General features: G+C 67.5%; 53 protein-coding genes (2 of these 53 running past the window's edge). 32 read left to right on the forward strand and 21 right to left on the reverse strand.

Going from position 1 to position 57,137, the window contains the following annotated elements:
* Together ASD56_RS12280 and ASD56_RS12285 are read left to right on the forward strand one after the other, a co-directional pair.
* A protein-coding gene (locus ASD56_RS12280; protein ID WP_055966135.1) for an NYN domain-containing protein crosses the window boundary here: on the forward strand, positions 1–7 show its 3' portion. 557 nt of this gene lie to the left of the window's left edge; only the last 7 of its 564 coding nucleotides appear in the window; the start codon falls outside the window, past its left edge; its stop codon occupies positions 5–7.
* 37 nt (positions 8–44) lie between these two features.
* Entirely contained in the window at positions 45–782 is a 738-nt protein-coding gene (locus ASD56_RS12285) for a sulfurtransferase (RefSeq protein ID WP_055966138.1), read from the forward strand.
* 10 nt (positions 783–792) lie between these two features.
* Here ASD56_RS12285 and ASD56_RS12290 read toward each other — a convergent pair whose 3' ends face one another.
* Positions 793–2,295, reverse strand: a complete 1,503-nt coding sequence (locus tag ASD56_RS12290) for a SulP family inorganic anion transporter (RefSeq protein WP_055966139.1) — start codon at positions 2,293–2,295, stop codon at positions 793–795.
* A 111-nt stretch (positions 2,296–2,406) separates the two neighbouring features.
* Here ASD56_RS12290 and ASD56_RS12295 point away from each other — a divergent pair, with 111 nt between their 5' ends.
* Together ASD56_RS12295 and ASD56_RS12300 are read left to right on the forward strand one after the other, a co-directional pair.
* Positions 2,407–2,784 (forward strand): hypothetical protein, encoded by a 378-nt coding sequence (locus ASD56_RS12295; RefSeq protein ID WP_055966140.1) that lies wholly within the window; start codon positions 2,407–2,409, stop codon positions 2,782–2,784.
* A 56-nt stretch (positions 2,785–2,840) separates the two neighbouring features.
* Complete coding sequence (locus ASD56_RS12300; RefSeq protein ID WP_055966142.1) at positions 2,841–3,464, forward strand: GyrI-like domain-containing protein; 624 nt, start codon at positions 2,841–2,843, stop codon at positions 3,462–3,464.
* Positions 3,465–3,489: 25 nt separating this feature from the next.
* Here ASD56_RS12300 and ASD56_RS12305 read toward each other — a convergent pair whose 3' ends face one another.
* The 3 genes from ASD56_RS12305 to ASD56_RS12315 all read right to left on the reverse strand — a co-directional run bounded on the left by ASD56_RS12305 (position 3,490) and on the right by ASD56_RS12315 (position 5,639).
* Positions 3,490–4,146 (reverse strand): DUF4333 domain-containing protein, encoded by a 657-nt coding sequence (locus tag ASD56_RS12305; protein ID WP_082541455.1) that lies wholly within the window; start codon positions 4,144–4,146, stop codon positions 3,490–3,492.
* Positions 4,147–4,254: 108 nt separating this feature from the next.
* Entirely contained in the window at positions 4,255–5,334 is a 1,080-nt protein-coding gene (locus ASD56_RS12310; protein ID WP_200947520.1) for a DNA polymerase IV, read from the reverse strand.
* A gap of 101 nt (positions 5,335–5,435) precedes the next feature.
* A complete protein-coding gene (locus tag ASD56_RS12315) occupies positions 5,436–5,639 on the reverse strand; it encodes a cold-shock protein (protein ID WP_055967130.1) in 204 nt (67 codons plus the stop codon).
* A 571-nt stretch (positions 5,640–6,210) separates the two neighbouring features.
* Between ASD56_RS12315 and ASD56_RS12320 the strand changes: the two genes are divergently transcribed.
* Positions 6,211–6,783, forward strand: coding sequence for a PadR family transcriptional regulator (locus ASD56_RS12320; protein WP_200947521.1), 573 nt, complete (start codon positions 6,211–6,213; stop codon positions 6,781–6,783).
* A 52-nt stretch (positions 6,784–6,835) separates the two neighbouring features.
* Positions 6,836–8,509: an ABC1 kinase family protein gene (locus ASD56_RS12325; protein WP_055966145.1), complete on the forward strand. Its 1,674-nt coding sequence runs from the start codon at positions 6,836–6,838 to the stop codon at positions 8,507–8,509.
* A 6-nt stretch (positions 8,510–8,515) separates the two neighbouring features.
* Here ASD56_RS12325 and ASD56_RS16285 read toward each other — a convergent pair whose 3' ends face one another.
* Positions 8,516–9,088: a DUF2510 domain-containing protein gene (locus ASD56_RS16285; protein ID WP_055966147.1), complete on the reverse strand. Its 573-nt coding sequence runs from the start codon at positions 9,086–9,088 to the stop codon at positions 8,516–8,518.
* A 61-nt stretch (positions 9,089–9,149) separates the two neighbouring features.
* Here ASD56_RS16285 and ASD56_RS16225 point away from each other — a divergent pair, with 61 nt between their 5' ends.
* Entirely contained in the window at positions 9,150–10,070 is a 921-nt protein-coding gene (locus ASD56_RS16225) for a DMT family transporter (protein WP_055966148.1), read from the forward strand.
* Between the two features lie 65 nt (positions 10,071–10,135).
* Here ASD56_RS16225 and msrA read toward each other — a convergent pair whose 3' ends face one another.
* The 3 genes from msrA to ASD56_RS12350 form a co-directional block, all read right to left on the reverse strand.
* The gene (gene msrA / locus ASD56_RS12340) at positions 10,136–10,690 is read right to left on the reverse strand and encodes a peptide-methionine (S)-S-oxide reductase MsrA (RefSeq protein WP_055966150.1); all 555 of its coding nucleotides are present in this window, start codon (positions 10,688–10,690) and stop codon (positions 10,136–10,138) included.
* 126 nt (positions 10,691–10,816) lie between these two features.
* On the reverse strand, positions 10,817–11,779 hold the full coding sequence (locus ASD56_RS12345; protein ID WP_055966151.1) for an ADP-ribosylglycohydrolase family protein: 963 nt from the start codon (positions 11,777–11,779) through the stop codon (positions 10,817–10,819).
* Between the two features lie 104 nt (positions 11,780–11,883).
* On the reverse strand, positions 11,884–13,125 hold the full coding sequence (locus ASD56_RS12350; RefSeq protein WP_055966153.1) for an FxLYD domain-containing protein: 1,242 nt from the start codon (positions 13,123–13,125) through the stop codon (positions 11,884–11,886).
* Between the two features lie 265 nt (positions 13,126–13,390).
* Between ASD56_RS12350 and ASD56_RS12355 the strand changes: the two genes are divergently transcribed.
* Positions 13,391–14,098, forward strand: a complete 708-nt coding sequence (locus ASD56_RS12355; RefSeq protein WP_055966154.1) for an NUDIX hydrolase — start codon at positions 13,391–13,393, stop codon at positions 14,096–14,098.
* A 9-nt stretch (positions 14,099–14,107) separates the two neighbouring features.
* Positions 14,108–15,196 (forward strand): DNA glycosylase AlkZ-like family protein, encoded by a 1,089-nt coding sequence (locus tag ASD56_RS12360; RefSeq protein WP_055966156.1) that lies wholly within the window; start codon positions 14,108–14,110, stop codon positions 15,194–15,196.
* A 12-nt stretch (positions 15,197–15,208) separates the two neighbouring features.
* On the opposite strand, the gene ASD56_RS12365 is transcribed toward ASD56_RS12360, so the two are convergent.
* On the reverse strand, positions 15,209–16,237 hold the full coding sequence (locus ASD56_RS12365; RefSeq protein WP_055966157.1) for an LLM class flavin-dependent oxidoreductase: 1,029 nt from the start codon (positions 16,235–16,237) through the stop codon (positions 15,209–15,211).
* Positions 16,238–16,325: 88 nt separating this feature from the next.
* On the opposite strand from ASD56_RS12365, the gene ASD56_RS12370 reads away from it, so the two are divergent.
* Positions 16,326–16,811, forward strand: a complete 486-nt coding sequence (locus ASD56_RS12370) for a GNAT family N-acetyltransferase (protein ID WP_055966158.1) — start codon at positions 16,326–16,328, stop codon at positions 16,809–16,811.
* Between the two features lie 88 nt (positions 16,812–16,899).
* Positions 16,900–17,391: a bifunctional nuclease family protein gene (locus tag ASD56_RS12375; RefSeq protein WP_055966160.1), complete on the forward strand. Its 492-nt coding sequence runs from the start codon at positions 16,900–16,902 to the stop codon at positions 17,389–17,391.
* A 9-nt stretch (positions 17,392–17,400) separates the two neighbouring features.
* Here the strand turns inward: ASD56_RS12375 and ASD56_RS12380 are convergent, their stop codons facing one another.
* On the reverse strand, positions 17,401–18,192 hold the full coding sequence (locus ASD56_RS12380) for a DUF1206 domain-containing protein (protein WP_055967136.1): 792 nt from the start codon (positions 18,190–18,192) through the stop codon (positions 17,401–17,403).
* A gap of 140 nt (positions 18,193–18,332) precedes the next feature.
* Here ASD56_RS12380 and ASD56_RS12385 point away from each other — a divergent pair, with 140 nt between their 5' ends.
* The gene (locus tag ASD56_RS12385) at positions 18,333–18,914 is read left to right on the forward strand and encodes a DUF305 domain-containing protein (RefSeq protein WP_055966162.1); all 582 of its coding nucleotides are present in this window, start codon (positions 18,333–18,335) and stop codon (positions 18,912–18,914) included.
* A 95-nt stretch (positions 18,915–19,009) separates the two neighbouring features.
* Positions 19,010–19,594, forward strand: a complete 585-nt coding sequence (locus ASD56_RS12390) for a DUF4396 domain-containing protein (RefSeq protein ID WP_055966164.1) — start codon at positions 19,010–19,012, stop codon at positions 19,592–19,594.
* Positions 19,595–19,616: 22 nt separating this feature from the next.
* On the opposite strand, the gene ASD56_RS12395 is transcribed toward ASD56_RS12390, so the two are convergent.
* Positions 19,617–20,306 (reverse strand): aquaporin, encoded by a 690-nt coding sequence (locus ASD56_RS12395; RefSeq protein ID WP_055966166.1) that lies wholly within the window; start codon positions 20,304–20,306, stop codon positions 19,617–19,619.
* Complete coding sequence (locus ASD56_RS12400; RefSeq protein ID WP_055966168.1) at positions 20,303–20,662, reverse strand: ArsR/SmtB family transcription factor; 360 nt, start codon at positions 20,660–20,662, stop codon at positions 20,303–20,305. Before ASD56_RS12400 ends, ASD56_RS12395 begins: the two co-directional genes overlap by 4 nt.
* Positions 20,663–20,748: 86 nt before the next feature.
* Here ASD56_RS12400 and ASD56_RS12405 point away from each other — a divergent pair, with 86 nt between their 5' ends.
* The 4 genes from ASD56_RS12405 to ASD56_RS12420 are packed head-to-tail and all read left to right on the forward strand — an operon-like array spanning position 20,749 to position 24,110.
* Entirely contained in the window at positions 20,749–22,068 is a 1,320-nt protein-coding gene (locus tag ASD56_RS12405) for an NAD(P)-binding domain-containing protein (protein ID WP_055966170.1), read from the forward strand.
* Between the two features lie 34 nt (positions 22,069–22,102).
* Positions 22,103–23,011: a metalloregulator ArsR/SmtB family transcription factor gene (locus ASD56_RS12410; RefSeq protein WP_082541459.1), complete on the forward strand. Its 909-nt coding sequence runs from the start codon at positions 22,103–22,105 to the stop codon at positions 23,009–23,011.
* 41 nt (positions 23,012–23,052) lie between these two features.
* Positions 23,053–23,469, forward strand: a complete 417-nt coding sequence (locus ASD56_RS12415) for an arsenate reductase ArsC (RefSeq protein ID WP_055966172.1) — start codon at positions 23,053–23,055, stop codon at positions 23,467–23,469.
* Positions 23,466–24,110: an arsenate reductase ArsC gene (locus ASD56_RS12420; protein ID WP_055966174.1), complete on the forward strand. Its 645-nt coding sequence runs from the start codon at positions 23,466–23,468 to the stop codon at positions 24,108–24,110. Before ASD56_RS12415 ends, ASD56_RS12420 begins: the two co-directional genes overlap by 4 nt.
* 149 nt (positions 24,111–24,259) lie before the next feature.
* Here ASD56_RS12420 and ASD56_RS16590 read toward each other — a convergent pair whose 3' ends face one another.
* Positions 24,260–25,099, reverse strand: coding sequence for an alanine:cation symporter family protein (locus ASD56_RS16590; protein ID WP_327043700.1), 840 nt, complete (start codon positions 25,097–25,099; stop codon positions 24,260–24,262).
* Positions 24,993–25,763 (reverse strand): alanine:cation symporter family protein, encoded by a 771-nt coding sequence (locus tag ASD56_RS16595; protein WP_327043682.1) that lies wholly within the window; start codon positions 25,761–25,763, stop codon positions 24,993–24,995. Before ASD56_RS16595 ends, ASD56_RS16590 begins: the two co-directional genes overlap by 107 nt.
* Positions 25,764–26,184: 421 nt before the next feature.
* Here ASD56_RS16595 and ASD56_RS12430 point away from each other — a divergent pair, with 421 nt between their 5' ends.
* Positions 26,185–28,551 (forward strand): arylsulfatase, encoded by a 2,367-nt coding sequence (locus tag ASD56_RS12430; protein ID WP_055967142.1) that lies wholly within the window; start codon positions 26,185–26,187, stop codon positions 28,549–28,551.
* A 50-nt stretch (positions 28,552–28,601) separates the two neighbouring features.
* Positions 28,602–29,492: a formylglycine-generating enzyme family protein gene (locus ASD56_RS12435; RefSeq protein ID WP_082541461.1), complete on the forward strand. Its 891-nt coding sequence runs from the start codon at positions 28,602–28,604 to the stop codon at positions 29,490–29,492.
* A 499-nt stretch (positions 29,493–29,991) separates the two neighbouring features.
* Here ASD56_RS12435 and ASD56_RS12440 read toward each other — a convergent pair whose 3' ends face one another.
* Positions 29,992–30,729 carry a hypothetical protein gene (locus ASD56_RS12440; RefSeq protein WP_157536076.1) on the reverse strand — a complete coding sequence of 246 codons (738 nt, stop codon included), beginning with the start codon at positions 30,727–30,729 and terminating at the stop codon, positions 29,992–29,994.
* A gap of 213 nt (positions 30,730–30,942) precedes the next feature.
* On the opposite strand from ASD56_RS12440, the gene ASD56_RS16230 reads away from it, so the two are divergent.
* Entirely contained in the window at positions 30,943–32,307 is a 1,365-nt protein-coding gene (locus ASD56_RS16230; protein WP_157536079.1) for a hypothetical protein, read from the forward strand.
* Between the two features lie 129 nt (positions 32,308–32,436).
* On the opposite strand, the gene ASD56_RS12445 is transcribed toward ASD56_RS16230, so the two are convergent.
* Positions 32,437–32,781: a hypothetical protein gene (locus ASD56_RS12445; protein ID WP_055966180.1), complete on the reverse strand. Its 345-nt coding sequence runs from the start codon at positions 32,779–32,781 to the stop codon at positions 32,437–32,439.
* Between the two features lie 272 nt (positions 32,782–33,053).
* On the opposite strand from ASD56_RS12445, the gene ASD56_RS12450 reads away from it, so the two are divergent.
* Positions 33,054–40,256 (forward strand): DUF7507 domain-containing protein, encoded by a 7,203-nt coding sequence (locus tag ASD56_RS12450; protein WP_055966181.1) that lies wholly within the window; start codon positions 33,054–33,056, stop codon positions 40,254–40,256.
* 377 nt (positions 40,257–40,633) lie between these two features.
* Positions 40,634–42,721 carry a helix-turn-helix transcriptional regulator gene (locus ASD56_RS12455; RefSeq protein WP_157536082.1) on the forward strand — a complete coding sequence of 696 codons (2,088 nt, stop codon included), beginning with the start codon at positions 40,634–40,636 and terminating at the stop codon, positions 42,719–42,721.
* A gap of 9 nt (positions 42,722–42,730) precedes the next feature.
* On the opposite strand, the gene ASD56_RS12460 is transcribed toward ASD56_RS12455, so the two are convergent.
* Positions 42,731–43,036: a carboxymuconolactone decarboxylase family protein gene (locus ASD56_RS12460; RefSeq protein ID WP_055966185.1), complete on the reverse strand. Its 306-nt coding sequence runs from the start codon at positions 43,034–43,036 to the stop codon at positions 42,731–42,733.
* A 223-nt stretch (positions 43,037–43,259) separates the two neighbouring features.
* Here ASD56_RS12460 and ASD56_RS12465 point away from each other — a divergent pair, with 223 nt between their 5' ends.
* From ASD56_RS12465 to ASD56_RS12485, 6 genes are all read left to right on the forward strand, one after another.
* Positions 43,260–45,173 (forward strand): clostripain-related cysteine peptidase, encoded by a 1,914-nt coding sequence (locus ASD56_RS12465; protein WP_055966187.1) that lies wholly within the window; start codon positions 43,260–43,262, stop codon positions 45,171–45,173.
* A gap of 98 nt (positions 45,174–45,271) precedes the next feature.
* Positions 45,272–45,730, forward strand: a complete 459-nt coding sequence (locus ASD56_RS12470; RefSeq protein ID WP_055966189.1) for a DUF6325 family protein — start codon at positions 45,272–45,274, stop codon at positions 45,728–45,730.
* A 1-nt stretch (position 45,731) separates the two neighbouring features.
* Positions 45,732–45,935: a hypothetical protein gene (locus ASD56_RS16050; protein ID WP_082541462.1), complete on the forward strand. Its 204-nt coding sequence runs from the start codon at positions 45,732–45,734 to the stop codon at positions 45,933–45,935.
* A 240-nt stretch (positions 45,936–46,175) separates the two neighbouring features.
* On the forward strand, positions 46,176–47,648 hold the full coding sequence (locus ASD56_RS12475; RefSeq protein ID WP_235565697.1) for a DUF1254 domain-containing protein: 1,473 nt from the start codon (positions 46,176–46,178) through the stop codon (positions 47,646–47,648).
* A 52-nt stretch (positions 47,649–47,700) separates the two neighbouring features.
* Positions 47,701–49,377, forward strand: coding sequence for a SulP family inorganic anion transporter (locus ASD56_RS12480; protein ID WP_055966190.1), 1,677 nt, complete (start codon positions 47,701–47,703; stop codon positions 49,375–49,377).
* 257 nt (positions 49,378–49,634) lie between these two features.
* Positions 49,635–51,470 (forward strand): alkyl/aryl-sulfatase, encoded by a 1,836-nt coding sequence (locus ASD56_RS12485; RefSeq protein ID WP_200947523.1) that lies wholly within the window; start codon positions 49,635–49,637, stop codon positions 51,468–51,470.
* A 65-nt stretch (positions 51,471–51,535) separates the two neighbouring features.
* Here ASD56_RS12485 and ASD56_RS12490 read toward each other — a convergent pair whose 3' ends face one another.
* Together ASD56_RS12490 and ASD56_RS12495 are read right to left on the reverse strand one after the other, a co-directional pair.
* Positions 51,536–52,237 (reverse strand): hypothetical protein, encoded by a 702-nt coding sequence (locus ASD56_RS12490; RefSeq protein WP_055966193.1) that lies wholly within the window; start codon positions 52,235–52,237, stop codon positions 51,536–51,538.
* Between the two features lie 18 nt (positions 52,238–52,255).
* Positions 52,256–52,435 carry a helix-turn-helix domain-containing protein gene (locus tag ASD56_RS12495; protein WP_055966195.1) on the reverse strand — a complete coding sequence of 60 codons (180 nt, stop codon included), beginning with the start codon at positions 52,433–52,435 and terminating at the stop codon, positions 52,256–52,258.
* A 130-nt stretch (positions 52,436–52,565) separates the two neighbouring features.
* On the opposite strand from ASD56_RS12495, the gene ASD56_RS12500 reads away from it, so the two are divergent.
* The 3 genes from ASD56_RS12500 (at position 52,566) to ASD56_RS16510 (ending at position 55,046) form a co-directional block, all read left to right on the forward strand.
* On the forward strand, positions 52,566–53,147 hold the full coding sequence (locus ASD56_RS12500) for a hypothetical protein (RefSeq protein WP_055966197.1): 582 nt from the start codon (positions 52,566–52,568) through the stop codon (positions 53,145–53,147).
* Between the two features lie 578 nt (positions 53,148–53,725).
* Complete coding sequence (locus ASD56_RS16635) at positions 53,726–54,397, forward strand: site-specific integrase (protein ID WP_442922407.1); 672 nt, start codon at positions 53,726–53,728, stop codon at positions 54,395–54,397.
* Between the two features lie 58 nt (positions 54,398–54,455).
* Positions 54,456–55,046: a DUF6855 family protein gene (locus ASD56_RS16510; protein ID WP_327043683.1), complete on the forward strand. Its 591-nt coding sequence runs from the start codon at positions 54,456–54,458 to the stop codon at positions 55,044–55,046.
* Here the strand turns inward: ASD56_RS16510 and ASD56_RS12510 are convergent.
* Positions 55,020–55,253, reverse strand: coding sequence for a hypothetical protein (locus ASD56_RS12510; protein ID WP_055966200.1), 234 nt, complete (start codon positions 55,251–55,253; stop codon positions 55,020–55,022). The genes ASD56_RS16510 and ASD56_RS12510 overlap by 27 nt on opposite strands.
* 40 nt (positions 55,254–55,293) lie before the next feature.
* Positions 55,294–56,481: an MFS transporter gene (locus tag ASD56_RS12515; RefSeq protein ID WP_055966202.1), complete on the reverse strand. Its 1,188-nt coding sequence runs from the start codon at positions 56,479–56,481 to the stop codon at positions 55,294–55,296.
* A gap of 492 nt (positions 56,482–56,973) precedes the next feature.
* On the opposite strand from ASD56_RS12515, the gene ASD56_RS12520 reads away from it, so the two are divergent.
* A protein-coding gene (locus tag ASD56_RS12520; protein ID WP_055966204.1) for an ArsR/SmtB family transcription factor crosses the window boundary here: on the forward strand, positions 56,974–57,137 show its 5' end (the start). Its footprint extends 169 nt past the window's final position; the window shows 164 of its 333 coding nt (coding positions 1–164); it begins with the start codon at positions 56,974–56,976; its stop codon lies beyond the right edge, outside the window.

Consider the following 57,137-nt stretch of genomic DNA (forward strand, 5'->3'; position numbering starts at 1 on the left):
GCGTTGAGCTGGTCCTCAGTTGGCCTGAAAGTAGGCTGGATGCCGTGGCATCCGTCCTGAACATCTCGGCGTACCTGTTCACGCGGCTGTCCGACCGCGAGGCGCTGCGCCCCGTGCTGCGCGCACGCGCCGAGGCGCTCGGTCTCAAGGGCACGATCATCCTCGCGGAGGAGGGGATCAACCTCTTCCTCGCGGGCGTCGCCGAACCGGTTCGCACCTTCGTGGACGAGCTGCGCGCCGACGTCCGCTTCGCCGCGCTGACGCCCAAGGAGAGCTGGTCCGCAGAGCAGCCGTTCGGGCGGCTGCTGGTCAAGCTCAAGCGCGAGATCATCCGCATGGACCACCCCACGATCCGCCCCGAAGCCGAGCGCGCGCCCGCCGTCGAGCCCGCGACGCTCCAGCGCTGGCTCGATCAGGGCCACGACGACTCCGGCCGCGAGATCGTGCTGCTGGACACCCGCAACACGTTCGAGGTGGACTACGGCACCTTCACCGGTGCGGTCGACTGGCGCATCGAGCGCTTCACGCAGTTCCCGGATGCCGCGGCCACCCATCGCGACGACCTCGCCGGCAAGACCGTGGTCAGCTTCTGCACCGGCGGGATCCGCTGCGAGAAGGCGGCGATCTATCTGCGCGACGCCGGAGTGGACGCACTGCAGCTCGAGGGCGGCATCCTGGGCTACTTCGAGAAGGTCGGCGGCGACCACTGGAGCGGGGAGTGCTTCGTCTTCGACGAGCGCGAGGCCCTCACTCCGACGCTGGAGCCGCGCACATTCGCCTAGCCGTTCCGGTTCAGCCGGCGGCGCCCAGCCCGCCGCTGAGGCGCCCGTGGAAGGCCGCGGTCGCGTCGTTCATACCCTCGAGCTCGACGGTCGTGCCGCGGTGCGCGTACTTCGTGACGATGGCGTCCAAGGCGGCGACGGTCGAGGCATCCCACACGTGCGAGCCCGACATGTCGATCACCACGTGGGCGGGATCGGACGCGTAGTCGAACTGCGTCGTGAGGTCGTTGCTGGAGGCGAAGAAGAGCTCGCCGTCGACGCGATAGCGCGCGACCTCGCCGTCGACGGTCCGCGTCACCGTGGTGAAGTGGGCGACGCGGCGCGCGAACAGCACCATGGCCGTCACGACGCCGGTGATCACGCCGATCGCGAGGTTGTGGGTCCAGACCGTGAACCCGACGGTCACGAGCATGACGACGGTCTCACTGAGCGGCAGCCGCTTCAGTGTCGAGGGACGGATGCTGTGCCAGTCGAACGTCGCGATCGAGACGACGATCATGACCGCCACGAGCGCCGCCATCGGGATGATCGCGACGATGTCGCCGAGCGCGACGACGAGCACGAGCACGAACACGCCCGCCATGAACGTCGAGATCCGCGTGCGCGCACCCGAGGCCTTGACGCCGATCATCGTCTGGCCGATCATCGCGCAGCCTCCGGTGCCGCCGAAGAACGCCGAAGCGAGGTTCGCGACACCGAGCCCCCAGGCCTCGCGCGTCTTGCGGGAGTGCGTGTCGGTGATGTCGTCGACGAGCTTCGCCGTCATCAGCGACTCGAGGAGGCCGACGAGCGCGACGGCGAACGCGTAGGGCGCGATGATCTGCAGCGTCTCCCAGGTGAGCGGCACGTTCGGGATGAGCAGCTCCGGCAGGCTCTGAGGTAGGTCGCCCTGATCGCCGACGGTCGGAACCCCGATCCCGAAGACGGCCACCACCGCCGTGAGCAGCACGACCGCGACGAGCGGTGCGGGTACGGCGCGCGTGATCCTCGGCCACAGATACAGGATGCCGAGGCCGGCCGCGACCAGCACATAGACCGCCCACGGCGCGTCGATGAGCTGCGGCACCTGCGAGACGAAGATCAGGATCGCCAGCGCATTGACGAAGCCGACCATGACGCTGCGGGGGATGAAGCGCATGAGCCGGGCCACCCCGATGACCGCGAGGACGATCTGCATGAGCCCGGCCAGCACGACGGTGGCGATGAGGTAGTCCACGCCGTACTCGCGCGCGACGGGCGCGACGACCAGAGCGACGGCACCCGCGGCGGCGGTGATCATCGCCGGCCGCCCGCCGGTGAAGGCGATCACGACGGCCAGGACGAAGGACGAGAAGAGGCCCACGCGCGGATCGACGCCGGCGACGACGGAGAAGGCGATCGCCTCGGGAATGAGGGCGATGGCCACGACGAGTCCGGCGAGCACCTCCCGGGTCAGCAGTCGCGGGCTGCGCAGGGCCTGCAGCACAGTGGGCTCGCTGCGATAGCGGTCGGCGCGTTCGAGGGTAGGAGGCACGGGCCACTCTAACCCGCACCCTGCGAGCGCCGGTTGCCGCCGCTATACCGCCGACACCGCATGCGTGCAATCCCCGGGCGCAGCCGCCGGGCGGGGTCCTACCGTTCTGCCATGAGCAATCCTGCTGAGGAGCCCCACGGACCCGAGCAGCTGCCCGACCGGCAGCCGCTGGCCAATCCCGGAGATGTCACGGACCAGCCTGCGCTGAAGTACGGCGCACCCTCGCGGTGGCTCGTCCCGGCGGGCGTGCTGGGAGCCGTGGCGATCGTGCTCTTCGTCCTGGCCTTCCGGCTCCAGCTCCTGCTTCCGATCATCGGCATCGTGTACGTGGTGGTGATGTGGATCGCGATGTTCCTGGTCTCGCGACGCCCGGGCGATATGGTGCTGCGCAACCGCCGCCTCGCGTGGTTCATGGGCGCTCTGGCAGCCGGGGCGCTGATCACGTTCGTCGCGATCTACATCGTCGAGGCCACGCGACCTCCTGGGTGAGCGGAGGTCGTCTCGCGGCCGCCGGTACTCTGGGTCCGGCTCGAAAGGACACCCGGATGACGGCGACCGGCAAGACCGACCTCAAGCGCGACATCGCGCCGTACGCCGCGCGGAAGGGCCGCTTCGATCTCGTGCAGCTGCCGCCGCTGAGGTATCTGATGGTCGACGGGCACGGCGACCCCAACGAGGCCGAATATGGCGACGCCATCGCGACCATCTTCCCCGTCGCCTACCGCCTCAAGTTCTTCAGCAAGAAGGAGCTTGGCCGCGACTACGTCGTCATGCCGCTCGAGGCTCTGTGGTGGTCGGACGACATGGCGAGCTTCACGACCGCCCGCGACAAGTCGCGCTGGGACTGGACTGCGATGAACCTCGTGCCCGACTGGATCACCGACGACCACTTCGACGCCGTCCGCGCCGAGGTCGCCGCGGCCGGAGCGCCTGCCATCGACCGGCTGCGGCTCGAGACGTTCACCGAAGGCGCGTGCGTGCAGACGCTCCACCTCGGCTCGTTCGACGACGAAGGGCCGGTGCTCGCTCAGCTGCACGATGAGGTCATCCCCGGACGCGGCTTGCGCATGCGCGGCAGGCACCACGAGATCTACCTGAGTGACATCCGCCGCACCGAGCCGGCGAAGCTCCGCACCATCCTGCGTCAGCCGGTGGAGCCGCGGCCCTGATCCGGAGGGGTTCGGCGACTCTCGGCTAGGGCGCCTGCGTCCACGACACGGTGCCGCCCTCCTGGACGGTGACATCGACATGCAGCGAACTGCTCGGAGTCGTCACCGTGCAGCTGAAGATCGACCCCACCGCGCTGGGCGGCTCGTCGGGGCACACCACCACTGCGAGCTCGCCGGTCTGCGCCTGGATCCACAGCGTGATGTCGTCCTCCAGCGCGGCGGCGTTCACCGTGCTCGCCGCGGTCAGCATGCGGAAGGCGAAGAAGACGATCAGGAGCACCGACAGCACGAGGGCGAAGACGGCGGACCCCTTTCGCGTGGGGCGGCGGATCGAGACCACCACGCCGATCACGGACAGCACGAACGCCGCCGCCACGAGCGTCATGGCCGCCAGCGCGACCGCGAGGGCGAGGAACGGGTCGCGAGCCGGAACGAGCCAGATCAGCGCGGCGACGGAGAGGAGCGCCAGGAGCGCGAGCACGAGGGCCGCCGTCGCCGGGCCGTTCTTGGAAGGTGGGAGCGGATCGCTCAGGGTCGATGCCGTCGCCGGCGCGGGGCCGGTGCGCACGATCGGATCGAGCGGACGCGTATGGTCGGTCCACTCCCGGCCGTTCCACCACCGGGTCTGCCCCGTGGCGTCGTCGAAGAGCCATCCCGGAGGCGGCACGGAACCGGCAGTCAATCGTTCGCTCATCGAATCCCCAGCGTGAGTGATCATCGCGGTACCCATCCGCGATGAGAGAAACCTAGCGGATCGGGCGGACCGCGGTCTAGTGGCCCGCCCGTGCGGTCACCAGCCGGAACGCGTCGGCGTGTGTCCTTGACGGGCTTCGTCGGGCATCGCCATCTCGGCGCGCACGCCGAGGAGGCGCAGCGGCCGATCGGGCTCGATCCGCTGCACGAGCCGGAGGATCTCGGAGACGACGGTGTCGCGGTCGAAGGTCGACGGGATCTTGTGGACGAACGTCTTGGTGAGGAACGGCGCGTAGCGCACCTTCAGTCCCACCCCGACGACGGGCCGGCCCTCGGCGACGACGTCGGCCAGCACCTGCGCGGCGAGGTCGCGGGCTGCCTGCTCGATCTCGCCGCGGTCCACGATGTCCTGCTGGAACGTGGTCTCGCGACCATGTCCGCGTGCCACCCACGGAGTGTCGTCGACGACGGACGAGCCGTCGCCGCGCCCGAGCTGGCGGTACCACGGGCCCATCTTGGGACCGAACTCGGCGGCGAGGACGCTTTCGTCGGCGCGTGCCAGCTGTTCGACGGTCAGGATGCCGTGGCCGGCGAGCCTGCGCGAGATCTTGGAGCCGACACCCCAGAGCGCGGCGGTGGGCCGGTCGCCCATGACCTCGAGCCAGTTCTCGGCGGTGAGGCGGAACGTGCCCTGCGGCTTGCCGAAGTCGGTGGCGTTCTTGGCGCGCACGAGCGTGTCGCCGATGCCGACGCTGCAGTGCAGCGCGGTGCGGGCGAGGACGGACGCCTGGATGGCGCGGGCGTAGGCCTCGGGATCGTCGGTGACGACGCCGACGAAAGCCTCGTCCCAGCCGAGCACCTGCACGGTCGCGCCGGGCTGTGAGCGCAGCGTCGCCATGACCTCGTCGGAGGCGGCGGTGTACGCGGGCGCATCGACGGGCAGGATGATCGCTTCCGGCGCTTTGCGGGCGGCGATGCGCAGAGGCATCCCCGAACCCACTCCGAACGCGCGCGCCTCGTAGGAGGCGGTCGAGACGACTGCTCGCTCGGTCGGGTCGCCTCGTCCGCCGACGATAACCGGCTTTCCGGCGAGCTCGGGCCGACGAAGCACCTCGACGGCAGCGATGAACTGGTCGAGATCGACGTGCAGCACCCAGGACTGAGCGGACTCGGTCATGGGTTCAGTCTGGCGGGAACGGTCGATCTCGTCGACCGGACGCCGCCGGGAGAAAAGGGTGCCGGCCGGGGTGGATCAGACCTCCCCGGCCGGCATCAGAATCAGAGCGGCCGGATGTTGGCGGCCTGCATGCCCTTGGGGCCGCGCTCCGCCTCGAACTCGACCTTCTGGTCTTCGCGGAGCTCCTTGTAGCCCTCGCCGGTGATCGCGCTGAAGTGCGCGAACAGGTCGGCGCCGCCGTCATCGGGAGCGATGAAGCCGAAGCCCTTTTCGGAGTTGAACCATTTCACGGTGCCAGTGGCCATCGTGTCTTTCCTTCTACTTTTCGGGCCGCGAGAAGCGGCCGGGGTGCCGCGCCGCTGTGTGCGGAGCGGACGGATGGGACGGGACGAGCCCGTGGGAATGTGAGTCTGGAGGACGGATGCCTCGACGGCGTGATGCGCGACGATGCGCGTCTCGTGGTGGCCGAGGTTCTCTCCGCGAGCCCCGAAGGCCGCGAATCCGTGCGGGGTGATGGCGACGAACCCGGCGTACTCGCCGGCCGCGGTCGCCACGAAAACGTCGTCGTCGGCCTGACGCCAGTCGAGCGACGGTCGAGATGAAGCGGTGATGCAGGTGTTGAAGGTCAAGAGGGCTTTCAGGGAGATGCGCGGCGGTGACGCTCGTGCGCGGAAATCGAAGGGTGACGGACGTCTCAGACGACGTTCCGGACGTCGGGCTTCTGCTTCTCCACAGTGAGGCAGTGGGCTTCGACGCATAGACCCGAGTGGGCGATGACAACCCTAGCACGGAAGCGAGAAACGGGCGCCACCCTCTTGCCGAGCGATATATCGCTGAGTATCGTTCGAGTATCGGAAGATCACTGAGGAGGTCATCATGAGCGGATCGAACATGGGGGACTGGTTCGGCACGGGCGGTCGCGGCGGCGCGGGCCAGGGCGGCCCCGCCGGCGGGCTCTGGGATGCGATGGACCAGCTGCGCACGATGTTCGAGCAGAAGGTCGGCGGCGCGACCCGGATGGGCCGAGGCGACGTCCGCGCCGCGGTGCTCGCGCTGCTGGCTGAGCGGCCGATGCACGGCTACCAGATCATCCAGGAAATCGACGAGCGCAGCGGCGGCTCGTGGAAGCCCAGCCCCGGCTCGGTGTATCCCACGCTGCAGCTGCTGACCGACGAGGGACTGGTCATCGCCGAGGAGTCCAACGGGCGCAAGACCTATTCGCTCACCGCCGAGGGGCGCCAGGCGGCCGAGGGAGCGGAGAAGTCCGCGCCCTGGGAATCGCAGGCGCCGAAGGAGAGCGCCCGCACGGCACTCCCGAAGGCGGGCGTGGACCTCGCTCAGGCGGTCGCGCAGGTAGGCCGGTCCGGATCGCCGGAACAGGTGAAGCAGGCGGTCGACGTGCTGGAAGAGGCCCGGCGTAAGATCTACTCGATCCTCGCCCAGGGCTGACCGGATGCCGCAGGCACCTCGGCGCCCTGCGCGTCGGATCAGGGGGGATTCGATGCCAGACGCCGGGGCTTCCCGCGCCCGTTACCGCCGCATCCTGCGCTTCGCCGCACGATACATCGCACAGGCGTGGTGGTATGAGCTCTTCCTGCCCCGGATCGGACTGAGCCGCCTCGCTGCGCGCGGCCGGGCGGCACGGCTGCAGAACATCGCCCGCCGGTTCCACACCCTGGCGGTGTCGCTGGGCGGCCTGATGATCAAGGTCGGCCAGTTCATGTCGTCGCGACTGGACGTGCTCCCGCCCGAGATCACCAAGGAGCTCGAGGGCCTCCAGGACGAGGTGCCGCCCGTTCGCTTCGCCGCCATCAGCGCGCTGGCGGAGGCCGAGCTCGGCGTCGCGCTGAGCCGGGCGTACTCGTTCGTCGACGAGGTGCCCGTGGCCGCGGCATCCCTCGGGCAGGCTCATCGCGCACGGCTCTCGGCCGACGACGCGGCGCAGGCCGGATTCACCGACGTCGTCGTCAAGGTGCAGCGGCCCGGCATCGACGAGATCGTGGCCGTGGACCTTGCGGCCCTTCGCAAGGTCGCGGGGTGGCTCAGCCGCGTTCGCATCGTCTCGGATCACGTCGACCTGCCGGCGCTCATCGAGGAGTTCGCGCAGACGAGCCGCGAGGAGATCGACTACCTGCACGAGGCGGCGAACGCGGAGCGCTTCGCCGAGGGGTTCGCGGGCGATCCGCGCGTGAGCGTGCCCGAGATCGTCTGGGAGCGCACGACCCGCCGTGTGCTGACCCTGGCCGACGTCACGGCGATCAAGATCAACGACGTCGAAGGGCTGCGAGCCGCCGGGATCGATCCCGCGGAGGTCGCCGCGCAGTTCGCGACGGTGATGTTCGACCAGCTCTTCCAGCACGGGTTCTTCCACGCCGATCCGCACCCCGGCAACATCTTCGTCACCCCGACGCCCGGCGGCCCGCGGGCCTGGAAGTTCACGTTCATCGACTTCGGCATGATGGGCGAGGTTCCCGACCGGCTCCGCCGCGACCTGCAGCAGGTCGTGATCGCGGTCGCCTCGCGCAACGGCCGCCAGCTCGTCGACAGCATCCGCGACGTCGGCGTGCTGCTTCCCTCGGCCGACACCGCCGAGCTCGAACGGGCGATGACGGCGCTGTTCGCGCGGTTCGGCGGGATGGGGTTCGCCGAACTGCAGCGGGTGGATCCGCGCGAGTTCCAGGACTTCGCGACCGAGTTCGGCGACGTGGTGCGCTCGCTGCCCTTCCAGCTGCCCGAGAACTTCCTGCTCATCGTGCGCGCCGTGTCCCTCACGTCGGGCATGTGCAGCTCGCTGGACCCGGAGTTCAACATCTGGGACGCCGTGGAGCCCTACGCGGGTCAGCTCGTGCGGGGCGAACGAGGCAACGTCGTGCAGGCGGCGCTCGCCGAGGCGGCATCGGTCGCCGTCATCGCAGCCCGGCTGCCGCGCCGGTTCGACGATCTCGCGACCCGGCTGGAGAACGGTCAGCTGGCGGTGGACACCCCGCGGCTGGATCAGCGGATCCGGCGCCTGGAGCGGGTCGCACGCCGGATCGTGTCGGCGATCATCTTTGCCGGGCTGCTCGTCGCAGGCGTGGTGCTGCGACCGGAGGAGCCGGTGTTCGGCACGGTGCTCATCGCGGCGTCGGCGGTGCCCCTGCTGCATGCGGTGTTCGCGGGGGTCGGCCGGCGCTAGCGGCGATCAGGGGCGATAGCGGTAGTGCTCCGACACGGTGTTGATCCATGTGACGAACTGGCGGGCCGCGGCATCCTGCCCCTGAGGCACCGTCGCCAGCCACACTTCGCCCGCGACCTCGACGACGAGGTAGGCCGTGTTCGGGTCGACGGCCCTCTTCAGCAGCCGCGGCGTGATCGGACCTGCCGTGCCGTGGAGGACCCGCGCCGTCGCGGGAGCAGCGAGCCGACCGCGTTTCAGCAGCTCCGCACCGGCGGCGTGGGATGCCGCTGCGCCGGCGACGGGGTGGCTGGACGCACCGAAGTGGATCCACCGGCCGTCGACGACGATCCCTGCGAAGGCCTGCTCCTCGCCGCTGAACCGGGCCGCATCCGTCCACCGAGAGCCGTCCCACCACCGCTGGCGGCCGCGGCCGTCGTCGTACCAGCCCGCCGCGGCGGGCGGGCCCGCGGCCGGGGCATCGACATGGAGCTCGACGTCGGGCTCGCGCAGGTCGATGTAGTGCGCAGTCCAGCGCGCGCCGTCCCACCACCGCTGCTTGCCGGTGCCGTCGTCGTACCAGCCTGGTTCCGCCGCCATGGCTCGAGGGTAGCCCCGGCCGGCGCTAGCGTGGAGGTCCGGCGATCGAGGGGAGCGGCAGGTGTCCATCGACTCCTTCCCGATCCTGGGGATCGTCCTCGCCGTGCTCTCCGCGGCGCTGCTGACCGTCGGCAACTTCCTGCAGTCCCGAGGCGTCGCTGCCCGCACGGATGCCGGCTCGGGGGCGATCGGCGTCTCCCAGGGGCTCGGGCTCTTCCGCGAGGCGCAATGGCTGGCGGGCTCGGCGCTGTTCGGCCTCGCCATCCTGGTGCAGCTGGGGGCGCTCGCGTTCGCTCCGCTGATCGTCGTCCAGCCGGTCGGCGTGATCGCGCTGGTCTTCGCCTCACTGCTCACGGCGGTCGTGACCAGGACGAAGCCGAGCACGCGAGAAGTCACCTCGATCGCTGTCTGCGTCGTGGCGCTCACCGCGTTCGTGGCGGTCGCGGCATCCGTCAGCGACCAGACGACGATCACCGACGCACAGCTGATCGCCGTGCTCATCGTGCTGCTGGTCGTGCTCGCGCTCACCTTCGCCGCGCTCGTCGCGCTGCGGAAGCGTCGCGTGCCGCCCGTGATGTTCGTGGTGCTCGGCGGTCTGTTCGCGGGATTCGTCGCGACGCTCGGCAAGACCGTCATCCTGCGCGTCCAGTCCGCGATCCTCATCGATGACTACACCCTCGACGACCGCAACCTCCTCACGATCGCGTGCGCAGTCGGCATCGCGGTCGCGGGTGCGCTGTCGATCTACTTCGTGCAGACGGCGCACACGGTCGCCAGTCCGCAGGTCGTCGTCGCGGGGCTCACGGTCGTCGACCCGTTCGTCGCCGTCATCCTCGGTATCACCGTGCTGAACGAGGCCGCCTCCGCCCCGCCGTGGAGCTTCGTCGCTTTCGCGGTCTTCGGCGCCGCGGCGATGTGGGGCGTCTGGTCGCTGGCGCGGCAGACCGCCGATGTCCCGGCCGGCGAGGGCGCGATCTCGTAGCCCGATCCCGGGCGGCAGACGACGGATGCCGCGACCCGGTGGCCGCGGCATCCGCTCTTCGCGTCTTACGCGGTGGCGTCGGCGCGCTTGGGGAGCACCCAGCCCGCGCGCGGGAAGTGGCACGTGTAGCCGTTCGGGTACACGATCAGGTAGTCCTGGTGCTCGGGCTCTGCCTCCCAGAAGGGCGCCGCCGGCTCGATCGTGGTCACGGCCTTGCCGGGCCAGAGGCCGGAGGCGTCGACGTCGGCGATGGTGTCCCGGGCAACGCGCTCCTGCTCGGGCGAGAGCGGGAAGATGGCCGACCGGTAGCTCGAGCCGATGTCGTTGCCCTGCCGGTCGAGGGTCGACGGGTCGTGGATCTGGAAGAAGAACGCCAGGATGTCGCGGTACGTCGTCTCGGCCGGGTCGAAGACGATCTCGACCGCCTCGGCGTGGCCGGGGTGGTTGCGGTACGTCGCGTGGTCGTTGTCGCCGCCCGTGTAGCCCACGCGGGTGTCGACCACGCCGGGCTGGCGGCGGATGAGGTCTTCCATACCCCAGAAGCAGCCGCCCGCGAGGACGGCGGTCTCGGTGCCGGGGGTCTGCGTGATCGCGCCGGTGTCGGTGGGTCCACTGGTCATGGGGATCTCCTCGTGAAGTTCGTTCGGTGCAGTATCTCAGGCGGCGGTGACGCCGTCTTGAGGGTCAACGCCGATCCGTCCCGGATTGGTCCCGGGAACCTGGAAGCGCGGTGTGAGTTTCGGCCCTCAGGCGTGAGCGGAATCGGGCGCGTTCGCGACGGCGAGGCGTGCGAGCGCGGAGAGGTCGTCGGCGCGCAGTCCCGGCCACCCGTGCAGCCGCGGCATCCATTCGGCCGGCAGCGCCGATGCGCCCCAGCTCGCGCCCGCGAGCGACCCGGCGATCGCGGCCACGGTATCGGTGTCGTTGCCGCCGCGGACCGCCCGCTCGAGGGCGACGGCGAGCGAGACCGCGCCGATCGTCGCGGCGAGCGCGCCCTGGAACGCCCGGACGATCCAGCCGTTGTCCTTCGCGAAGTCCCGCGGGTGCGCGCCCGGTTCGAGCGCTTCGTCGATCAGATCCGCCCAGCGTTCGCGGCGCTCGACCGGGAGCCAGGGCAGCTGGGCGCGGACATCGACCGCACCGGTGAGGATCGCGTGACGGATCGCGAGGCACCACAGGGCGCAGGCGTCGGCGTTGTCCTGCTCCCAGTGGGTGAGGCGAGCCACGCGGCCGGCCGCTGCGGCGAGGTCGGCCGCGTCGCGCGTCAGGTAGCCGAGCGCGAGCGGTCCGGTGCGCATGAGCGAGCCGTTTCCGCCGCTGCGTCCGCTGCGGTCGTGCACCGCACGGGATGCCGCGACCGCGGCTTCCTCGGAGGCGTCGGCGTCGAGCATCCCGAGCACGGCGCGCGTCTGGCTGCCGACGTCCAGGGCGTCGCGCGCCCACTCCCGCCACTCCGCGACGATCCGCGCGAGAACTGCGGGGTCCTCGAAGGAGTCGCCGCGGCTGAGGGCCTGCAGGATCGGCACCGCCATGCTCGTGTCGTCGGTCCACTCGCCGACGGCGTGCCCGAAGTGCCCCCGCCCGAACTTCACCTCCGTGTCGTCGCTGAGCGACGGCCCGAACTCGTACTGCGAGCCGAGCGCGTCGCCGGCGGCCGACGCCACGACAGCGCCGACGGCGCGATCCAGCTGGACGGCAGTGAGGGTCATACGGCTCCTTCGACCGGGGTTCCGAGTCTCGCGGTTCGCCCGAGAGACGGCGATGCGCCGCGCCCGAGCCCTGAGGACTCGCGCGCGGCGCATCGGAGAAGCGACTACATCAGGCCGGGGAAGGCCTCGTAGGTCGTGTCCGCCGGAAGCGGCTCCCAGAACATGACCTCGAACTGCACCTTCGAGCCGTCGGCGGGCAGGCGGTCGACGTACCCCGACTGGGCGCCGATGATGGCGCCTGCGCCGTTGCGCGCCACGACGACGACCTCGACGTACTCCTGATCGGTGTCGAACGTTCCGCTCACGGTGCCGCGGACGGTGGTGTAGTACTCGTCCGTCGTCGGGGTGATGCCCTCGACCGTGAACGTTCCGGTCTCGGATGCCGGCGACGACGTGGCGTCGATCGCCTCGGGGAGCAGGACCGAGAGCTCGGAGATCTCACCGGCGCCGACGTCAAGGAACGAACCCGTGACGGCGGTGGCACCCGACAGGAGGGTGCGGTACGTGCTCGACGTGTCGAGGATGGTGCCCTCGGCATCGAGCGCCTCGACGCTGATCTCGGCGAAATCGAAGATGTAGTCGGCGTTGGGGTTGTCGAGGATGATGACGTACCACCACGTGTCGCCGCCGGCCTCCGAACGGCCGAACGAGGCCTCGACGACCTCGAGGTCCTCGCGAGCGCCTGCGGGCTCGTCGTCGGCGTTGTCAGCCGGCGCGGAGTCGCTGCTCCCGCCGGTGCCGCCGATCTCGTCGACCGTGGCCTGGTCCCAGGCGGCCTGGCCCATCAGGCCGATCGAGACGAACGTCATGACGAGCGAGACGATCCAGCCGACGACCGAGACGATCACGGCCGCGATGCTGAAGCCCTTGCCGCCGTGCTTCTTGCTGATGAGCGCGATGAGGCCGACGATGAAGCCGGCGAGGAGGAGCAGGCCGGAGAACCACGTCACGAACGGGATGAACGCGAGGATCGCGCCGACGCCGGCGAGGACCAGCGCGATGATCGCGAGGGTCTTGGCGCGGCCGTCCGCAGGCGGCGCCATGGTCGGCGCCGCGCCGTAGGCGGGAGCACCATAGGCCGGGGCACCGTAGGCGGGAGCGCCGTACGCCGTCGGCGCACCGGGGTACGCAGCCTCGGCCGGGGCGCCGTACGGCGTGGCCGGCGGGTACGTTGCGTCGGGGACAGGGGCGGCGGGGTAGGTCGCGCCCGCGGCCGGGTACGCGGCCTCCGGTGCCGGTGCAGCGGGGTAGGCGGGCTCGGCGCCTTCGGGCGCCTGGGGAGCCGGCGGCACCTGGGGATCGACGGGCGAATCTTCGGGGGTGCCGGGGGGAGGGGGAGTGGACATGGATCTCCTCTGTCGTCGTGCGTGCGAGCGCCGATCTGCCGCGCGAGATCTCTCGAGCGGTGCGCCGGGCGGGCCCAGGTCGGCGAACTGTTCGCGTGCACCAGCACCCCGCCTCGATCGGTGTGAGCCGACCGGACTGCGGGCGCCGTGTCGACGCGTCCCCCGAGCCGGCGTCATGCCGGCAATGAGAAGTTTATGAGAACCGATCGACATCGCGCGCTCTGTTGCGAGCCGCGACGTCGCAGGGGCGGCCTATTCTGAACCGATGGCCGCCGATCCGACCACGATGAGCGCCCGGGCCCAGCTCGCCGCGGTGGCCGAGGCCGCGGCATCCGCTCCCGAGGACTTCGCGGCGTTCGCCGGTCTCTCCGCCCCCGCCGACTCGCGCGCCGCGGCCGTGCTGATCCTCTTCGGCGTGCTCGACTCGCTGCCGAGCGCGCACGACGCCGGTACCGCGGTCTCGCGGGATCTCGACGTGCTGCTTCTTGCCCGTGCGGCGACGCTGCGGTCGCATCCCGGGCAGGTCGCATTTCCCGGCGGGCGGGTCGATCCCGACGACGAGGGTCCCGTCGCCGCTGCGCTTCGCGAGGCCGAGGAGGAGACCGGCCTCGACCCGTCCGGCGTCGAGGTCCTCGGAACGCTCGAGGAGATCCCGCTCTCGGGTTCGCTGCACCTCGTGACTCCGGTGCTCGCCTGGTGGCGGCATCCGTCTCCCGTCCGTGTGGTCGACGTGGCCGAGTCCGCCGATGTGTTCCGGGCGCCGGTGGCCGACCTGCTCGACCCTGCGAACCGCGGGGTGACGGTCATCCGCCGGGGGAGCAGGGAGTGGCGCGGGCCCGGGTTCGTGGTGCCGCACGCGGGGGGCGAGCACATCGTCTGGGGGTTCACCGGGATGCTGCTCGACGGCCTCTTCGACCGGCTCGGCTGGACGGAGCCGTGGGATGAGAGGCGCGAGCTGCCCTTCGAGCCGTAGCCTCGTCCCGTGACTCCGACCCCGCACCGGCTCACCCTCGACCAGGCTCGGCGCATCATCGTGCGCGCGCAGCTGCTCGACGCGGAGCGCCCGGGCGATGTGGTGGAGGTGGCCGAGCAGCTCGGCTACATCAAGATCGATCCGACGGCGACGATCGCGCCGTGCGAGCAGACGGTGCTGTGGTCTCGGATCGGGTGGTCATACGAGGCCGGTCAGCTGCGCAAGGCCGTCGAGATGGACCGGCTGCTGTTCGAGTTCGACGGCGCCTTCCGGCCGATGAGCCTGCTGCCGCTCATGCTCCCCGCGATGCGCTCGTGGCCGCGCCGCGAGAGCAGCCGGCAGTGGCTCGAGGCGAACGATCGGTTCCGGGTCGATGTGCTCGCCCGGCTCCGAGCCGAGGGGCCTCTTCTGGCCAGCGAGATCCCCGACACCGCTCAGGTCGACCGTGCTCCCGACGGCTGGTCCGGCAAGAACCAGGTGCCGCACATGCTCGACTTCCTCGCCAGACGCGGCGAGGTCGCCATCGTGGGCCGCGAGGGCCGCCACCGTCGCTGGGATCTCGCCGAGCGCGTCTACCCGGCGGATCTGCCGGAGTACGACGAGGCAGAGGCCCGCGGTCTGCTCGAAGATCGGCGACTCCAGGCCGCCGGCATCGCGAAGCAGAAGTCGCCGTGGACCGGGAACGGCACGGCGGGCGAGCCCGCGACCGTCGAATGCAGCAAGTGGACGTTCCGCGTCGATCCGGCCGCGCTGGCGGCGCTCGACGAGGACGACGGTGGTCGTGTCGCGCTCCTCAACCCGTACGACAGCGTCCTGTTCGACCGTCCGCGTCTGGCCGAGGTGTTCGAGTTCGAGTACGTGCTCGAGCAGTTCAAGCCCGCCGCGCAGCGGGTCTACGGATACTTCGCGCACCCGATCCTGCTGGGCGACCGCTTCATCGGGATGCTCGATGCCGAGGTCGACAAGAAGAACGAGGTGCTGCGCGTCAACGCGCTCCACGAGTTCCTGCCGTTCGAGCCCGAGGAGACCGACATGGTGCGCGCCGAGATCACCGACCTCGGCGAATGGCTCGGGATGCCGGTGACCGGCCTCCCGTGAACCGGAACGGCGTCAGGCGCGCGTGCCGGTCCAGCCGAGCGCGGGCGCGACGTGCGTCGCGAACGCCTCGATGACGCGCAGATTGAACTCCACGCCGAGCTGGCTGGGGATCGTGAGCATCAGCGTGTCGGCGGAGGCGATCGCCGCATCGTCCTTCAGCTGCTCGATGAGTTCGTCCGGCTCGGCCGCGTAGGTCTTGCCGAAGGTCGAGCGCATGCCGTCGATGATCCCGATCTGATCGCCGTCCTGCCGTCCACCGAAGTACATGTGATCCTCGGCGGTCATGAGGGGGAAGATCGAGCGGCTCACCGAGACGCGCGGCTCGCCCGCATGCCCGGCCGCTCGCCACGCGGCGCGGAACGCGTCGATCTGCTCCGCCTGCAGGATGTCGAACGGGCGACCGTCTGCCGAGGTCAACAGGGTCGACGACATCAGGTTCACGCCGATCGTGCCCGCCCACTCGGCCGAATCGCGGTTGCCTGCACCCCACCAGATCCGCGAGCGCAGCCCGGGGGAGTGCGGCTCGATCCGTTGCATCCCGGTGCCGCCGCCGAACGGGGACGCGGCATCCCTCTCCGCCAGGCCCTCACCCTCGACGGCCCGGAGGAACAGGTCGAAGTGCTCGCGGGCGAGGTCCGCTCCGCGTGGATCGGCCGATCCGGTGTAGCCGAAGGCCTCGTAGCCGCGGACGACGGTCTCGGGTGAACCGCGGCTCACCCCGAGTGCAAGCCGCCCGCCGGAGATGAGATCGACGGATGCCGCTTCCTCCGCGAGATACAGCGGGTTCTCGTAGCGCATGTCGATGACGCCGGTGCCCACCTCGATGCGCTCGGTCTTCGCGGCGATCGCGGCCAGGAGGGGCATCGGAGAGGACTGCTGGCGGGCGAAGTGGTGCACCCGGAAGTACGCGCCGTCGACGCCGAGGTCGTCCATACCCTGGGCGAGGTCGATCGCCTGCAGCATCGAGTCGCCCGCGGTGAGCTGCCGACCGCCGCCGAGGGGGCCGTAGTGTCCGAAGGAGAGGGTTCCGAAGCGCTGCATGTCGACTGCAACGGTACGCCCGCGGCATCCATTCCGGTGAATAGATGGATTCGTCCGCCGTGTCCGTCCTGCATGCCACACTCGCTGCATGACCGCGATCGACATCAGGCCGGCGACGCCCGCGGACACCGCGCGCATCGCCGAGGTGTGGGAGGGAGCGTGGCGCGACGGCCATGTCGGGCACATTCCCGACGAACTGCTGGTCCATCGGCGGTCCGAGTCGTTCATCTCGCGCAGCGCCGCGATGATCGACCGCACCCGGGTGGCCGTGGTCGCCGGCACGATCGTAGGCTTCGTCACGCTCAAGGTCGACGAGATCGAGCAGCTGATGGTGGATGCCGCGGCGCGCGGCACCGGCGTGGCTCCCGCGCTGCTGAGCGACGGGGCGCGTCGCCTTCTCGCGGCCGGGCACGAGCAGCCCTGGCTCGCAGTCGTCACCGGCAACGCGCGGGCGAGGCACTTCTACGAGAGGGAGGGCTGGCGGGATGCCGGTCACCTCGACTACCAGGCGCCTGTCGAGGGCGGCACCGTCACGGTGTCGTGCCGGCGCTACGAACTGATCCTCGCGGGCTGATCCACTCGGCGTCCGATTACAAGGGCCTGACCCGTCGCCTCCCGTCGTGCCTACGATGGGCAGAGGCGAGCCGGAAGGAGCCGAGGCGATGGTCCAGGTGCGAGTGGCAGGCGTGGCGCTCGACGCGTCGGGCCAGCACGTCGTCCTGCTCAAGCCCATCGACGAGATCCCGGGCGACGGGCAGGTCCTGCCGATCTGGATCGGCCAGCTCGAAGCGACCTCGATCCTGGTCGCGATCGAGCGGGCGCCCGTTCCCCGCCCGCTCGCGCACGACCTCATGCGGTCCCTCCTCGGTGCGCTCGAGGGCGAGGTGACGAGGGTCGAGGTCACCCGCATCGATGACGGCACCTTCTACGCCGAGATCACGCTGGTCACGGCATCCGGGGTCAAAGTCGTCGATGCGCGTCCGTCGGATGCCGTCGCCCTGGCCTCGCGCGTCGGGGCGGGCATCTGGGTCGCCGACGCGGTCATCGCCGAGGCGGGTGTGCCCGACGTGCTCACCGAGGTGGACGCGGCGGAGCGGCTGGACGAGTTCAAGCGCTTCCTCGACGACGTGGAACCCGAGGACTTCGAAGCCTGAGAGCTCGTACTACATCCGGGCGTAGCGGGCCCTGGCCAGGCAGAACAGCCCGTAGATGATCAGGCCTGCGCCGACGATCCAGAGGATCACCGTTCCGAACGGAAGCTCGGCGAGGGCATGCAGGGCGTCGTCCAGTCCGCCGGCGGACTCGGCGTCGTGGGTCACCGAGGCGGCCACGAAGAGGACGCCCGTCACGGCGACGGCGATGCCCTTCGCGACGTAGCCGACGACTCCGAAGGCGACGATGCCGCGTCCGGCGTTGCCGGCGGGGAGGTCGAGGTGCTTCTCGAAGCCCTTGGTGAAACCCCGGATGATGAACGCGATCCCGATCGCGGCCACGATCACGCCGATCGCTGCGAGGAGGAAGACTCCGCCGGGCGTCGCCAGCAGCTGAGCGCTGAGCGTGGAGTCGGAGCCGGAGCGTGCGCGGAGGACGGTCGCGATCGCGGTGCCGGCCAGGGCGAGATACGCCAGCGCGGTGCCGAGATACTTCACGCGGTAGCCCCACTTCCGCTTCGCGTCGGCATCCTGCTCGAGGATGGCCTCAGCGATCTGCCAGGCCGCCAGCGCGATGAGTCCGGCGGCGATGACCCAGAGCAGCACCACGCCGAGCGGTGTCTGCCGGATCTGCTCCATGGCGGCGTCCTGATCGGCGTCGCCGGCTGCGCCCCCCGAGATCGAGATGGCGATGGCGCCGATGACGCCGTGCACCACCCCGAGCACGACGAAGCCGATTCGTGCGAGCGTGCGGAAGACGGTCGAGCGCTGTGCCGTTCGGGCGGCGGTGCGGGGTGTGGTCACACCCGAAGCGTAGCCACGCGATGCCTCGACCATGCGGCCCTTGACTTTTCGGCCGCGGTCGGCGGAGTGCGGGAATAGTTCCGTTCGGGTGCGGTTGATACCCAGGGGGGGTATTATTTTCTCGACCGAAGGAGAATCCCATGACCATGCGATCCGCGGCGATCGTCGCGCTCGGACTTGCCGTCACCCTCGCAATCACGAGCTGCGCGGGTTCGCCCGACACGGCCGGCGACATGTCGGGAATGGACCACGGTTCCACGTCCGCGACGGCGAACGACGCCGACGTCATGTTCGCCGCGATGATGATCGACCATCACGCACAAGCCGTGGAGATGTCCGACCTCGTCCTCGAGAAGGAGGACGTCGATCCTCGCGTGACCGAACTCGCCGAGCAGATCAAGGCGGCCCAGCAGCCGGAGATCGAACTGCTGCAGGGCTGGCTCGAGGACTGGAATGCCGAGCCCGACGGCATGGCGGGCATGGGCCACGGCGACGGAATGATGACCGAAGGCGACATGAAGGCGTTGGAGGAGGCATCCGGAACGGACGCCTCCCGCCTCTTCCTCGAGCAGATGATCGAGCATCACGAGGGAGCGGTCGATATGGCTCAGACGGAGGTCGACAACGGCAGGGATGCCGACGCCATCGCGCTCGCCGAAGAGATCATCGAGGCACAGACCGCCGAGATCGAAGCGATGCGGTCGCTGCTGCAGGAGGGATGACGATGGAACACGAACATGCTTCCCACCACGGGCACGAAGCTCATCATGCTCACGGACACGGCCAGGCCGCGGCATCCCCTGGCAATCTGAATCGGATGGCGGCCAGCGCCACCCTGCATTGCCTGACCGGGTGCGCGACCGGCGAGATCCTGGGCCTGATCATCGGGACGGCCGTCGGGCTCTCGACCGGATGGACCATCGCGCTCGCGGTCACGCTCGCCTTCGTCTTCGGCTACACCCTCTCGACGCTGCCGCTCCTACGATCCGGGCTTGCCGTCGGGGCGGCGCTGAGCGTCGTTCTGGCGGCGGACACCCTGTCGATCGCCGTCATGGAGATCGTCGACAACGCCGTGATGGCGATGGTCCCCGGAGCAATGGAGGCCGGACTCGTCAACGTCGTCTTCTGGATCGGGATGATGATCGCGCTGACGGTCGCATTCTTCGCCGCGTACCCCGTGAATCGCGCCCTCCTCAAGCGAGGAAAGGGCCACGCGCTGATCCACGGCCATCACGGCACTGCAGAGCCGACGGGTGCGCGCCGGTACATCCCGAACCTCTCGTCGGGACTGCTCGTCGGCGTCATCGTCAGCTTCATGCTCGGCGGTCTGCTCGTCGCGACGGCAGCCACGCTCGAAGGAACCGCAGCCGGCTCGCACAGCAGCGTCGAGCAGAGTCCTTGAAAGCGGACCGCAGCCGATGCGCTCAGCCCGGTGCCACGACCGGCTCGGGCGCGGCGACCGGGAACAGCAGGCGAACCGCTGCGAGTCCGAGCGCCGCGCCGACGAGCTGGGCGCCGATGAACGGCAGGGCGGAAGCGGGCGAGATCCCGGCGAACGTGTCGGTGAACATGCGCCCGATCGTGATCGCGGGATTGGCGAAGCTCGTGGACGAGGTGAAGAAGTAGGCCGCGCCGATGTAGGCCCCGACGGCCGGGGCGGCCAGGTGCGAGCGGCCGGTGCGGACGAGCGCGAAGATCACCAGGATGAGGCCGGCGGTGGCCACGGCCTCGGACAGCAGCAGCGGCCATGCCGATCGGTCGGTCGTGCTCCAGGCGACGGCGGGGGCGGTGAACATCACGTTCGCGAGGATCGCCCCGGCGATGCATCCGAGGACCTGCACCGGCAGGTAGATCGCCGCGGTCGACCATTTCCGGCGGTGCAGCAGGATGTCGGCGACGGTGACCACCGGGTTGAAGTGCGCGCCCGAGACCGTGGCGAATACCAGGATCAGGACCGTGAGCCCGAGAGCGGTGGCGAACGCGTTCTCGAACAGCTGCAGCCCGACGTCGTCCGGCGAGAGGTTCTGTGCCGCTATCCCGGATCCGACGACGACCGCAGCGAGTCCTGCGCTCCCGAGGAATTCTCCGACGGCAGCGCGTGCGGTGTGCGTCACGAGGCGACGAGGAGCTGCGAGACCCGGTCCAGCGCCCCGGGGACGAGTGCGAAGTAGGCCCAGGTTCCGCGCTTGGTACGGGTGAGGAACCCAGCGGTCGTGAGGATCTTGAGGTGATGGGAGACGGTCGGCTGACTGAGGCCGACCGGTTCGATGAGATCGCACACGCAGGCCTCGGAGTTCTCCGACGCCGCGACGATGGACAGCAGGCGCAACCGGGTCGGGTCCGCAAGGGCCTTCATCGTGGTGGCGAGCTGGTCGGCCTCGGCGGCGGTCAGCGGCTCACGCACGAGCGGTGCGCAGCACGCGCCGGCGGACACATCGGTGACGTCGGTCACATCGAGCATCGTGGTCATATATCGAGACTAGTCGATATTGACAGCCGTCGATACTCCGAGCAGAATCATGAATCGAAGTTCATCGATATCTGCTGGAGGACACTGTGACCCTGCTCGACCTCACCCCTCGCGTCGTCGACACCGACCGCGTGTCGACGCTTCCTGTCGCGATCATCGGCGCCGGACCCATCGGGCTTGCGGCCGCCGCGAATCTCGTCGAGCGCCGCATCGACTTCGTCGTCTTCGAGGCCGGCGACGACGTTGCGGCGAGCGTGCGGGCGTGGGGGCACACCCGGCTGTTCTCGCCGTGGAAGCACCTGGTCGATCCGGCATCGCGCCGCCTTCTCGAGCAGCGCGGCTGGGCGCTGCCCGAGCCCGAGCGTGCGCCTACCGGCGCCGAGCTCGTCGAGAGGTACATCGCTCCGCTCGCCGAGGTCGAGACGATCGCCTCGCGTATCCGGCTCGGTGTCGAGGTCGTGGGGGTCTCGCGCGAGGGCATGGACCGCACGCGGACGCGCTCGCGAGCAGCGACACCGTTCGCAGTCCGCACCCGGACGCGCGACGGAGTGGTCGAGGACGTCCCGGCTCGCGCCGTGATCGACGCCTCGGGCACCTATCTCTCGCCCAACCCGCTGTCCTCGAGCGGACTGGAACTGCTCGGCATGTCGGAGATCGCCGACGCGGTCACGCCGGCACTGCCCGACGTGCTCGGCCGCGATCGCGCGCAGTTCGCCGGTCGGCACACCACCGTGGTCGGTGCGGGCCACTCCGCCGCCAATACGCTGCTCGCTCTGGCCGAGCTGGCCCGCCAGGAGCCCGGCACCGCAGTCTCGTGGCTCATCCGCAACGCCCAGGCCGTCCGCGTATCCTCGTCCGAAGACGACGAGCTCGCCGACCGCGCGAGACTGGGCAGCCGGGTGGACCAGGCCGTCGCCGACGGTCGGATCGACGTCGTGGACGGCTTCGAGATCATCCGCGGCCGCCGGGCCGCTGAGGGCGTGGAACTGGTCGGTCAGCGCCGCGGCGAGGTCGTCGCGCACCGGACGGACGTCGTGGTCAATGCCACCGGATTCCGGCCGAACCTCGAGATCCTGCGCGAGATGCGGCTCGAACTCGACGAGATCGTGGAAGCGCCCAAACGCCTCGCACCCCTCATCGACCCCAATGTGCACTCCTGCGGCACCGTGGAACCCCACGGCTTCCGAGAGCTCACGCATCCCGAGCAGGGATTCTTCATCGTCGGCATGAAGTCCTACGGCCGGGCGCCGACCTTCCTGCTGGCGACCGGGTACGAGCAGGTGCGCTCGGTCACTGCGTGGCTGGCGGGCGACACCGCGTCCGCCGCCAATGTCGAGCTGGTGCTGCCGGCGACGGGGGTCTGCTCCACCGATCTCGGTGGCGGGGGTGGCGGCTGCTGCTCCTGACTCACCGGCTGCATGCCCACATAGACTCAGATCTATGTCTCAGTCGGACCTGGGTGGTCTCACCACCATTGCCGACCCCACGCGTGCGCGCATTCTGCGACTGATCCGTGAATCGGACGGCGGACGCGCTCTCGTCGGAGGACTCGCCGAAGCGCTCGACCTGCGCCAGCCGACGGTGAGCCATCACATGAAGGCGCTGCACGACGACGGAGTCGTCATGCGTGAGCGCGAGGGGCGGCGTGTCTGGTACTCCATCTCTCCGGAACACGCCGGCCGCGTCGACGCACTGCTGGGCGGCTCGCGCCGCCCGGTGGTCGAGCCCGACCTGGAGCGGATCACCGAGGACCTCGCGGTGCGGTTCCGCGGAGTCTTCGGGTCCGAGACCGTGCAGGCCACCGTCCGGGACAGCTATGGCCTTCTCTCGCGCGGATCCACGTCCCCGCTGCTGGCAAGCCGGACCGCCGCGTTCGCCGCAACCCGGCTGGATGCGTTGAGCAGAGCGCATGGGCGCGCGACGACGAAGCCGACGATCTTGTTCGTGTGCGTACAGAACGCGGGCAGGTCGCAGATGGCCGCGGCGATCCTCCGGCAGCTCGCGGGCGACGACGTGATCGTCCGGACCGCCGGTTCCGCACCCGCCGATGACGTGCGCCTCACGGTCATCGCGGCGCTCGACGAGATCGGCGTACCGCTGGGCGGGGAGTTCCCCAAGCCGCTCACCAACGAGGCTGTGCGTGCTGCTGACGTGGTCGTCACCATGGGCTGCGGCGACGCCTGCCCGATCTACCCGGGCCGCCGGTATCTGGACTGGGACCTCGAGGATCCGGTCGGACGGCCCTTGGCAGACGTGCGCGCGATCCGGGACGACATCGATGCTCGGGTTCGCGCTCTGCTCGCCGAACTGGTGCCGCAGAGTTCACCATCCGTTCCTCAAAACCAATAGATATTCATCTATGCTTTGTCGAAAGAGAGAGCGAGACCCCGATGTCCGAAAAGCCCACCGTCCTGTTCGTCTGCGTCCACAACGCGGGCCGCTCCCAGATGGCAGCCGGCTATCTCCGTGCTCTGGGCGGCGATGACGTCGAGGTGCTCTCAGCGGGGTCCGCGCCGAAGGAGTCGATCAACCCGGTTGCGGTGGAGGCCATGGCTGAGGAGGGCATCGACATCAGCGACAACACCCCCAAGGTGCTCACGGTCGAGGCGGTTCGTGAATCCGATGTCGTCATCACGATGGGCTGCGGCGACGCGTGCCCCATCTTCCCCGGCAAGCGCTACGAGGACTGGGAGCTGGACGACCCGGCAGGTCAGGGCATCGAGAGCGTCCGCCCGATCCGTGATGAGATCCGGTCCCGCATCGAAGCACTGCTCGCCGAGCTGCTGCCCGCCCGTGGTGTCGCGTGAGCAGTCGGCGAGGTCAAGAGGCGCTCCTCAGTCCCGATTCGGTACTTCATCGTGCCTCGGAACGGCTTGCGCATCAGTTCATCGGCATGGTGAGCGAAGAGACAGTCGACCGAGTGGTGTTCGAGTCCTACACGGCCCTCGGTCGCACCGCGAGCGTCCATACCCACCTGGCGAGCCTGGCGGAGAAGTTCGCGAGGGACCGACTGACAGCTCTCGCGCAGTCGAGGGGACTGATCGTCAAGAACGTCCCCGAGGTTCTGTTCGTCTGCGTCCAGAACTCCGGACGGTCTCAAATGGCCGCCGCGCTCACGCGCCAGCTCGCCGGAGACCGTGTTCACGTGCGCTCAGCAGGATCGCAGCCGGGAGAGCGGATTCTCCCCGATGTGGCTTTCGTGCTGAGCGAGATCGGGCTCGACGTCACGGATGAGTTCCCCAAACCGCTCACCGACGATGTGGTGCGCGCAGCCGACGCCGTGGTGACCATGGGATGTGGCGACGCGTGCCCGCTGTACCCCGGTAAGCGATACCTGGACTGGCAGCTGGAGGACCCTTCGGAGTTGGATCTCGACGGAGTCCGACGCGTCCGAGACGACATCCGCATCCGCGTCGAGCAGCTCGTATCGGAGCTTGCTCCGAGCTGATCGCGGAGCGTTCCAACACGGCGAGGATGCATGGGACAACGCTGACAACACCACCGTGCTGAGGGCTGGCGACACCATCCTCGTGGTAGGCAAGACGCCCGATGCCGAAGGGTTCGCGCAGCTGCTCTGATCCTCAGCTTGCGACCCGCTCAGTCGTGCTCGTGCAGGTGGTCGCGGTGCTTCTCGGCTTGGCGGTTGCGGGTCTGGACATCGATCGGTCCGGTCACGGTGAGCTCGTCCTCCCAGCACTCCACGCCGGTCACGTCGGGAAGGAGGGCGCGGGTGAAGACCGGGTCTCTGCCGGCGCGACGCTGCGCGGTGTAGTCCTTGAGCAGACGGAACGCGATACCGGAGAGCAGACCGATGGCGATGAGGTTGGTGAGGGCCATGAGCCCCATCACTCCGTCGGCGAAGTTCCAGACCAAGTCGGCGCCGGCCACCGATCCGGTCAGCACGGCGACGACGACGAGGATCCGATAGCCGGTGAGCACTGCCGGCCGGGTGGTGATGAACTCGATGTTTGATTCGCCGTAGTAGTAGTTCCCGAGGATGGAGGAGAACGCCAGCATGAAGATGATGACGCTGAGGGCGATGTTCGACCACTCGCCGAGGGTCCCCACGAGCGCGTCCTGAGTGAGGCCGATCCCGCGTTCCGCGCCGGCGAGGTCTGGCACTGAAACGAGGATGATGAAGGCCGTGATCGAGCAGACGAGGAACGTGTCGAAGTAGACCCCGAGTGTCTGCACGAGACCTTGCTTGACCGGGTGGGTGACGGCGGCACTGGCGCCGGCGTTGGGGGCCGATCCGAGGCCGGCCTCGTTGGAGAACATCCCTCGCTTGACCCCGGTGAGCACGATGTACCCGAGTGCCGCGCCGACCACCTCATTGAACCCGAACGCCTGGGTGAAGATCTCCACGAAGACGGGGCCGATGCGGTCGACGTGGAGTGCGACGACGATCAGGCCGAGCAGGAGATATGCGAGGGCCATGATCGGCACCAGGAACTGCGTCACCGAGGCGATCCATCCGGCGCACCCCGCCGAATACGACGAGGCCCGTCAGCGCTGCGATGCCCACGCCGATGCCCCAGGGGAGCCATGGCATGTCGCCGCCGACGCTCGAGGTGACGGTCGCCGAGATGGTGTTGGCCTGCAGGGAGCTGAAGGCGAACGGGAAGCAGATGATCAGGATGATCGCGAACCACACGCCGAGCCCGCGCGACTTGAGTCCGCTCTGCATGTAATACGCCGGCCCGCCGCGGAAGCTGTCCTTGTCACGAACCTTGAACAGCTGCGCGAGCGAGGACTCGATGAAGCTGGAGGCCCCGCCGATGAACGCCATGACCCACATCCAGAAGACGGCGCCCGGACCGCCGACGGCGATCGCTGTGCCGACCCCGGCGATGTTGCCGACGCCGACTCGTGAAGCGGCGGAGATGGTGAAGGCCTGGAACGCGGACACCGACTGCGGCTCCCCGGCATCGTTCCTCGGCGTCTTATCGGTCAGCGTGCGGAACATCTCCGGGATGAGGCGGAACTGCACCACGCCGGAGCGGATCGTGAAATAGAGGCCCAGGAGAACGACGACCGGAAGTACCAGCCACGTCCAGAGATTGTCGCCCCACGTCAGCAGCCACTCGTTCACAGCATCCATGTGGGGCAGTATGGCCAAGGGGGGCCGCTGCGCAAAGGGCGGCGTATCTTTCTGGCACCGGGCTGCAGGTCGATCGGTGACGTCGGAAGTGGCGGAGGATAGGGACTCGAACTCTCATCTTGTAGGGTGCGAATGGCCGCTTTTGCCGCGTAATTCCGCGTTTCCGGTATGCCGAATTGGTGGCACGGCTTTGAGCGCGCTTGCGCTTGGCATTCAGCGTCCGCGTGTCGTGTCGATCGCTTCTGGGAATCACCCTGTGGCTTAGCGCGGTCGATGCGGTGGGCGCCCGAGGAACCCCGCCGATCCCACGTCTCCGGTCGCCCCGCGGGAAGCCGGTCATCATCCTCAAGGGGTGAGGCGCCAAGAGTGCCACGGCGCTACGTTGCGGACGCGCACTTCCATCGAAGGACAAGGAGTGATCATGAATCCTGATCGCCACGCCCGCACCATGCTGCCTATTCCGGATGTGCAGGCACCCGGTCTCACGACCTTCGACGCGAAGGATCCGGCCACGGCGTATCCACCGATCACTCCGCTCCTGCCCCCGAATGGCGCTCCGAATGTCCTGATCGTGCTGCTGGACGATGTGGGGTTCGGTGCATCCAGTGCGTTCGGAGGCCCTTGCAATACGCCGAACGCCGAACGGCTCGCAGCCGGGGGTCTCAAGTACAACCGCTTTCACACCACGGCGCTGTGCGCACCGACCCGGCAGGCGATGCTGACCGGCCGCAACCATCACTCGGTCGGGATGGGCAGCATCACCGAGACCGCGACGTCGGCACCCGGCAACAGCTCGCTGCGGCCGAACACCAAGGCGCCGCTCGCCCTGACGCTGAAGCTCAACGGCTACTCGACGGCGCAGTTCGGCAAGTGCCACGAGGTGCCGGTCTGGCAGTCGTCACCGATGGGCCCGTTCGACGCGTGGCCGTCGGGCGGCGGCGGCTTCGAGACGTTCTACGGCTTCATCGGCGGCGAGAACAACCAGTACGAGCCCGCGCTGTACGACGGGACGACTCCCGTGGAGCCGCCCGCGACCGCCGAGGAGGGCTACCACCTCACCGAGGACCTCGCCGATCGGGCGGTGAGCTGGATCCGCACCCAGAAGGCGCTGATGCCCGAGAAGCCGTTCTTCGTGTACTTCGCGCCCGGGGCCACGCACGCGCCGCACCACGTGCCGAAGGAGTGGGCCGACAAGTACAAGGGGCAGTTCGCCGACGGCTGGGACGCGCAGCGCGAGAAGACGTTCGCGCGACAGAAGGAGCTCGGGGTGATCCCCCCCGAGACGGAGCTGACGCCTCGGCACGACGTGATCCCCGCCTGGGACGACATGCCGGACGAGCTCAAGCCAGTACTGGAGCGCCAGATGGAGGTGTACGCGGGCTTCCTCGAGCACACCGATCACCATGTCGGGCGCGTGCTCGACGCGATCGAGGACCTCGGGGTCCTCGAGAACACGCTGATCTACTACATCGTCGGCGACAACGGCGCGTCCGCTGAGGGCACTCTCAACGGGGCCTTCAACGAGATGGCCAACTTCAACGGCATGGCCGCCCTCGAGACGCCCGAGTTCCTGGCTTCGAAGCTGAACGAGCTCGGATCGCCGAGCTCGTACAACCACTACGCGGTCGGCTGGGCGTGGGCGATGAACGCGCCGTTCCAGTGGACGAAGCAGGTGGCCTCGCACTGGGGAGGCACCCGCAACGGGACCATCGTGCACTGGCCGGCGGGGATCGCCGAGAAGGGCGGCCTGCGCAGTCAGTTCTCACACGTCATCGATGTCGCGCCGACGATCCTCGAGGCGGCGGGTCTGCCTCAGCCGACGATGGTGAACGGCGTGCAGCAGGCGCCGATCGAGGGCACGAGCATGCTGTACACGTTCGAGCAGCCGGACGCGCAGGAGCGCCACGACCTGCAGTACTTCGAGATGTTCGGCAACCGCGGCGTGTACTTCCAGGGGATGAGCGCGGTGACCAAGCACCGTACGCCCTGGCAGATGGTGGGCGGCACGGTGCCCGCGTTGGACGACGACGTGTGGGAGCTCTACGACGGCACCTCCGACTACAGCCAGGCGCGAGATCTGGCCGCCGAGAATCCGGAGAAGCTCCACGAGCTGCAGCGGCTCTGGCTGATCGAGGCCGTGAAGTACAACGTCCTGCCTATCGACGATCGCACGGGAGAGCGCCTCAATCCTGAACTGGCTGGTCGGCCGACGCTGATCCACGGCGACTCTCAGCTGCTGTTCGGCGGCATGGGGCGCCTGTCAGAGAGCAGCGTCGTCAGCATCAAGAACAAGTCCTTCTCGGTGACGGCCGAGATCGATGTGCCGGCCAAGGGCGCGGAAGGCGTGATCATCGCTCAGGGCGGCCGGTTCGGCGGCTGGAGCCTCTACTTCACCGGCGGCAAGGCGAAGTTCGTCTACAACGTCTTGGGCATCCATTCCTTCGCGACCACCGCCGATGCCGTCATCACCCCGGGAAAGCACCAGGTGCGCATGGAGTTCGCGTATGACGGTGGGGGGCTCGCCAAGGGCGGCGGCGTCACCTTGTTCTACGACGGGAATGCTGTCGGCACGGGCAGGGTGGAAGCGACCCAGCCGATGGTGTTCTCGGCCGATGAGACCACCGACGTAGGCTTCGAGTCGGGCACGTCCGTGAGCCCCGACTACACCCTCGGGAGCAGCCGGTTCACCGGCAAGATCCAGTGGGTCCAGATCGACACCGGCAAGGATGACCACGACCACCTGATCGACGACGATGAACGTTTGCGCATCGCGATGGCGAGGCAGTAGACGGGTAGGCGGACGGTTCGATGAGCGCGTCTCCACCGGCGTCCGACGGCATGGTGCGGATCGACGGCGGGTCCTTCCGGATGGGGTCCAGTGAGTTCTATTCGGACGAGACACCCGTCCATGACCGAGCCGTCGCGCCCTTCCTCATCGACCGCTACGAGGTGACGAACGAGCAGTACACACGATTCGTCGAGGAAACGGGGTACGTCACCGTTGCCGAGCGCGAGCTCGACCCCGCGGACTTCCCCGGTGCCGACCCGGCCGCACTCGTTCCCGGCGCCATGGTGTTCACACCGACGGCGGGACCGGTCGATCTGCGCGAGTGGCGCAACTGGTGGCGCTGGGAGCCTGGCGCGTATTGGCGGCAGCCGTTCGGACCGGATTCGTCGATCGACGAGCGGATGCGGCATCCCGTCGTCCAGATCGCCTTCGAGGATGCCACGGCTTACGCCGAGTGGGCGGGCAAGCGGCTCCCGACCGAGGCTGAGCACGAATACGCCGCCCGCGGCGGTATCGAGGGTGCGCGCTTCGCCTGGGGCGACGAGCCTTATCCAGACGGGCGCCCTCTGGCGAACTCGTGGCTGGGTCGATTCCCCTACGAGAACAAGGGAGTGGGGGATGCCGCACCCGTCGGCTCCTATCCGCCGAACGGGTACGGGCTCTACGACATGACCGGCAACGTGTGGGAGTGGACCAGCGACTTCTACACGCCCCGGCACCTGCGGCTCTCCGACAAGCCCGTCGATGCCGGCAGGCGACAGAACCTCCTCGCCACCGCAAGTGCGGAGGAAGGCTTCTCCACACCCCGACGGGTGCTCAAGGGCGGGTCGCACCTGTGCTCGCCGGACTACTGTCTGCGGTTCCGGCCGGCCGCGCGGTCTCCGCAGGCTGAGGACACCGCGATGTCCCACATCGGGTTCCGCTGCGCCCGCGACATCTGACGTATGCCCTCCTGCTGTGCCAGTAGGTGTGTCACGCGACTTCGACGGACGGGAGATCCCTTGAACCAGTGGGATCTGATTGGCGGAGGATAGGGGACTCCGTCGCTTCGCTTCTCCTCGAATCGCGCTGCCCGATTATGCAAGTGAGCGCCGCCCCTTCGGGACGGCGCTCACTCACATGGCGGAGGATAGGGGATTCGAACTCTCATTTTCTGGGGTCCAAATGGCCCCTTTTGCCGCGTAATTCCGCTGTTTTCGGTGTGCCGAATTTCTGACACACCAGCATCCCCATGCACATAGAAACACGGCGTGTCGCGATTAACTGTGCCAGTAGATGTGTCACGCGGCGCCAACGATGAGCCAGGTGTGCGTCGCTGGCTCTGTTCCACGAAGGACGCGTCGCACTCGTGAGAACGGTCGCGGCTGAATTCGGGATTCGAACGACTGCGGCCAGCGAGAGCGGCGACCCGCCCACAACCAGTTGACCGGTGATCGGCGGCTACGGAGTCATGCGAACTGGCGCGCAATACTCGACGAGCTGCACGCCCAGCTCCGTGAGTGCGAACTCTCTTGAGTCGTCCTGAAGGGGCACGAAGTCCGGACCGAAACCGGCCCGCATGACGCCCGACAGGTAGAGGTCGTTGAGTTGTCTGCCGATGATCTCGAGTGAAGACGGACCGGCTACGCCGAGCACCTTCTGGTAAACGTCGCGAAGAGAGAACGTCTCGCCTAGTTCCGGGTGCAGGAGTGCGTACCCCCGGGGGTCACGGACGAGCTCCAACACCTCAACCTGCTCGGGTTCGAGCTGAACGAGAAGTTTCATCAACGTGCGTTCCAGTACCGGTGGGCGTTGAGTCCATGACCCGCTGTGCGCTACCCCAGCCTCCAGTTGCGTCAGTTTGGTGGCGTCTGTGGTCTCCTGTGCTGCGCGAGTTGCCCGCACAAGCGATTGATAGAACTGCCCGTCTCCGACGACGTCCTCGACGGGCATGTTCACGAGATGGGCGAGTGCGTCGACGACCTCTGCCATGCGCGCGAGCCACGCCTTCATCTCCCGGTCGCTCACCGCCTGAACTGCCGACTGAAATGACGTGGACAAGGCCGAGCCGATCAGCGGCACCACCCCTAGGGCGACCGATGCGCCCGCGGTTACAAGTGCATCCGCCGTTGAGTCGCGGGGGAGCGTGACCCGCAGCTCACGAATGGGTGTGTCATCAACGGGAGACTGACCGGGCATGCCCCAATCCTCCATCACATGACTCGTTCGGGCACGTGTTCGATTCGTGCTCGGCTAAGGATTGACAGCCGCCCTCGGATGCGCCCGCCGTCGCGTGCGAGGCACTCGGGGCGTCGCTCGTCCAGGGCAGACGCTCGCTGAGAACATGACATTGTGCATAGTGATCGCGATACCCCCTGGGCGACGACGTCCTCACCGACGCGCGACCTACGCGTGCTGGTCGACCGAGATACGGTTGAAGCCGAGAGCCATGGGCTGCTGGACATGCTGCTGGCACGCGAGCGAGTGGAAGTCATTCAGTTCAGCGATAACGGCCCACCGTCGGACTCGGCGATGCTCGACACGGACAGCTTCGGGTCGTCCGCACTGGGTTGGGTGACACTCGGCCCGGCCACCGATTCTCCGGGTGACCCCTTCGCCGGACGCTCGCTTAGTGTTGCGAGCGGCGAAACCTTGAACATGCAGACGCTGCTCGACTACTCAGTGGAATCGCTCGGGCTCACGACTGCTGACTTCCCTGGGGGATCACTCTCGCCGGAGGACCGTGCGCTTTATTCGACTGCGCAAGAAGTCAGCGCGGACGTGCTGATATCTGCAAGAACGAGCCTGGCAGCGTCGGCACTCGGGAATGGCGTCCTTCCCATCAGAACCCCGGCCGCGTCGGTGCCGCTCGTCGCCCTCTATCTGAGGTCAGCCGGCGACCTGATAAGGGCGATCAGCCCGAGACTGACAGAAATGAGTCAACCAGCTTCAACGTTTTTCCAGTCGACCGTCAATACTTACTGCCCATCGCTCACTCTGCTTGCACAGCATTCCGCGCAGCTGACCCAGCCCGACCGATCCGCTCTCCTCAACGGGGCGCAACGGAAGCTAGCAAGCGCTCTTGCTCGCCGTGACAACGTGTGGCGTCTCGTCCTGCAGCACCCGACCGTCGCTGAGCTGAATGAACTGGCCGATGATGTCGATGTAGCGCTCGTGCAAATGACTAGCGCCCTTGACGCCACTGCTCGTTACCTCGACGCGGTGCTCGGTCTCCGTACACATAGGACGAAGATCGGCTTCCAGCGCCCAGATTGGAGGGATCGACTTTCCGATCAGTTGGGCTTCCATTTCAGTGACGAGCAAGTGCTGGCCACGCGGGCGGTCACAGGATTGCGCAACTTCGTGCACGCCGGGGGCAAGCGAACGGTTCCGATCGACACTGGCGCTCATCAATGGAAACGCACAACCACCTACTTGGTCCACGACTGGGAGGATCCAGACTTGAGCGGTGGCATGCAAGACCCCGCGGAAGCATTGCAGGCCCTCGCTTCGGGCATCTTCGGCACGCCAGCCAACGACATCTTCCGAACCGAGGCGATACCCGGCATCTTTATTGCACCCGGGCCCGCTCTCGACAGTCTCTCGGGAGCGACCATGCACCTCCTAGAGTGTGTGCTCGCCGCCTATGCAGCATCAATTCCTGTTGTAGCGATGCCAGAAGCACCGGCGCTGCGAGTGCGTCCGGAGATTCGTCGCCACCAGACGCTGCAGATGATGGGGATCCCGGGCTTCGGCGGGTCCGCATATCTTGCGTAGCTGCACCCGGACTCTCAACCAGTCGGCCGCTCTCGTACTTCGCGAGGCGTGCAACCGATCAGGGCGCTCCTAACGGCGAAAACTTGGCGCCGGCGTTGACCCGCCGAAGCTGGCGTCGAACCTTCCCTATCAGCTCGAGTCTTCGGCGTTCAACCGCTTCATCAGCGCTTGCCGGCTCAACTTCGTGCGCGAGCTCAACGCCGTCCAACTGTGACCGCCGCGACGGAGCATCTGCACGAGGGCGTCGCGCTCTCGAAGCAGCCCGGACTCTTCGCGGTGGAGCTTTTCGAGATCTCGCGACAGAGCGCTGAGGCGGTCCAGCGCTGCGCGATCGGATCCCCACTTTCGGGTCAGCCGGCGCTCGAATGCCGCCTTCGCTTCAACTTCGAGTCGTTCCTCTTCCGCTCGCTTCACCGCCTCGATCTCACGGGTCTGAGCGAGCTCACGCTTGGCATTTCGGCGTCCCCGAGCCATGTAACCAGGTTGTCACGCGAGGCCAGTCCTAACAAGGGATCGGAGCAACACTCTGAAGAGTGCCTGCGTGCATTGCTGTCTCTTCTCGTGGTCAACTTCGCGCGTCCGCTCTCCGGCACCAGTCCATCTAGATCGGTTGGCGATAGCGCGGCGACCGATCGAGTCCGTACTTCACCCAATGAGGGTGATGCCGGGATCAGCCCTGCTTGGGGAGCGTGAGGCAAGGTCTTGGCGGCGATTCCGCCGCGAGGTGGGCACCGGGGGGTAACCACATGGCAAGTCAACTGAACAACGGCGTCTCGCGCACACGATTCCGCGCGGTTGTTGCGCTCATCGCAGTCTTCGTCACGGTCGCGGGGTTCATCCTGCCGACGCCGGGTCAGCCGGCGGCGTTCGCCGGCCCCGGGAGTCTCATCAACGGCGTGGTGTGGGCCGACACGAACCGTGACGGACTGCGCACCACGGGTGAGCCGGTCAGCGCCGGCGTTACGGTCGAGCTGCTGACCTCCCCGGGCGGCACGGTCGCCGCCACGACGACGTCAGCGGCGAACGGCACGTACTCGTTCGCGAACGTCGCCGACGGTAACTTCGTGGTGCGTGTGACCGCGCCAGGGTCGTTCCGCTTTCCCGCGGCCGTCTCTGGCGCCAACGACTTCATCCGCGCCGGAGCACCGCTGCCCGGCCAGCCCGAACGCGGTGTCTCAGCTCCGTTCACGATCGCGGGCGGCACCCGCGTGACCGCATTGGATGCCGGCATGCAGCCGATCGCGGATCTGGTCGTGCAACAGCTGCCGATGGCGAACGCGTGCGAGGGCCTGGCGTTGACGGGTACGCCGCCGTTCGACGCGGCTGACGGCCCTGGGATGGACGCCAGTTCAAGCAACTGCGTCGTGCGCACGACGGACACCGTCATGCAACAGTTCGCTATTTCCCTGACGGGCCTCCCCGGTGGGACGACCGTCCCGAACGTGATCGCGGAGTACACGATCGGCCCCGAGCAGGGCGCGAGGCTGGAGCTCGTCGGTCCCGGTGCCAGCGGGATGCCCGCGGGATGCCTCGGCGCTGGCAGTGGCGCGGTCCCGGTCTCGTCCGTGACGAACAACGCAGACGGTTCCATCACGGTCCGCTGCAACGTCGGCACGATGTCTTCGACAGTGGCAGCGATGCAGCTGTCGTACCGGTTCGCGGGCACCACGCCCATCCCCTCGGCCGCGCGAATCTCGCTGCGTGCGTTCGCCGCGGCGGGCGAAGCGGGGGTGTCCAACACTGTTACCGGGCCTCGGGTCGAGGTGACCGGTACGGCGGCGTGGGATCTGCGGAAGACCCGCTACGTCGGCAACGGCTCCATTGATCCTGGCCCCACCTTCACGGAGCAGAATTTCGGCGCCGGGATGGAAGCGGGCTACCTGGTTCGCTACGTGTTCAGCATGGCCGACATGGGCGGCGCCCGGGGCAGCGACCTGAATTGGCCGGTGGCCTTCACCGATGTGATGCCGGAGTTCACGGGCGCGCGGATCACCGAGTGCCGGGGAGCAAACACGGCAGACGGGCTCGGTATCACCGTTAACTCACCGTGGCGGCTGAATTGCCCGCTGAACGAGGTGCAGGGCACCGACGGCTGGAACGTCAGCGCCCAGCCGAGCAACACCGCCGATGCCGTCAGCATCGGCTACATGGTCATGACGGTGTTCGTCCCGATGGCGGAGATGAACCGGGCGATCGACCCGGCGTGGATGCCGGGTGGCCCGAACCCGACGGGGACTTTCGATTTCGACAACCGTGCGCAGGGAACCGAAGGCTGGAAGCTCAACGGCGACGCGCTGAACTTCGGCGATGGTCGCGAGCCCGGCTGGAACGGCACCGGCAACAACCTCGTCACCATCGCCGCCAGCGCCGCAGCGCCGCGGTGGGACCTCATCAAGGGCTTCGGTGGTGGTCCGGTGATCACGACCCACACGATTGACGGGGTCGCTGTCTCCGGGGTGCTCGTCTCATACGGCATGACCGTCCGGGACCTGGCCGGTGCCGACAATGTCGGGCCGTGGCTGGACCGTCCGGTGACGTTTAAGGACCGGATGACCAGCCACCCCGGAGCACACCTTGTCGACTGCTTCCCGACGAACACAAACACCGGTGTTGCGAGTTGTGAGACCGGCCCGCAGCCGGCCGACGGCTGGGACATGAGCTTCGAGCCGAACCAGCGCGGCTTCGATCTTCGTGAAGGAAGCTTCTGGGCGCGGTTCTTCATTCCGATGGAGCAGATCCCCGGTGACATCTGCGCGACCAACGTGAGCATCAACCTGCGCAACGAGGCGATCGACTCTGACGGCTGGACGGCGGGAGGCGAGCTGAACAACGGCACCGGGTTCGAGCCCGGCTGGAACGGCACCACCGCTACCGGCAACAACGTCGACGCGCGCAGCATCCGGCCGAGCGCCGACCAGTGCGGCACACTCACCGGCAACAAGTCCTTCGTGCGCAACGGCAATACGATCAACGGCTTTCCGACCTTCGGTGGGGACAACAGCGCGATCTCGTTCGTATCGCTCAGCGCGAACAACAATCGCGTTATCGTCCCTGACCTTCGCCTGTGCGACGTCTTCGACGTGTCCGTGTACTCGATCTCGGGCATGGCGACCATGGGCAGCTTCCCCTCAGGTGTTAACGTCAATCCCGCTAACTACGTGATCGAGTACGCGGTCGGACCGAACACCGTGAACACACAGGCTGGCCCGCGCAACACCACGACCAACCTGTTCCCGATCGACTCCTCTTCGCTCCAGACGGCTGCCCGGCAATGCCGTGACAGCGCCGGGCCGTGGTCGACGAACCCGGCGGTGGATTTCGGTGCGGATTGGCGTGACCGGGTCAACATGGTGCGGGTGCGACCGGTAAGCCCGACCCACGTAGAGATCGGGCCCTTCAACGCACACCTGGTCTTCGGACTCACCACGCGCACGTTCTACAACGGCGGCCCGAACGCGGGGGAGGCGATTCCCTCCGGTGTCCGGACCACCAACATCGGCGCGTGGCCAACGGGCACGACCGGCTCGAACTGGGGGATCGGCCAACGTGAGATGTTCTTCACCGGTATGACGCTGGGAGTCGACAAGAACGCAACGCCGACGCAGTACCGCCCCGGCGAAAGTGTGGTGTGGAACCTCAACGTGTCAGCAGGGCGGACCACCGCCGGTGCGACCCTGCGTGAGGTGCAGGTGGTGGACACCATTCCCGCGGGTCTGCACTTCGACCCTGCTTGCACGCAGAACCTGCTGCCGCCGAATGTGACCGTCAGCTACGACGCGACTACACGTCAGGCGACGTTCCACGCCGGTGACATCCCGATCACCAGCACGACAGGGGGGCAGTGGTTGTTCCACCAGTCTGTTGCGGGTGCGCCGCGGCTGAGGATCTGCACCACGGTGGACTCCCTCGCCCAGCCCGGCGACTCGTTCGTGAACAACGTCCTCGCGCGCGCAAGCAATGCAGAGAACCAGCCGACCAACACTGGGACGATTCAGGTGGTGGGAACCGGGCAGCTGGGTGTGACGAAGGTTGTGGACAAGCCGCTGGTGGAGTCGGGTGAGGCGTTCACGTGGTCGGTGGACTGGGGGAACACGTCGACGGAGATCGCGTTCCAGCCGCCGGACATCATCGATGTGCTGCCGTGGAATGGTGACGGCAACTCCGCATCGGGCTCTGCTCGCGATCAGTACGAATCGGACTACTCCGGGATCGTGGAGTTGACAGGGCCTTTGCCGGCGCCGACGTATGTGCGCGGTGGGACAGGTGTGGGTAACGCCGTGTCGGGGACCTGGTATTACTCGTTGAATGCGCCGCCGACGCTGAACCACGATCCGCGGAACGCGTCGAATGCGAACCCGGAGGCGCCGGGTGGTGTGTGGCGGACGGCGGCGGAGATCACTGACTTCGCTGATGTGACGGCGGTGCGGTTCGTGTCGGGGGAGTTCCTCCCCGTGTCATCGCGGGTGCGTGCGCTGATCTCGATGGTCTCTGTCAGCTCGGATCTGGACAACGTCTACGTGAACCGGGCGATGATCTTCTCGGGCACGTTCCCGGACCAGCCGCTGCTGTCCAGTGAGCCGTTCGTGCTGATGCCCGGGTTCACTCTCGGCGACCTGGTGTTCAGTGACCGCAACGGAAATGGCCGCGTCGATGGCAACGAGCGAGGTATCCCGGGCGTGAGCGTTCAGGTGCTCAACGCCGCCGGTGATGTCGTCGCAACCCGGGTCACGAACTCGGCGGGGCGTTGGTCGGTGGCAGCGTTGCCTGCAGGGACGTATACGGTGCGGATCCCCGCGGCGATGTTCGCCGACGGCGCTCCGTTGGAGAAATTCGTGGTCCGAACCGCCGGGTCCGGAACGGCGCTGGCCCCGAACGAGGGTGCCGACAACAACAACACTGCCGCGCCTGACCCGCAGGTCAACGGGCTCACCAGTTCGCCGGTGACCTTGTCCAACGTGCGCACCGCCGGGCGGTTGACCGGCGGCAACGGGCCCACGGGTGATGATGTGGCAGGGCTTGCCGGAGAGCTGATCCCCGACTCATTCACGGCGTTCACCGTCGATCTGGCTCTGATGCCGGAGCCGGACATCGAGATCAAGAAGGCCACCAACGGCGACGACGCAGAGGTGGCCCCCGGCCCGAACGTGACCGTCGGGGGTGCGGTGCGGTGGACATATGTGGTGCGCAACACCGGTGGGGTGAACCTGACGGATGTGACGGTCACCGACGACAAGGTCCCTTCCGCTGACATCGACTGCAACGGCACCGACAGCAATGTCGTCCCTGGTCCGATCGCTCCGGATGCCACGTTCACGTGTGTCGCGACCGGTACCGCGACCCTCGGCCAGTACGAGAACACCGGGACGGTGAGGGGTCTTGATCCGACGCTCGCGCCGGTGTCGGATGAGGACCTGTCGCACTTCTTCGGCATCGCTCCCGAGGTCGACATCGAGAAGGCCACCAATAGTGAGGACGCGGACGTGCCCACCGGCCCGAACGTGACTGTCGGTGAGGACGTCCGATGGACGTATGTGGTCCGCAACACCGGTAACGTGCCGCTGACCAACATCACCGTCACCGACGATGTCGTGCCCGCGGCAGACATCGACTGCAACGGCACCGGCAGCAACGTGATCGCTTTGCTGGCGGTCGATGACGTGATCACCTGCGCGGCGACTGGAACGGCGACGCTGGGTCAGTACGCGAACCTGGGCACCGTCACCGGCAACGCCCCGCAGACGACCGATGTGAACGGCATCGTCGTCGCTGGGGCGCAGGTGAGTGATGAGGACTGGTCGCACTACTTCGGCATCACCCCTCAGGTGGACATCGAGAAGTCCACCAACCTCGAGGACGCGGACCTGCCCACCGGCCCGAACGTCACCGTGGGTGGCGAGGTCCGCTGGACCTATGTCGTGCGCAACAACGGCAACGTGCCCCTGACCAACATCGTCGTCACCGACGACGTCGTTCCTGCTGAGGACATCGACTGCGACAACACCGGAGAGAACACCATCGCCGGGCCGCTCGCCCCGGATGGCATCATCACCTGCGTCGCCACTGGAATGGCCACCCGTGGTCAGTACGCGAACCTCGGCACCGTGACGGCTGTCGGCCCGGAGTCCACCGACGTGGACGGCGAGGCGGTCGAAGGCGAAGAGGTCGACGATGAGGACTGGTCCCACTTCTTTGGGATCACGCCCTCCGTGGACATCGAGAAGGCCACCAACGGTCAGGACGCGGACGTGCCCACGGGCCCGAACGTGACCGTCGGCGGTGAGGTGCGCTGGATGTACGTGGTCCACAACACCGGCAACGTGCCGCTGACGGACATCGTCGTGACCGATGACGTGGTGCCCGCTGAGGACATCGACTGCGAGAACACCGGCAGCAACCTCATCGCCGGCCCGCTCGCCGTCGACGACACCGTCACCTGCGTCGCGACCGGAACGGCCACGCTCGGCCAGTACGCGAACCTCGGCACCGTCACCGCAGTCGGACCGGCAACCACCGACGTCAACGGCATGCTCGTGGACGGAGCTCCCGTGGACGATGAGGACTGGTCGCACTACTTCGGCATCGCGCCCTCCGTGGACATCGAAAAAGCCACGAACCTCCAGGACGCCGACGTGCCCACCGGCCCGACCGTGAACTGGGAGACCCCGGTGCGCTGGACCTACGTGGTCCGCAACAACGGCAACGTGCCGCTGACCGACATCGTCGTGACTGACGACATGGTGCCCGCCAAGGACATCGACTGCGAGGGAACCGGGGAGAACATCATCGCCGGGCCGCTCGCGGCCGATGCGACGATCACCTGTGTCGCCAACGGCACGGCGGTCCTCGGCCAGTACGCCAACCTCGGTACGGTGCTGGCGGTCGGACCGGAGACCACGGACGTGAACGGCGTCCGCGTGGACGGCACTGAGGTCGCCGATGACGACTGGGCGCATTATTTCGGCATCCAGCCCGCTGTAGACATCGAGAAAGCCGTCAACGGCGATGACGCAGACACGCCGACCGGCCCGCTCGTGGCAGTCGGTAGCGAGGTGCGGTGGACCTACGTGGTCCGCAACACCGGCGACGTGCCGCTGAGGAACATCATCGTCACCGACGACATGCTCGACGATGCCGACATCAACTGCGACGGTACCGGCAGCAACATCATCGTCGGCCCCATCACCGTCGACGGCATCGTCACCTGCGTCGCCACCGGCCTCGCCACGGCGGGGCCGTACGCGAACACCGGCACGGTGCTCGCCGCCGGCCCCGAGACGACCGACGTCAATGGCCTCGTCGTCGAAGGCGCCGTAGTCACCGACGAAGACCTGGCCCACTACTTCGGCGTCGCACCGCAGATCGACATCGAGAAAGCCACCAACGGCGAGGACGCCGACGCGCCGATCGGTCCGCTCGTCACCGTCGGCGGTGTGGTCCGCTGGACCTACGTGGTACGCAACACCGGCAACGTGCCGGTGACCGACGTCGTCGTGACCGACGACATGGTGCCCGCCGAGGACATCACGTGCACGGCGCCTGACGGCACCGAGACGAGTTCGAACAACTTCGACGGCCCGCTGGCGCCCGACGAGCAGTTCACCTGCACGGCGACTGGAACCGCGATCGCCGACCAGTACGCCAACCTTGGCACCGTCATCGCCCTGGGGCCGGAGACCACCGACGTCGCCGGCAACACCGTCCCCGGCGTGCCGGTGACTGATGAGGACTGGTCGCATTACTACGGCACCACCCCGCGCATCGCGGAACCGCCGGCGAATCCTCCCGCAGGGGCATCCGGCAGCGGTTCGCCGCCGGTATCCGGCAGCGGGTCGCTGCCGGTCACCGGGGCCGAGATCGGATCCCTGCCTGTCGCTGCAGGCGGAGCGCTCATCGCCGGTCTGCTGCTGTTGATGCTCTCCCGACGCCGCCGCACGGACGACAGGTCCTAGTGGTCAACTGACCAGCCCGAGCCCGAGCGCCCCCGACTTGGGGTTCGGGCTCCGCTCCGGCCGTTAGCGGCTCTGAGGCGCACGGGCGCCTTGCAGAACCGACGCAACGGCCCGCGTCGGGGACGCTTCATCACCCGCGCGGTGTGAGCGGCGAGTCCTGCCGCCGCAGATCGTCACATGCCGCCAGGCGGCCTCTGCGCGCCACTTCGCGTGGCTAGGATGCACAAGTGTCGGAATTGAGGGTCGCGAACACCGCATCGCCGACAAGCCTCGGAGCCGACGTTCTGGTGTCCAAGACGACGCCCCGGCGCTCTAGGACCGGCGGGGTGAGTCGACGTGGAGTCATCGACAGTGCTCGGCAGAGCGGGGCGCCGATCGTGGCCGTGACCTCACCGGCCGGCTATGGCAAGTCGACGATGCTCGCCGAATGGGCAGAGGCGGAGAGTCGCCCCGTCGCCTGGGCGACGGTCGACACGTACGATGACGACCCCGTCGCTCTGCTCACCCTGCTCGCCACGGCTTTCGCTCACGTGTCGCCGCAGGCTGACGCCCTCTCAGAAGAGATGGTCGCGACGGAAACGGGGGTTCTCGGCCGTTCGGCGCCGGTTCTCGCCACCGCCATCAGCAACGCGCCCACGCCGTTCGTCCTCCTCATCGACGACATCCACGCCGCATCTTCGGACGCCTGTCACGACGTCCTGGAGGTGGTGCTCGCAGGGGTGCCGGCGGGCTCGCAAGTCGTGCTGGCGAGTCGGCACGAGCAGCCCTACCTCGCCCGTCTGCGCGCGGAGGGAGCGCTCTTCGAAGTGACCCCTCGCGAGTTGAGGATCGGGCACGACGGCGCGCGGGCGATCTTCCGGGCTGCAGGCGTAACCGTCTCCGACGAGACCCTCGGGTGGGCGGTCGATCGATGCGAGGGATGGGCTGCCGGGTTGTTTCTCTGCGCCTTGGCGGTGCGCTCGGGCGCGGATGTCAGTGACATCACGGGCCGCGAACGATTCGTTGCGGACTACCTGTATGGCGAGGTCCTCGTGGGCCTCTCCGACGATGCGCGCGAGTTCCTGCGCCGCTCGGCCGTGCTCGAGGAGATGTCCGGGCCTTTGTGCAATGCGGTACTGGAGCGCAACGACTCACACGCGCAGCTGTTGGAGCTGGAGTCCCGGAGCGTGTTCATCGTGGCGCTCGACAGGGATCGCCGGCTCTTCCGCTACCACGCTCTGTTCAGAGAGTTTCTTCTTGCCGAACTGGCTCGCGTCGACACCCACACGATTGGTCTTCTTCACCGCCGTGCAGCTGAATGGTGCGTGGCAGACGGATCTCCGGAACGCGCGCTAGAGCACTACCACGCGGCGGGAGAGCTGAGACTGGCGGGACGTCTGGTCGCCGCGTTGGCAATCCCCACGTGGCAAAGCGGCCGTGCCACGCTCGTGGACCGGTGGCTCAGCAGGCTCGGTGGAGCCGCCATTGAGGCATCACCGGAGCTGATGGTGATTGCCGCTTGGACGGCAGCGCTCCGCGGCCAGTCGCCTGCTGCGGAAATGCGAGCCTCCATGCTGGAGCGCACCAAGGTGGAATTCGAGACCCAAGACGAAGCCGTCATCTTCGAGTCGTCCCGTGCGATGATCCGCACCGCGATGTGCGTTCGTGACCCCTCAGGGATCCTCGATGATGCGCGGTCCGCCGCGGCGAACATCCCCGAATGGAGCCCCTGGCGAGCCCCCGCGCTGTATCTGTTGGGAACCGCATGGATTCTCAACGGCAGTGTCGATCAAGCGCGCCGCGCCTTCACCGATTCCGCGGAGCGGGGTCGGAGGGGTGGGAACACCATCGCCATCATCCTCAGTGAAGCCGAGCTCGCCGCACTCGCCCTTGATGGCCCGTCGGTGCAGACTGCGGCTGACCACTCGCATGAGGCCATGAGAAAGATCGACGAGCACCACATCGACGACTACCCCACGGCGACCCTGGCCCTTGCCGTCTCTGCGCGCGTCGCACTCCGCCAAGGCGATGGTGCTGGAGCACGCCAACTGCTCGCACGCGCGATGCGAGCGAGGATCCACTGCACTCACGTGGTGCCATTCGTCGCCATTCGCGCGCGGATCCAGATCGCCAAAGGGTTCGCCGCTGTAGGAGATGCCGTCTCTGCGCGGCAACTGATGAAAGAGGTCGACGACCTCCTCCTGCGTCGTCCGAATCTCGTTGCGCTCGCCGATCCCGCGGCCGAGCTTCGCAACATCCTCGGCAATGATGTTGGCAACATCCTCGCGCTCCCCCTCACCCCCGCGGAGATGCGCCTGCTTCCGTACCTGCAGACCCACCTCATGATCGGGGAGATCGGAAGCAGGCTGTTCATCTCGCGGAACACCGCCAGCACCGAAGTCAAGTCCATCTACCGCAAGCTCGGTGTCACCACGCGGTCGTCCGCCGTCGAGCGCGCGATCGAGCTCGGCCTCCTCGGAGAGTGAGAATCAGCATCAGCGAAGGTCCGCGTCGACACCCAAGGCCGACGCGAACTTCGGAGCTGCTTTGACGACGCATGAGCGTCCGATGAGGGGCATCACGATTTCCAGCACCTCGACGATTTCAGTCGCGCTGGCTCCGGCGGCGAGGGCGTCGTCGATCTCGCGGTGAACCGAGGACTCGGCGCCCGACGCGGCGACCAAGGCAGCCAATCGGATGAGCGCACGCGACTTGGCTCCGATCGTCTCGCCAGGGTCGGGTGCCTCGTCGAACCGGGGCGAGTCGATCGTGAGCCGCCGCAGATAGTCTGCGTAGTCCACGTCTGGTCCTCTCTGGGGTTTGCCTGACCGCTTCCGCTTCGAATATGAGCGGCTGGCCACAGTGAAGCAAGTCACCGTCCTTTCGCGCGTCACTCGATTCGAGTGATGTCTGCGGAGCGTTCCACCCGCCTCGGGTGATGCCCGTCCTCGCCACGCCGCCCTAGGCTCCGATTTCGACCGCCGCTCTCGTCTTAGAGGCCGGCACGGTGAAAGGGGTCGGGTCATGTCTGCGGAGCGCTTCATGTTGCTGGTGGTACTTCCGGCCGTTGGGGTCCTGGCGGTGATCGCGCTCGTCCTGTTCGGCACGACCGCCACAGAGGAATCGGATGCCGAGGCCGAGGCATCCTGGACCTTCATGGCCTATGTCATGGGCGACACCGACCTCGAGCCGTACGCACTCGACGACCTCACCGAGATGGCGACGGTCGGATCCAGCGACGATCTCAACATCGTGGCGATGGTGGATCGCAGCCCCGACTACTCGGACGACGGCGTCCTCAACCTCGACGACTGGGAGGACACCAAGCTTCTCGAGGTGCGGCAGGACGAGTTCATCGAGGTCGCGGACCTCGGTGAACTCAACACCGGCTCCTCCGACACGCTGGCCACCTTCATCGAGACGGCCATGACCGAGTACCCGGCCGAGAACTACGCCCTGCTGCTGTGGGACCACGGCGGGGGATGGCTGGGCATGGGAGCGGACCAGACCGACGGTGAGGACGGGCTCGAGCTCGACGAGATCTCCGCCGGGATCGACGCCGGCCTCACGGCAGCGGGGGAGGAGAAGCTCGACTTGCTCGGCTTCGACGCCTGCCTGATGGCGACGTTCGAGGTGGTCAGCACGCTCTCGCCATACGCGGACTACCTCGTGGCCTCGGAAGAGGTCGAGCCCGGCCACGGATGGGACTATCGCGAACTCGCGGCGGTCAGCGAGGATCCGGACATCGCCGCGCCCGACCTCGCGATGACGATGATCGAGGGATACGAAGCACAGGCCGAGGAGGAGGGCACGGAGTCCGACATCACGCTCGGGCTGATCGACCTCGCCGCAGTCCACGATCTCGAGGTCGCGATGAATGACGTCGCCGAGGCCTTTGTCGCCGATCCGATCACGTACAGTCCCGATGTCGCATCAGCGCAGAACGACGTGCTCGAGTTCGGCCGAGACCCCGACCCGACGAGCAGCTCCTACCAGATCGATCTCGGTGGGTTCCTCGCGAACCTGGCGGCTGAGGAGGGCGAGATCGCAGGCCTCGCCGACGCGGCGATCGCGGCGCTGGACGCCGTGGTGCTGGAACACATCGCAGGACCCGCGACGAGCACCTCGACTGGACTGTCGATCTACTTCCCCCCGACTGAGAACCTCTTCTACGAGGACTACATGGGCCTGGACGACGTGCCGGCGTGGCCCACGATGCTGGCCCAGTACTTCGCCAGCGGGGCACTCCTGGCGGAGGAATCGCGCGCCGCCTTCACCGAAGCGATCAACCCGGTCGTCACGCTCGGCGAAGACGGCGTCGGCGTGTTCGCGCCGATGCCGGCCGCCGGTGCCGAGTCGGTGGCGGACGCCTCGGTGGCCGTCGGCTTCGACAACGACGGGGAGCTGGTGTACGTGCTCGAGATGCCCGCGACGGTGATGGAGCAGGACGGCGCGGTCGGCGTCGGAGCCGAGTACGACCTGACCTACTTGACGATCGGCGACGGCAGCGAGGATGCGCTGGTCTACCAGAGCCTCGGCATCGACCCGGGAACGGGTCACACCGTGATCGACATCCCGATGGACTATGTCGCGCCCGGCGACGATCCCTCGGAGTATCGCGACGCGCTGATGACCGTCGTGCTCGACGAGGATGGGTCGATTCTCGAGCAGGATTTCTACGCTCGGGACTCCACCGGCTCGCTCGGCGCGTTCGACCCCGATCCCGACGGTCTGCTGTTCCCGATCGCGCTCGCCTCAACAGCCGACGGCGAATGGATCTATCAGCAGACGGTGCCGGACGGGATCACCGCTGACTTGGATGCACTCGAGTTCTTCGTGAACGACATTCCTGAGGGCACGGAGCTGACCTTCGATCTCTCTGTCACCGACTTCGGCGGCCAGAGCGACTACACCAGCGTCTTCGCGACGGCGCGATGAGCCTAAACGCGAATACCGGTCGCGGGAAGATCACTCATCGTGGGTGAGTCGGCCCGCGCTAGAACTCAGAGAATGAAGACCTAGAGGAAGGAAGTTCCATGACTGATTCCGCGTTCGACGAACTCGGTCCCGTCGACTTCGTCGTCGTCGAGTTCCCACCTGGCCACTCCCACTTCACCGGCGAGATGGCCGCCGAACTGCTCACGCTCGTCGACGCTGGCACGATCCGCGTGATCGACATCCTCGTGCTCACCAAGGACGCGGACGGCACGATCGAGGCGCTCGAGCTCTCGGAGCTCGACGACCTCGGACCCCTCGTGCGTCTGGAAGCAGACCTCGCGGAACTGCTCGCCGCCGACGACGTCGCGCATCTCGCCGCAGCGATGGACCCGGGCACCGTGGCCGGCGTCCTCGTCTACGAGAACCTGTGGGCCGCCGGGTTCGCGTCCGCGGCCCGGCGCGCCGGTGGACAGCTCATCGCCAACGGCCGCATTCCCATCCAATCCATCATCGCCTCGATCGAGGCCGATGCCGACGCCGTGCAGATCGGAGCCTGACATGCTGGGAAGACGAGTCGGACGCGTCGGCGTCATCGGGGCGCCCGTCGCCAAGGCGGCGGTCGTCGGGGCGGCAGTCACACCCGGTCGTTCTCCGGTTGCGAAGGCTGCGGTGGTCGGCGCCGCGGTGACACCAGGCCGCTCACCGGTCGCCACGGCTGCTGTCGTCGGCGCCGTCGCCACACCGCGTTACCGCCGCATCTAGGCGACACATCGTGGACCGCATACGCCTCACGGATCTGGCGTAGACCGCGGGCGCAAACGTGATCCCCAGTCGCGTACCCCCAAGCGCGCCCGCCTCTGCCCCCCGCTGCTCGTCAGCGGGGGGCAGACCTTTGCCCCCGGGCGGCGAACCCTCGTGGGTGAGCGCAACGCGGTGCGTACCCGCGCAGATCACTCAATAGAGGTGATGGCATGACCGCTCGCCACTGCCAGAGTCGCCGAGGTGAACGACTTCGAGGAGATGACGATGCCCATCGATGGATCTGCTGGACTGGGACTGACGAACGAGCAACTCGCAGAGGAGGTATCGCACGTCTCCACGCCCGATCGACTGCCGACGCCGTTCGGCGAGTTCGAGTTCTTCGACGGAGTACCCAAGCCCGAATCGGTTCAGTCGATTTTCGATGGCCTGGATCTGGTCCGAGGCATCACCGCATTCCTGAACGCCGTCCCCGGCGCGTCGCTGGTCGCGATGCGGCGGGGTCTGCGAGTGGCGGGCGTCAGCTCGCCCGACACGATCGGCTACACGGACCCCCGGTGCACGTCCACCCCGATCTTCCTCACGCCCAACACGGAAACCACCTACGGGGTCACATTCCTCGATCTGAAGGCCTGGGGGCCGACGGTGATCGAGGCGCCGCCGCAGTCATTGGGTGTCGTGGACGACTTCTGGTTCCGGTACGTCGCGGACATGGGAATCGCCGGCCCCGACAAGGGCGCCGGTGGCAAATTTCTGTTCCTGCCTCCTGGCTACGAGGGCGAGCGTCCCGACGGCTACTACATCTACGACTGCCCGACGTTCACGAACTTCGTTGTGATTCGCGCCCTGCAAGGGGTCGAGGCCATCAAGCAGTCCCGCATCTACCGACTCAGCGACGCCGGCACCGCCCCGGAGAACACATTCGTGAACATCGGCGAGCAGGTGTTCAACACCGTGCACGCCAACGACTTCTCCTTCTTCGAAGAAATCGCCCAGCTCATCGCCGAGGAGCCGCCAGGCTCGCTGGACCCAGAGCGAGCGGGCACTCTCGCCTCGCTTGGCATCGTGCACGGGAAGCCGTTCGCTCCGGACGAGCGGTTGCGCGGCATCCTCGACAACGCTGCCCGAATCGGCGCAGCCATGGCGCGCGCCACGCTCTACGCGGCCCGGGCGCCCGAGTCATTCCGCTGGGAAGGGTCTTCCTGGAAGAACGGCTTCGTCGGCGGCAGTTACGAGTTCCTCAATGAGGGAGCCCGCAACCTCGATGCGCGCACTCTTTTCCACTACGCCGCGACAGTGATCACGCCCGCCATGGCACATGCGCAAGTGGGCGCAGGCTCCGCTTACGCGTACACAGCGGAGGATGCTGACGGCGCCCTGCTCGACGGTGCGCAGACCTACTCATTGACAATTCCTGCGAACGCGCCCGCGAAGAACTTCTGGGCGATCGACATCTACGACACTCAAACCAGGTCCCTCCTGCAGTCCGCCCAATATCCCGCAAAATCCAGCCTCGGTGGGGAACTTCGCGCCGAGGACGACGGCTCTTACGTGCTCTGGTTCGCCCCGACAGCACCCGCGGGCAAGGAATCGAACTGGATCCCGACGCTTCCGGGCAAGTCGTGGTGGCCGTTGCTGCGGATCTACGGGCCGCTGGAATCATGGTTCGACTACACCTGGAGACTGCCGGAGATTACACGCAGCGGGGCCCACTGAGGTCGACGGTGCCCAGGCTGAGTGGCGGGTACTGCGACGAAAAGGAGGCAACGTGGCTCGACCACTCGCGGGGTTGACTCGTCGCAACGTGCTGACGGAGTTGATGGCGGGTGTCACTCTTCTGGCGATCGCGATTCCGCTGAACATCGGCTACGCGCAGATTGCCGGGCTCCCGGCCACGGCGGGTCTCTACGCGTTGATCGTGCCGACCGCCGTCTATGCGCTGGTGGTGTCCTCGCGGCAGGTGGTGGCTTCTCCGGATGCTGCTGCCGCAGCCCTCGTCGCTTCGTCGATCGGCGGGCTCGCTGTCGCCGGCAGCGCCGGCTATGCGACGCTCGCGCTGGCGCAGGCGATCATCTGCGGAGTGCTGTTCCTGCTGCTGTCGGTGTTCAAGCTGGGGTTCCTCGCCAATTTCCTGTCCAAGCCGATCCTCGTCGGGTTCGTCGGTGGGCTCGCGTTCGACATCTTGATCAGCCAGATCGCGAAGATGCTCGGGGTGAACATCGACTCAGGTGGCGAGTTCGTCGACAAAACGGTCGGACTCGTGACGGGGTTGGGAACGACCAACATCTGGTCGTTGCTGATCTCGGTGGGCTCGGTGACAGTGCTGCTGCTCGGTCGTCGGTGGTTGCCCGTCGTGCCGTGGGCGCTGGTGGTGCTCGTCGTCACGACGATCCTCGTCGTGGTGGTGCATTTGGACGAGTTCGGTGTCGCGGTGCTGGGCGAGGTCCCAGCGGGTCCGCCGGCGCTGACCTGGCCGGTCATCGACTGGACCATGTGGCTCGCACTGGTTCCTTCGGCGATCGCTCTCACGCTCGTGACCACGGCGGAAGGTTTGCTCGTCTCCCGCTCGTACTCGGAGCGCCGTCACTACCCGTTTCGCGCCAACCGCGACCTGTTCGCCTTCGGCGTCGTCAACATCGCCGCCGGCGCGCAGGGCAGCTTCGCGGTGGGATCGTCGACATCCCGGACCGCAGCGATGGACCAGGCGGGTTCGCGCACCCAGTTGCCGTCGCTCGTGCTGGCCGTCGGCACCCTGCTTCTCCTGTTGTTCGGGACTGCCCTGCTCGCCGACATCCCCTCACCCGCCATCGGCGCTGTGGTCGCGGTCGCGATCCTCCCGCTGCTCGGCATCCGGGACTTCATCGAGCTGTGGAAGAAGGACCGGTTCGAGTTCGGGGTCGGCGCGGCGTGCTTCCTCGTCACGCTCTTCGTCGGGGCGATCCCCGGCATCCTCGTCGCATTCGTGCTCGCTCTGATCAACCTCGCCAAGCGTGCTGCCAACCCCGCCATCGACGTACTGAAGTCCGATGGCGACCCCGGCGAGTCACTTCTCGAGGAAGCCGCCGCTGGCACCACCACCGCGCCGGGAGTGGTCGTCATCCGCCTCGCCGCGCCGCTCTTCTTCGCGAACGCGAGCGTCTTCACGGATGCCGTCGAGAGCGCGATCACCTCCGTCGAAGGCCCGCCCGTGCGACACCTCGTGCTGGATATGGAAGCGGTGACCGACATCGATGTGACCGGCGCCGAGTCGTTCGACACGCTTCAGCGATGGCTGATCGACAACAACGTGGCGCTGGCATTCAGCCGGATGCGTCCACCCGTGCACGCCCGACTCGATCAGCTCGGCCTGCTCCGCGGGCAACCGATCTTCGAAACCAACCGCGCTGCATTGAGCGCGCTCGTGGACCCGTCGGTTCGAGCGGAACAGTCGGGACCGGAGCAGTAGGCTCCGCAGTCGTACCAGTGGGACCGGGGTCTGAGCCGGTCTCCGGCTCGATGCTGAAGGTGACGATCCGCTGAATCCGCACGCCTGTCCTTGTCTTTCCTCGTCGACTCTGGACAGGATGAAGTAAGAGGGTCGCCGGTCTCGACATCCGCCGGGTGCGCTGGCCACCGTCGGAAGGGCCCCCGATGACGACTGAAGCGAAGCCGGCCACGAGTGCTACGGCGAATGCGAACGCAAAGGCTCGGGAGCGTTACGCGATGGATGATGTCGAGGATTTCGAGACCGCACGCCGTGGGCTGGTCGCAACGCTTCCCGATGGCAAGGTCGTTGCCGACAACGGGTCGGTCGCCTTCGATGTCGAGCGCTTCGCATTCCTCGAGGGGGATGGTGCAGCGCCGGACACGGTGAACCCCAGCTTGTGGCGGCAGTCTCAGCTGATCTACCAACCCGGCTTGTACAAGGTGACGGATCGTCTGCATCAGGTCCGAAACCACGACATCGGTAACTTGACGATCGTCGAGGGCGACGACGGGCTGATCATCATCGACTGCACGACGGGCATCGAACCAGCCCGAGCAGGGCTGGATCTGTACCGTGCGCACGTTGCCGACAAACCGGTGATCGCGATCATCTACACCCACACCCACATCGACCACTACGGCGGCGTGAAGGGGCTGGTGGATCCTGCAGATGTCGCGTCAGGCAAGGTGCCGATCATCGCCCCTGGGACGATCGCATCGTTCGACAAGTACGCGATCGGTGAGAACGTCATCGCCGGCAACGCCATGAGCCGGCGTGCGTCCTACGCCTTCGGAAACCTCCTCGACAGCGGCCCCCGCGCGATGATCACCAACGGCATCGCATCCATCGGCGGGCACAACATCACGGTCTCCTACCTCTCGCCGACGGATCCGGTGACGCGGACGGGTGAGACACGCACCCTGGGCGGACTCACGTTCGAGTTTCTCTACGCGCCCGACACTGAGGCGCCCGAGGAGATGCACATCTGGATCCCGGAGCTCAAGGCGCTGACGTGCGCTGAGAACGCCAATCACTCACTGCACAACATCCAGACGCTGCGCGGGGCACGCACCCGCGATGCCCGCAACTTCGCCCGGTACCTCGACGAGACCCTCGTCCGCTGGGGCGACGAGGTCGAGGTCCACTACGGTCCTCACACCTGGCCGGTGTGGGGCAATGCGAAGGTCATCGAGTTCCTCGAGTCACAACGGGACACCTACAAGTACATCCACGACCAGGCGCTCCGACTGGCCAACCAGGGCTACACGCCGCTCGAAGCGGCTGAGGTCGTCGACCTGCCGCCGGCCCTCGGCCGCCGCTGGTTCAACCGTGGCTACCACGGCACACTCCACCACGACGTCCGCGCCGTCTTCACGAAGGAGTTGGGCATGTGGGACGGCGACCCTGTGTCGCTGAACCCGCACACCCCGGTCGACACCGCGCAGCGCCTCGTAGCCATGGTCGGACGCGACGCGATACTGGCAGAGGGCCGCCGCGCGATCGAAGCAGTCGACTACCGCTGGGCCGCGCAGATCCTGCACAACCTGGTCTTCGCGGACGCGGACGACGTCGAGGCGCGAGAGCTGCAGGCCGACGCGTACGAGCAGCTCGGCTACCAGGCCGAAGGTCCGCAGTGGCGAGGCATCTACCTCACCGCCGCCAAAGAGTTGCGAGAGGGGATCCTCCCTGCCCAGTTCGCGTCCGCGAGCCCTGACACAATCCTCGCGATGCCCCTCGACATCCTCTTCGACTTCGTGGCGGTGCACATCGACGGCCCCCGGGCAGCGGATGCCGACATCCGACTCGACTTCGCCTTCGCTGAAGCCGAGGAGACGTGGTCGATGTGGATTCGTCACGGAGTGCTCAACGCCAGACCAGGGGCCTCGACGGACGCGCAGGCGACGGTGAGCGGTCCCAAGGCGGCCATCGTGGGGCTGCTCCTCAAGCCGGCAGCGGCGCAGTCGCTGATCAGTAAGGGCGCCGTGAGTGTCTCGGGTGACGAGGCGACCATCGCTGCCTACGCAGGGGTCGTCGACGAGTTCGACCCGAACTTCGCCATCGTCACGCCGTAGCGGTTACGGGACTGTATCCCGTGTGCGGGTTTAAGGCGTCTGAATCACTTGAGGCCGAGATGGCATCACGCGGCGGGCGCCGGACGGTAGTCGCACACGGCGCAGGTGCCGTCGACGACGAGTTTGTGCCCGTCGACTGCGCAGTCCCAACCCAGCCCAGGAATCGTGTTCTGGCGAGCCGTGAAGGCGGTTCTGGCTCGCGCGCAGGCTCCGCAGGGCTCAGAGGTACCGGTTGGATGCTCGCGGCAGAAGGGGGAGTCGGCGTTATGCGTGACGTCACGCCGAACGTAGGCGCTTTTACCGGTAGCAGCAGAACCTAGGGAGCCTGAGCCTACGTCTGCCGTGACATCACGCGACGCGTTATGCGTAACGTCACCCGACACGGACGATGCGCGGGAGATCTCGCTTGTCTCCGCAACCTCGATGCCGCGACGGCGATCACGGTAAGCCTTCTGGCGCCGTCGGGAGGCTTCACGGTAGCGCTGTACTTCCTCGGCGGTCGACTGTCGCAGGTTCTCGGACCAGCCGACAAGCGTGAAGCCCTCGTCATCACGCCGCCAGAGTCCCGCCTGCTCGAGCTCCTCGAACGCGGCGGCGTCATCGCCGTCGGGATGCAGGTACTTCGTGTAGCGGAGCGGAACGATGCCGTCGGTCCCTTGGCCGTTGCACCACATGAGCGCGCCTGCGAGGACGCGGAATGCTCGATCGCTGAGGTTGTCGATGCGGATGCTTCCCAGCCACTCGGAGGGGAGCCGGGCGTCGACCATGATGCGTTGCTGCGTAGATCAGGCTTCGACGGCGAAGATCCGGAGCAATGCCGCGCGCGGGATCATGCGGCGCGGGCCGAGCTGGACGCTGGGGATCGTCCCACGGTCGACGCCGGCCTTGATGGTCCGGTAGTCGACGCCCACCAGGGTCGCGGCATCCTTGAATGTGAGTGCGAGGGATGTATCTGACCGGTTCATCTTCCTGTCCAATCTCTGAGCCACCAATGTCAGCACGCGCCCACACAGTAACACGAACGTGAGCCAGGCGTGTCATGAATCTGTCATGACATACCTTGTCCACCATTTCGCGGCCTGAGATACTGCCTTCATGGTGAAGCTCACGGTGGCCGATGTCAGTGACGACCGCGTCGAGGTCGGCAACGGCGTGAGCGTCCCGGCGGCGTGGACGGCCGTTCTCGAAGGGGAGCCGGATGTTCCGGGCACGATCCGCGTGGACATCACATTCGATCGCCGGCTCGGGCGCAGCGCCGCGGCTCTCGTCAGTGTCGGGCGCAAGGCCGAAGGCGATGAAGTGACAAGCCTCACACTCCGCGAGGTGCGGGTTCAGTGGGCGGTGCAGACGACCGGCCTGATGGTCTCCACAGTCTCCACCGACACCGAACACTCGGAGTCCGGCGCGGCGTACCTTATGCGCATGCGTGACAGAAGCGAGCGAACGACGGACGAGACGGTCGCGGACGCGGCGACCATGTACCGTCTCGCTGCGGCGGTGAGCATGCCGCCGTTGAAAACCGTCGCCGACAATCTGAGCGTGAGCCAGAGCACCGCAACTCGGCTCATGAATCGCGCGCGCGCGGACGGACTCGCGGAAGGCCTGAGGCTGCCGAGGGTCGATGCCACCGGACCGGTAGTGGGCGCACCAGGGCCGACCGGGCCATCGATCAGCTGAGGAGATGCGTCATGGCTCGACGGGTGAATCACGAGGGCACACTGTCTCAGTACGCAACGCCCTCGGGTGAGCTCCGCTACCGCATCGCGTATTGGGTCGTGCGCCCGGACGGCGAGTTCGTGCGCCGCTTCCGCCGTGGTTTTGAAACCGAGCGGCTGGCGCGAGAGGCGCTGGCCGCCCTTCAGGTCGACATCCGCCGTGGCACTCACGTCGAGGAGACGCGCGAGACGCTGAACGCATATTCGTCGAAGTACTTCGACGGGCTGCGGGTGCGTCCCACAACGCTCGCCGGTTACCGCAAGCACTACCGCGTGCACGTGGAGAGCTCGTCGCTTGGGCGAACGCCGCTGAGCGACATCTCGAAGGATCAGCTCAACCGCTACTACCGGCAGCTCGAGCGGGACGGACGGAAGGACCGTGGGCACCTCGGCGAGCCGCTCGGGCCGGCCACCATCCGGCACATCCACGTGCTCGTCTCGCAGATCCTCCAGCACGCCCTCGAGGATGGCCTGATCAGACTGAACCCTGCCAAGCGCGCGTCGCCGCCGACCAAGATCGACGCGGCGCCGCCGGAGATGATGACCTGGTCCGCCGAAGACGCCCGGCTGTTCCTGGAGTGGTCCCAGTCCACCGGCGACTACCTTTGGCTGGCGTGGTTGACGCTGCTCGGCACCGGGATGCGCCGTGGCGAGATCCTCGGCGTGCGATGGAAAGACGTCGATCTCGAGAACAACGTCATCACGATCGCGCGCGCGATGTCGTACGTGAAGGAAGCGGGAAAGAAGCCGATCATCGACTTCCGCCAGACCAAGAGCGGTCGAGTGCGCAACGTCGACATCGACGCCCGGCTGGGTCACGCGCTACGAACGAAGCGAGACCTCCTGCGGGCCGTTGCACCCGAGCTCGCTCGTGGCGAGCAGCTCATCTTCTGCAACCGGTTCGGCCGCCCGCACAACCCGACGCAGTTCTCGCGGCAGTGGCGAGAGCGGGTGAACAAGGCGGCTGACGCGCATCCTGATCTCGACCGGCTACACCTCCATGAACTCCGGCACACACACGCGACCCTGCTCTTGCGCGCAGGCGTCCACCCGAAGATCGTCTCTGAGCGACTCGGGCACGCCGACATCCAGACCACGCTCAACACCTACTCGCACGCCGTCCGCACTCTGCAGCGAGGCGCTGCTGACCTCGTGGGGGAGCTGCTGGCACCCGTGCAGGTCGAGGTGGCGGCTATCCGGCGCGCGCCCTGAGGAGCATGATGATGCCGGGAAGGTGGCGCGATCGCCGCGGCGCTCTGGGAGGGTTGCAATGAGCACACATTGGTCCGGCAGCGGGACGAAGGAAGCCCCGTGGCAGTTGAAGACACCGCCCCTCACTTCGGCGTACACCCTGTATCGCGACGCTGAGGCTGACCCCGCACTGCTCGTCTGTCAGGTAGGCAGCACCCGCCTGACCTATCTGGCGCGCGCTGTCGACGACCTACGCGAGATGCTCGTCGCACACGGAGATTGGATGCCGTTGGGCGCGGCCGACGAACAGAAGACTCCCGCACCCGGCACAGTCGAGGAATGGGGGCGATCGCCGGAGAACCCGGTCGGCGGGTGGTACGGCCAGCGAAAGGGCTACCGGGGCCGCTTCGCGATGTACGTGCCCCGGTGCTGGAAGCTCTCGGATACGCGGAGCTGGAACACAACTCACGCGCCAACCGCGTTCGCGCCACGCAGCCGCGCTAGCCGGGCGCCTCTTACGGTGGTGCGGCCCGTCGAAGCAGCCGTCTCGAACCGAGCGAGCTCCGAAATTTCGATTGAGCGGAACGACGGTCGGGGACGGCTCCGACGACTCCCGGCAAGCATCACCCATGGGGCGACGTTCTCAGTGTCCGCGTTGCCACCATCGTGAACCGCGGGACCTCTTGGTGAACTCGACCTGCACGCGTAGTTCTAGGGACCCGTCGGCGACCGCAGCGAAGTCCCGCTGGATGACCGTTGCGGTGCCGCTCGCGCCGGGAAGGCTGACGGACTCGCCGACGTTCGGCACCTGATCCGTTTCAACGCGGTGCAGTTCGCCCTCGCCGAGGGACCAGTACACGACCTGCAACGCAGTCATGCATCTAACGGTACGCGCCGGCGACAGGTGCGAACACTGCCTATCCCGCCGGTGCGGGACCCGCCTTCGCTGGCGTGAGGGCGACGCCGACAGCGACCGCCACCGCGATCGCGGCGAGAACCGCGAGTCCGATCGGCAGCGTGGCGACCGTTGCGACGCCCCCGACGACGAGCGGCCCCGCGCTATCACCCAACTCCCTGCCCAACTCCGCAGATCCCATCGTGCGTCCCATCCGCTCCGGGGGTGTCGAGTCGGCCAGTGCTGCGAAAGCGAACGGCGTGACCAACCCGATCCCCGCACCGATCAGGACTGCCGCAAGATAGAGCCCTCCGGGACCCCATGGCATCGCGGCCGCCAGCACTCCAGTGGCCGTCACACACAGTCCCAGCACAGTCCCGGCACGATCCGACAGAAGGCCGCGGTCGCGCAGCCCACCAAGCCATGGCTGGACGACCGTCAAGGTGACCGCGAGGACGGACGCGATCGCGACGGCGGACACGAGGTCGGCGCCATCCGCGGTCGCGAGTGCCGGCAGGAAGCCCACCGAGGCGCCGAGCACCGCGGTGGACGTCGCCAGCGCAATGGTCGGCACCAGGAAGCGGCGATCCGTCGTCTGCTTCACCAGGTCCACGAGGGTGTATCGAGGCCGCGGAAGGGGCGGGATGGCAGGAAGCGCTACCGCCACCCAGACCGCCACTGCTCCGGCCGACGCGGACAGGACGCCGAACAGCAACGGGAGACCGCCGACCGCGATGAGTGCCGCGGCAAGAAGTGGTCCGAGTGTGTAGCCCAGTCCCTTCCACGATCCGTAGCGACCGAAGTAGCGACCGGCCCGGCCGGCACCCGCCAGCCGGGCGACCGACGCCGAAGCGGCCGGAGAGAACGCAGCGGCCGCGGCCCCCTGACCCAGTCGCGCGCCGGCGAGGAGCAATGCGTTGTCCGCCCCCAGACCGAGCAGCGACAGCACCGCGAACGCCAGCAGGCCCCCGACGATGACTGGCTTGGCGCCGATCCGATCTGAGAGCGATCCGAACACCGGCTTGAGCAGCACCTCGGCGACGTCATACAGCGCCAACAGCACGCCGATGCGGAGCAGGCTCAGCCCGATTTCCTCGCCCGTCGCACCCAAACCGGCCGCGACGCTGAATGCCCCGAACGCGGTTACGAAACCGGCCGCGTAGAGCGGCGCCAATCGGGCCGGTCGAACCGATGCCGACGCACTTGTCACGGGCTCAGCCTCCAAAGAGTGTCCCCCCTGATCGTAGGGGGACGGTGCCAGCTGGCTCGAACAGGGCCGGCTCATCCCCAAACCCTCCGTTGCTCTGGTCGGGAACTGCAGGCTGTGTGTCGGCACTTACGACGAACGCAGGTCTCAGGATCCTTCGGTCATCGGTCGGATGATTGCGGGGGAAGCGTTCTCGACATCCCCGTGAACGAGAGAGCCGCCGGATCCAGAAGCGCTACAACGCCGGCAGGTCCACCGCGAGCTCACCTCAGCGTTCGCCCTCACTCCGACAATCAGCTGACGAAGTGGGCGGGGCAGGCGGAGTCCCGGGTCGTGGAATACCGGAGACCCGGAGCGCCAGCGGAGGGGCGAGGATATGCCGTCGAAAGCCCGGGGCGCAGCCGGACGCGCCCACTACGCTCTCGCCGTCGGAGGAGGCGCCGCGCTCACAATTCATCACCACCTTAATTCACACCAGCGTGTACTATCACGGTCATGACGTCTGCGACTGTGACCCACACCGCGGCGCTGGCCCGGCTCGGCTACGCGCTGTCGGATTCCACCCGCACCGGGGTTCTGCTGGCGTTGCGGAACGGTCCGGCCTACCCGTCGGATCTCGCCGACGCGCTCGGGGTCTCCCGTCAGGTGATGTCGAATCA

This window comes from Microbacterium sp. Root166 (assembly GCF_001427145.1).
GTDB lineage: Bacteria > Actinomycetota > Actinomycetes > Actinomycetales > Microbacteriaceae > Microbacterium.

Bases quoted from the DNA above. Each gene is read 5' to 3' on its own strand.
- ASD56_RS12445 (WP_055966180.1), bottom strand. From the start codon at position 32,781: ATGGCTCGGGGACGCCGAAATGCCAAGCGTGAGCTCGCTCAGACCCGT.
- ASD56_RS16050 (WP_082541462.1), top strand. From the start codon at position 45,732: ATGCTGGGAAGACGAGTCGGACGCGTCGGCGTCATCGGGGCGCCCGTC.
- ASD56_RS16635 (WP_442922407.1), top strand. From the start codon at position 53,726: ATGACCTGGTCCGCCGAAGACGCCCGGCTGTTCCTGGAGTGGTCCCAG.
- ASD56_RS12345 (WP_055966151.1), bottom strand. From the start codon at position 11,779: ATGACCCTCACTGCCGTCCAGCTGGATCGCGCCGTCGGCGCTGTCGTG.
- ASD56_RS12440 (WP_157536076.1), bottom strand. From the start codon at position 30,729: ATGCCCGGTCAGTCTCCCGTTGATGACACACCCATTCGTGAGCTGCGG.
- ASD56_RS12355 (WP_055966154.1), top strand. From the start codon at position 13,391: ATGGCCGCCGATCCGACCACGATGAGCGCCCGGGCCCAGCTCGCCGCG.
- ASD56_RS16510 (WP_327043683.1), top strand. From the start codon at position 54,456: ATGAGCACACATTGGTCCGGCAGCGGGACGAAGGAAGCCCCGTGGCAG.
- ASD56_RS12410 (WP_082541459.1), top strand. From the start codon at position 22,103: ATGTCTCAGTCGGACCTGGGTGGTCTCACCACCATTGCCGACCCCACG.
- ASD56_RS12370 (WP_055966158.1), top strand. From the start codon at position 16,326: ATGACCGCGATCGACATCAGGCCGGCGACGCCCGCGGACACCGCGCGC.
- ASD56_RS12325 (WP_055966145.1), top strand. From the start codon at position 6,836: ATGCCAGACGCCGGGGCTTCCCGCGCCCGTTACCGCCGCATCCTGCGC.
- ASD56_RS12320 (WP_200947521.1), top strand. From the start codon at position 6,211: ATGAGCGGATCGAACATGGGGGACTGGTTCGGCACGGGCGGTCGCGGC.
- ASD56_RS12470 (WP_055966189.1), top strand. From the start codon at position 45,272: ATGACTGATTCCGCGTTCGACGAACTCGGTCCCGTCGACTTCGTCGTC.
- ASD56_RS12315 (WP_055967130.1), bottom strand. From the start codon at position 5,639: ATGGCCACTGGCACCGTGAAATGGTTCAACTCCGAAAAGGGCTTCGGC.
- ASD56_RS12365 (WP_055966157.1), bottom strand. From the start codon at position 16,237: ATGCAGCGCTTCGGAACCCTCTCCTTCGGACACTACGGCCCCCTCGGC.
- ASD56_RS12385 (WP_055966162.1), top strand. From the start codon at position 18,333: ATGACCATGCGATCCGCGGCGATCGTCGCGCTCGGACTTGCCGTCACC.
- ASD56_RS12485 (WP_200947523.1), top strand. From the start codon at position 49,635: ATGGATGATGTCGAGGATTTCGAGACCGCACGCCGTGGGCTGGTCGCA.
- ASD56_RS12295 (WP_055966140.1), top strand. From the start codon at position 2,407: ATGAGCAATCCTGCTGAGGAGCCCCACGGACCCGAGCAGCTGCCCGAC.
- ASD56_RS12450 (WP_055966181.1), top strand. From the start codon at position 33,054: ATGGCAAGTCAACTGAACAACGGCGTCTCGCGCACACGATTCCGCGCG.
- ASD56_RS12390 (WP_055966164.1), top strand. From the start codon at position 19,010: ATGGCGGCCAGCGCCACCCTGCATTGCCTGACCGGGTGCGCGACCGGC.
- ASD56_RS16590 (WP_327043700.1), bottom strand. From the start codon at position 25,099: ATGGCCCTCGCATATCTCCTGCTCGGCCTGATCGTCGTCGCACTCCAC.
- ASD56_RS12510 (WP_055966200.1), bottom strand. From the start codon at position 55,253: ATGACTGCGTTGCAGGTCGTGTACTGGTCCCTCGGCGAGGGCGAACTG.
- ASD56_RS12400 (WP_055966168.1), bottom strand. From the start codon at position 20,662: ATGACCACGATGCTCGATGTGACCGACGTCACCGATGTGTCCGCCGGC.
- ASD56_RS12465 (WP_055966187.1), top strand. From the start codon at position 43,260: ATGTCTGCGGAGCGCTTCATGTTGCTGGTGGTACTTCCGGCCGTTGGG.
- ASD56_RS12310 (WP_200947520.1), bottom strand. From the start codon at position 5,334: ATGACCGAGTCCGCTCAGTCCTGGGTGCTGCACGTCGATCTCGACCAG.
- ASD56_RS12350 (WP_055966153.1), bottom strand. From the start codon at position 13,125: ATGTCCACTCCCCCTCCCCCCGGCACCCCCGAAGATTCGCCCGTCGAT.
- ASD56_RS12375 (WP_055966160.1), top strand. From the start codon at position 16,900: ATGGTCCAGGTGCGAGTGGCAGGCGTGGCGCTCGACGCGTCGGGCCAG.
- ASD56_RS16285 (WP_055966147.1), bottom strand. From the start codon at position 9,088: ATGGCGGCGGAACCAGGCTGGTACGACGACGGCACCGGCAAGCAGCGG.
- ASD56_RS12300 (WP_055966142.1), top strand. From the start codon at position 2,841: ATGACGGCGACCGGCAAGACCGACCTCAAGCGCGACATCGCGCCGTAC.
- ASD56_RS12430 (WP_055967142.1), top strand. From the start codon at position 26,185: ATGAATCCTGATCGCCACGCCCGCACCATGCTGCCTATTCCGGATGTG.
- ASD56_RS12435 (WP_082541461.1), top strand. From the start codon at position 28,602: ATGGTGCGGATCGACGGCGGGTCCTTCCGGATGGGGTCCAGTGAGTTC.
- ASD56_RS16595 (WP_327043682.1), bottom strand. From the start codon at position 25,763: ATGGATGCTGTGAACGAGTGGCTGCTGACGTGGGGCGACAATCTCTGG.
- ASD56_RS12490 (WP_055966193.1), bottom strand. From the start codon at position 52,237: ATGGTCGACGCCCGGCTCCCCTCCGAGTGGCTGGGAAGCATCCGCATC.
- ASD56_RS12500 (WP_055966197.1), top strand. From the start codon at position 52,566: ATGGTGAAGCTCACGGTGGCCGATGTCAGTGACGACCGCGTCGAGGTC.
- ASD56_RS12415 (WP_055966172.1), top strand. From the start codon at position 23,053: ATGTCCGAAAAGCCCACCGTCCTGTTCGTCTGCGTCCACAACGCGGGC.
- ASD56_RS12495 (WP_055966195.1), bottom strand. From the start codon at position 52,435: ATGAACCGGTCAGATACATCCCTCGCACTCACATTCAAGGATGCCGCG.
- msrA (WP_055966150.1), bottom strand. From the start codon at position 10,690: ATGACCAGTGGACCCACCGACACCGGCGCGATCACGCAGACCCCCGGC.